The sequence below is a fragment of the Staphylococcus sp. HMSC063F05 genome, assembly GCF_001837075.1.
Taxonomy (GTDB): domain Bacteria; phylum Bacillota; class Bacilli; order Staphylococcales; family Staphylococcaceae; genus Staphylococcus; species Staphylococcus epidermidis.
Window position 1 is genome coordinate 1 of record NZ_KV831361.1, and the last position, 40,825, is coordinate 40,825.

A 40,825-nucleotide genomic window follows, 5' to 3' on the forward strand; every position below is an offset into this window, starting at 1 on the left:
TTTTTTTACTTATCTTGAACCTTTTTGTCCCAGCTTCGCTCTCATTCAATTTCAAAATAAAGATTGATAGAGCACCGATAAAAACCATTAAGAGATTTTTTACCTATTAATAGATAGTTGTAATAATTAATGGAATATTATATGTTGAGTGTAGCAACACATTATTATTTTATATTAGGAGTGTGATACATTATGAAAAGGTTTGCAAAAGCATTTGTCGTAAGTGGTATTACTTTAGGTGCAGTTTTAGGTTTAAACGTAACAGAGCATAATGGTGTATCTAATGAAGCAAAGGCACAAACAGCACACAGTTACTGGTATAAATATAATGGTTATACTGCATCGGGTGGCGACTTTGTACTTAGCAATTCATTTTATCAAGGTTTAAAAGCTGGAAACGTTACATTTAATGGTATTAAGGTAAATCAAAAATTTGAATCTAAGACTGCTACTAAAAAAATATACGATCAGACATTTCAACAAATTAATGGAAATAAAGCAAACAACGTACAATTTAAAATTGCTTCCAGAACTGTTACTTTAGATCAAGTTAAACAAAAGTATGGAAAAAATTATAATTATCAGCCGTCATTATCTAAAAACAAAACAAGTAAGACAGATGGCTTGTACGGTTATCAAGTCGGAAAAGGAAACATCGTTTTCCACGTTAAAGATGGGTATGTCACAAGTGCTACATTGTCATAAATGATTATATATAGCAAATTAAAAAACGAGAATATTATTTTAAAACATAGATAAACGGGAGTGGGACAACGAATTCAATATGAATTCTGTCCCGCTCCCGTTGCGTCATAGTTCAAAAGAATAATAAAGAAAATGAATAATAGCATTACTTAATTAAAGATGTGTTACTTGTTATCTTGTTCGTCCTGTTTTTCACGCTCTTCTAATGAAATAGAGTAATCTTTTTCATCATCAATTGATGTCATTTTAAAATGATGGATGGGTTCTCTTTTTAAAGCCCTCATGAGTGAGAATATCATTAATAATAAAATGATAGAGAATGGTAGACCTGTAATAACTGATGCAGTTTGTAAACTTTTAAGACCACCTGCAATTGTCATAGCAACTGAAATCGCCCCAATAAGTAGACCCCATAGGACTTTATGTTTTAAAGTTGGATTGATAGAACCACCTGTAGCCATACCTGCAACAATATGCGTAGTTGAATCAGCACTTGTTACAATAAAGATGAAAATAAGTACAATAGCTAAGGAACTAGTGACTTCCGACAATGGAAAATGTGATAATAATTCAAACAAGGCAACAGTATAATCTTTATCAACAATATGAACAAGCTTGTCGTTATGATTTAAAGCAAGTTTAATAGCTGTACCTCCAAAACCTGCAATCCATGTAAACGAAATTAGAGGAGGAATAATGAGTACACCTACGACAAATTCTCTAATTGTACGTCCTCGAGATACTCTTGCTACAAAGCCCCCAATAAAAGGGGACCAAGAAATAACCCAAGCCCAATAGAAAACAGTCCACTGTTGAATCCAACTATCATCTCCTGAGTATGGATTTACGCGTAAACTATATTCTATAAAATGCTGCAAATAATCAGAAATTGCTAGTGTGTATGATTCTAAAATAAATTTTAAATCTCCAAAAATCAAAATAAATATAAGTAAAATAGCACCTAATAAAATATTTAAATTACTTAACCATTTTACACCGTGATTTAAGCCAGTTAATGAAGATCCTAAAAATATGGCTACCATCAAAATAGTAATTAAGATTTTAGTGAAATTATTATTAGGAACATCAAAGAGATGGTTTAATCCACCACCGATTTGCATAATTCCCAAACCAATCGACGTAGCAATTCCCATGACGGTTGCGATAATAGCTAATATATCAATAATATTCCTGAAAGGACGTTTATAAGCTTCACCAAAAACGGGTTCCATAGCTGTTGAAATAAGCCCGTTACGTTGTTTTCTAAATTGAAAGTATGCAACGATTAATCCTGAAATTGCAAATATTGACCATTGTGAAATACCCCAATGGAAGAATGTATATCCCATCGCAACACGTGCTGATTCTTCAGAGTGATCTGCAATTTTTCCAGGGAAGGGTGAATGGAGATAATGCGTTAAAGGTTCTGCAACACCCCAAAAGACTATACCGACGCCAAGACCTGCTGAAAATAACATGCCAATCCAAGATAGCATGGAAAATTCTGGTTCTTCTTCATCCGAACCAAGTTTAAATCGACCATATCTAGAAAAAGCTAAGAATATTAAAAATACATCTAAAATAAAGACAATGATAAGGAATAGCCAACCAAACCAATTTGTAATCCAATCATAAACGCTCTGCGCATACATCCCAAATGCTTTAGGAAAGATACCCGCAATAAGAGTAATAACAACAATAATTAAAACAGAGATAGTATAAACAAGCGTATTGTTTATTTTTCGTTTGTTTTTCATTTTAATATTTTTATTCATCCCTTTTTAACTTGCAAAGTATTTGTTTAAAGTATACAGATAATTAGAAATATTTTCAAAAATACTTTTTGGATTTAAAATGATTTTATAATAAAGAGATTTTGATTTAGAGAAGTCTGTTGTATATGATAAAAGTATGATATTAACGAGATGGGTGACAAAATGTATAAATATTTAAAAAGAAATCGATTCTCAACGCAGACTTCAATTATAAAAAATGACGCTCAGCAACCTGTTGGTATGATATCGAAAGTGTATAAAAATTTTATTCAAAAATGTATTGGTTATTTGACCTTAGGTTTAAAATTAAATCAATATGAGATATGTGATGTGAATAATAATAGTGTAGCTTATATTAAGGTATCGCGATATATGGAGAAAAAACATTTTAAAGTTGAATATCATGATTCAAAAGGTAGGCAGTGTGAAGCGTTATTTGATAAGCAAAGTAATGGTTATGAGGAGACGTATGGAATATTAAAAATTGACGGTATAATATTAAATATTCATGCTAATGAGAAACATCATACTACTATCAAAGATATAAAGCGAGATACACAAATTGCGAGTTGGAAACAAATTGGTGATTATGCTTATGCAGAAGGGAATGATGGGCTATTTAAAGAACATCAATTACTCTATATTCTTATCATGCACGCTTTTGCTAATACATATGTGAGCAAACGTCAAACGAGCTTGATGTTCCCAGGGCCACCTGTTTAAAGTACATACAGAATGATTAGTGAACTAAGAGACTATTGGATTTCTCCTAATGCGATCTTGTTATCTTCAACGAAGTCGATAGCTTTGATTGCTTCAGTTAATCCTTTTACGATATCTTCAACGGATATTGAAGATTGTTGAGAATGATTGATTGTTTGTTCAGGAATCAAAGGCACGTGTATAAATCCAAATAATAAGTCAGGGTAAAAATGGTCTGCCATATATCCGAGTTGATATAAGATATGATTACATACAAATGTTCCAGCGGAATTAGATAGTCTGCTAGGAAGACCAGCCTTTTGAATTGCCATTGTCATTCTTTTGATAGGTAAATTAGAAAAATAAGCAGGTGCGCCATCGTGACGTATAACTTGATCAATAGGTTGGTGTCCTTGATTATCTTTAATGCGTGCGTCATCTATATTTATACCTACACGCTCAGGAGTGATTTCACTACGACCACCTGCTTGTCCGATAGCTAGAGCAACATCATAATTTTTAGATTTTAACACTTTAGCAATCATATCCGCAGAGTCATGAAATACTGTAGGAAGTATCAATCGATCAATTTTATGACAGCCAATTTTAGTTTCCAAATGGCTAACAGCCTCTAGTGCAGAATTAATTTTTTCATCTCCAAATGGTTCAAATGCTGTGACTAATATTTCCATGCAAACACTCCTTAAGTAGACTTATTATATTATTTATTTTAAAACTATCAGTGATATAAATGATATCAACATATGCCATTTTGCGTATTCTTTATGTCAAAAAACAGGGTTAAAAGTTATTATAGATATTTAAATCATATAAAATACGCCTTTATATGTGAAATGTTAAACTCACAATAAAGGCGTGTTTGAATTATGCATGTGTGTGTTCAGGCACATCTTTGAAATTATTTAAACGACGTTGCCATTCTTCATTGCTAATATGATGACGGGCAACGTAGCGATTGCGCTCATGTTTTGCACAATCATACGAACATGCACCTAAATATTTTTCTTCATTTTCTTCAGAAACAAGAATTTGTTTATTACATTCAGGGTTTGCACAATTAATATAACGTTCACAAGGTGTACCATCAAAATGCTCTTTGCCGATGACTGTTTTATCAATTTGATTCACATCGACACTAATACGTTCATCAAATACATACATCTTACCATCCCAATATAGCCCTTTAGTTTCAGGGTCTTTACCGTATGTAGCAATACCACCATGCAACTGACCTACGTTTTCAAATCCTTCTTTTACTAACCAACCAGAAAATTTTTCACAACGAATGCCACCTGTACAATATGTGACAATATTTTTTCCGTCGAGTTGTTCTTTATTATTACGCACCCATTCAGGTAAGTCACGGAATCGTGTTATATCAGGACGAATAGCTCCACGGAAATGTCCTAAATCGTATTCATAATCATTTCGAGCATCTAATATAACAGTATTTTCATCTTCTAGTGCGGCTTTAAATTCTTTAGGAGAATAGTATTTACCGGTAATTTCACGTGGATTAATATCTTCTTCTAAGTCAAGTGCAACAATTTCACGTCTTGGACGCACGTGCATCTTTTTAAACGCATGACTTTCAGCTTCATCAATTTTAAAAGTTAAATCAGCAAAACGACTATCTGCATGCATATGCTCTATATATTTATCAGTATCTTCTTTTGTTCCAGATAATGTTCCATTAATGCCTTCCGTTGAAACTAGTATTCTTCCTTTTAAATGATGTTCCTTACAAAATTTCAAATGTTCGGCTGCAAAAGTTTCAGGGTCATCTATAGTTACATATTTATAATAAAGTAGTACTCTATAATCCATAAATCTGTGCTCCTCTTTAGTCAATTTTAGTTAATTTAAAAGTATTTGAAGTTATATAAAAAAATGATAGTGATTGAAGTTTAAAAATTAGACATTTTAATATTGTATCAAAATGAGAATTGCTTTCAATAAGATAGCCTATAAATCCGTCATTTGACCGATATAAGATGTGGTGGTTTTCATATATGAATAAAAGTGTAGTCGTGTAGCTATAATGACATTTAATATAAATTTTTATAAAATGAGAATAAAGTCACTGAATAAAGAGAGGGATTCAATCGATGGCAAATCAAAAATTACCAACATTAAAATATACTGGTAAATCAGAAAGTGCAGTGCCAATTGTGTCAGAAAGTGAATTGCAAACGGTAACAGCAGAGCCGTGGGTGAAAATTTCAGATAAAGGGTTACAACTAGAAGGACTTAATTTTAATCGCGAAGGTCAGTTATTCTTATTAGACGTGTTTGAAGGGAATATTTTTAAAGTTAATCCCGCAACAAAAGAGGTTACAACAAAATTTCAGTCTGTTAAAGATAATCCGGCAGCGATTAAAGTACATAAAGATGGTCGTTTATTTATCTGTTATCTAGGTGATTTTAAGACAACTGGAGGCATATTTGCGACAACAGAAAAAGGTGAACAAATAGAAGAAATTATTTCTGATTTAAATACAGAATATTGTATTGATGACATGGTTTTTGACAGTAAAGGCGGATTTTATTTCACTGATTTTAGAGGGTATTCTACACAACCTTTGGGCGGTGTTTACTATGTAGATCCAGACTTTAAGACGGTTACGCCAATTATTCAAAATATTTCTGTGGCGAATGGTATTGCTTTAAGTACGGATGAAAAAGTGCTATGGGTAACTGAAACTACAACTAATCGACTTCACCGAATCGCATTAGAGGATGATGGCGTGACTATTGCACCATTTGGAGCGACAATACCATATTATTTTACAGGTCATGAAGGACCGGATTCTTGTTGTATTGATAGTAATGATAATTTATATGTGGCTATGTATGGCCAAGGACGTGTATTAGTTTTCAATAAGAGAGGTTATCCTATAGGTCAAATTTTAATGCCAGGACGTGATGATGGAAAGATGTTACGTACAACACATCCACAATTTATACCTGGTACAAATCAACTTATAATTTGTACTAATGATATTGAAAACCATTCTGAAGGTGGATCTATGCTTTATACAGTTAATGGTTTTGCTAAAGGATATGAGAGTTATCAATTTCAATAAACTCTTGAAAAAGCGTATAGAATAAGTTGTTATGTATAAATAAAAGAAGTAGAACAAAGGTTGAATAAAACTTTATGTTCCTCACTCGTATAGCTTAATTTGAAAATTTGATACAACTCATTGTATTTTCTATTAATGCAACGATTGCCATAAATAAATATGCCTGAGACATTTAATGTGTCCCAGGCATTTATAATATGTGTTCTTGTATTTTACTGTTAAAGATAAAAGCTTAAGAAAATTTTCTATAACAAATCGTTTAATTGTCGATGCTAAATTCTGCTGATGCTTCAAATTTTACGTTTTTACCTAACATCACGCCACCAGTTTCTAAAGCTTGGTTAAAATTAATACCATATTTTTCGCGGTTAATTGTTCCACTAACGATAAAACCAGTGACTTGTTGTCCATTCATTGGATTTTTACTTACACCATTAAATTCAACATCAAATGTCTCTTCATGAGTTTCACCTTTAATTGTCAAATCTCCAACTACTTGATTTTCGTTAATTTCTTTAGTTACAAATGTCATTTTATCGTTGTCTTCTGTACCAAAGAAATCGTTTGATCTTAAATGGTTGTCTCTGTCCTCATTTTGAGTGTCAATTGAACTTGGAATAATAGTAGCTGTTGCTTTTAGTGAAGTTAAATCATTAATATCTCCATCTAATTGAACATCGAATTGCTTAAATGTTCCTTTTACTTGGGACACCATAAGATGTTTAATTTTAAACTGAATATCACTGTGAACTTGATCAAAGTTAAATTTTGTCATTATTATAACCCCTTCTCTCTTTATTACAATAATTACGTTTCTTGTACTTGTTATTCTAGATACAGTAAGATGACTTATCAATTTTTTTGCTCTCATTAAATTTACGGCTTTTTAAACTTTTTTAGTGTGTCTATATTACTATATTCGTTAAAAAGAAATGAAGTATACATAAGAGAATGATGATATTTGGCAATCAACAGTAAATATATCTTCCAGAAAAATGTTGTGAAATTTCACATAAATATAAAAAAGAACATGTGATTGTTGATTTGAGGTTGCTCATAGTGAGGATTATTGAATTATAAACTAAAAATATTTCATTTAATACTGAAGTAAAATAACGTATGTCTCAAAAAATAATTAAACACATACATTTTCATTTGACATTGCAATTAGAAGAAAGTAACATAACATTAAATCGTAATTTTTACGATTTAGGAACGATATAGAGATGATGGTTGGATGAATATAAGATGGACATATCCGTCCCTGTCTATTTTATTTGAAGTGCAAACAAAGTGAAAATTCTTCAATACCTCATATAATACATCAATTGACCATCATCTATTATATTGTTCTTTTTATGTTTAGTTTCCTTTTATTTCTAACTCTTTTTTTTTTCACTCGTCTTAGGACGGGTGTTTTTTATAGTAGAGTTATGAAATTGTTGAAGGTTCCGTTCGATTATATTCTGAAATTAAATCAATTCATAGACTTCTTCGTATCTATGATGACTTGCAACATGGAATTTCAAATACCCCTTAGTACAATGAACATATTTATATAAAGAGTGAATGGGTTAAACTACGTTTTTAAAAATGTATAATGAGATGATATTTGAGTTTGTTTTTATATAAAGAGAGGCAAGTTTGTTTTTTATATAGAAACGGTGTTTATAAAAAATAAATTGTGACGGAATCGTGTGATTAGTTATTTTAAATTATTGAGTTTAAAAAAGGACAACTTATAAATTTTGCTGTATCGCTGATTTGTTAGATACCTACTGTGACAGATACTTAATTCGCTAAGAAAGAATATAAAAAATCCTCCAACGAAGTTGGCTCGACTTCGTTGGAGGTATCAGGGGTAGGGGTTAATTTTGTTTCTAAATTTATTTACTCTAATTTAATATTAATTAAGGTTTTGAGTATAGGGAGAAATATTTTATACTTATTTATTTTCTCTTCATCATTTTTATATTTTACAGGGAAAGTATTTTATTTAGATTCGTAATAATTTAATTCTAAATCTTTAGATGTTTGTTTACGAGTTGCTCTCATTAACTTAACATCATCGATAAGAGATTTACCATATGATGGGATCATTTTTTGTAATTTTGGAGTCCAATCTTTTTCATACTCAGCAAAGTTTTTCTCTAAAACTTCTAGGGCTACTGATACTGAAGTTGATGCTCCAGGTGATTCACCCAATAGTGCGATAACAGAGTGGTCTTTAGAGTTAACAACTTCTGTACCAAATTGAATGAATCCTTTACCGTGTTCTTTAGTATCTTTGATAACTTGAACACGTTTACCTGCAGTGTATAATTGCCAATCTTCGTCACGAGCTTCAGGGTAGAACGTGCGTAGATGGTTCATACAACCTTCTTTAGTCATTAATACTTGGTCGATAGAGTATTTGATTAAAGGTAAGTTTTTAACTGCAGATGCTAGTAATGTTGTGATGTTATAAGGTTTAACTGATTTGAATAAGTCTAAGTTAGAACCGTTTCTTAAGAATTTAGGGCCAATATTTGCAAATGGTCCAAATAATAATGTTCTTTCACCATCGATATAACGTGTATCTAAATGTGGTACAGTCATTGGAGGTGTGCCTGGTGGTTCTTTACCATATACTTTGACGTCATGTTCATTAATTACATCAGGGTTTGTACAAATTAAGAACTGACCACTAATAGGGAATCCACCAAGATGTTTACTTTCTGGGATACCAGTTTTTTGTAATAGTGGAATAGCGCCACCGCCTGCACCGATAAATACATAATCAGCTAGAACAGTTTCAACGTCTCCAGAATTACGGTTTTTAACTTTAACTTCCCAAATACCGTCTTTACGACGATTGAAATTAATTACTTCGTGGTTGTATTGAACATCAGCATTTGGATGTTTTTCAATACTTTTTGCCATTTTACGAGTTAATTCACCGTAGTTAACATCTGTACCTTCGTCGATTTTACTAGCCGCCATGATTTCGTTACCAGTACGACCTGTCATCATTAATGGCATCCATTTTCTCATTTCTTCGATATCTTCTGTATATTCGATGTTATCGAACATAGGGAAGTTACGCATTGCTTCGTAACGGTTTTTTAAGAATTTAACGTTATTTTTACCTCTTACGAAACTAATGTGAGGAAGTGGATTAATGAAATCTCTAGGGTTACTGATGTTACCACTTTTTACTAAGTGACCCCAGAATTGTTTTGAAATCTCGAATTGTTCGTTGATTTCTTTGGCTTTTTCTATATCAATTGAACCATCAGGTTGTTGTACTGTATAGTTCAATTCACATAACGCCGCATGTCCTGTACCGGCATTGTTTCTTTCGTTAGAACTTTCAATACCTGGACGATCTAAGCGTTCATAGAGTTTGATGTTCCAATCAGGTTCTAATTCTTTAATCATAGAACCAAATGTCGTACTTAAGACACCAGCGCCAATAATAACAACATTTTTTGACTCTTTATTAGCCATTTTTTTGCTCACCTTTCTTTGGTTTAAGAATTCGTGCAAAAATAATTAAATTATTGCGCTGATTCCTATTATAAGACGATAGGCTATATAACAAAAATACATATTTATAATACTACCTATTCCATTTTGTAATATTTTAGACACAATATGATCATTGATTAGACACATTTACTAGTAAATAAGTATAAATTTAAGGTGAACTATAGTGTCAAAATTGAATGTTATGTGAATTTTTTGGGTGAGACTGACGTAAGTCTAAATACAATATATACTCTTCTCAATAGTGAAAAGAGTGCGTAAACAATATTAAGTTATCTACAATTGAATAATTTATTGGAAAGAGGGATGTAGATGTTAGAAACACATAGATTAAAGCTAGTGAAGCCTAATTTGAGTTATACAGATGAACTTTATCAATTGCATACAAATAAGGTAGCTACAAAGTATACACCTAAAGGTATTCATCAGAATAAAGTAGCAACCCAAGATTTTATTAAAGGATGGATGAGGCATTGGGATGAATATCAATTTGGTTACTTCATTTTAATTATGAGAGATAATCACGAAGTAGTGGGGATAGCGGGATTTGAGTATCGTACAATTCATCAACAACAGTTTCTTAATGCGTATTATAGAATCTTTCCATCGTATACTGGTGTTGGTTTAGCTTTTGAGTCAATGGAGGAGATTGCCCGTCATTTAAAAAAGCATGATACCATAACACCAAAATTAATTCGAACAAATCAATATAATACAAATTCTATTAAATTAGCACAAAAACTCGGATATAATTATGATGCTAACTGGGACGATGTAATTAATAAAGGAGATCGTTGTTTTTTTAACCTACAAGCGTTGGATAATAACTAAAAGCATGATGAATTCGTAGTTTTTATGAGTAATTAAAAATGAAGAAATGATTAACTTCAAATTGGTAGATTTAAGTTATCTATATTAACTTGAAAAAGTTTTGAGCCTGCAACACATTTAATATATGTGGCAGACTCAATTAAAATTAGTGACCTTTGTGCTTTTCATGTGCTTTTTTTCTTTTTAACATTCTTTTGTATTGTCTGTGTCGTTCTTTTTCTAATCGCTGAAGTTTTTTACTCTTTAGCTTATTCAACTCTTGTTCTTCTTTAATCGCTTGTTGAGCAAATGTAGTTAAATTGGTCTCTTTTTGTTCTTTAGCGATTTTACGTTGTAAACGTTTTGGATTAATCTTTTTATGCTTTTGAATAGGTTTCTTCTTACCGTGTGTTTGATTTAATAAAGGAATAAGTTTAAAAGTTATGAATCGTAACACTGTTTCATCGCTAGGTTCATTGCCAAATGTAACTTTTAGATATTTATGAATGAAGCCTTCTTGGTATTCAACGACACCTACAAAAAATTGACCATCATGAAAAATAGATAATTTCATAGATAAGTCCCTCCTCAATTTAAAATTGAAATGATGGACGACCTGAGGAGGAAGGTTACTGACAAATATAAGTAATTTGCATTGGGACTACCAACCCAATTGTGTTTTTACATTTCTTTATATAGTATTACATAAACGACAATATTGATAAATTATAAAACACTATTTTGTTTCTGAAAATATAAAATGTGTTTTTGTATGACCATAATATTGGATTTCGTTGATGAGTGTTTCGACTTCGCTCATCTTTTTAAAATGCGCTTTAAATATAAAGCAACTATCTCCAGAAATTCTATAGCAAAAATCAACATTGTTTTGAACTGAAATAAATGCTTTGAAATCTTTATATAGGTTATTTTTTATAGTTACTTCTATCAAAACATTAATATCGAAACCTAATGCATCGTAATTAATATCGATTGTATATCGTTCAATGATTTTCGAATCAATAAGTTTATAGATTCGTTCTCGAACAGAGGGTGTAGATAAATTTACTTCCTTTCCAATTTCAGAAAGCGATAGCTTACTATTTTGCTCAAGTAAGTGTAGGATTTTTTGATTTGTTAGGTCCAATGGGCAAATCTCCTTATTATTAATAAGTAAACTATAAATTTACTTTAATTATAGCATTCATCACTGGTGTTTGATTAATTAAAATAAATAAGAGGTGATTAGATGGCTATAATTAACTTATCTCATCGTGGTGATACTTCTTTTGACAAACTTCTCGGACATCTCCCTAGTGTTCAAGAAAAATGGAATGCATTGGAAGATATATTAAAAAATGAGGGGCAATTATCTGTTGATTTAAAAGAAGAAATTAGGAAAATACTAGCTCAAAACAGTGGTTGTCTATACTGCAAATCTAAAGGAAAACCCAATAAGAAATTTACCGATGAAAAATCTTTAGTTTGCATAGGTTTTGTTGATGTTTATGTGTCACAAAATGGACGGGTTCCACAATCTACAATACAGGTTTTAACAAAGACACTAACTGATATAGAAATTGTAGAATTGTTAGCATTCGTATCATTTACCCACTGTCAACAAGAATTTGGTGCCATGATGAATTTACAACCTAGCAATAACTGAAATTTTAATACTGATCAATAATATATGCCTCTTGTAAAGTATTAGTTACTTTGCAAGAGGTTTTTATTTTAATTGAAAATTGATAATTAAGAACGTAGAAAGATTTCATTATAAAAGAAAGAATTTTCTGAAAAATACTTGTCAGATAACTTGTAACATGTTAGTGTATTACTACATTTTTACTTTAATGTATTATCGAACTAAAGAATTCGGCGTGAGGGAGGGGTGGCTTAAGTATGAACAATACCATCATTTCAATGAAAGAAAAGGAATTACGTTTTTTAAAGTTTTTTCATCAACAAAAATATAATGTTGTAGATTTTAACTTAATTGAAGAATTGGATTGGCAACGATTGACTCATGAAGATTTGCAACAAATGGATGAAAGAAGCTTTTGGCAACAAAATAAATCTATCTATGCATTAAGAAATGATTTTACCGATCAATTATTCAGATATTATTCGAACTATCCAACACATTTTAAAAAAGTAGCTTATGCAGGGGATATTATCAGAGATAACAGAGTTATAAAGCAAGTCGGCATTGAGAATTACGAGCCACAATTTGATAATATCACTCAAAATTTCTTAGATTTCCAATATTTTATTCAAAACGTACTTCATGATGACATTCAATTTATCATTTTAGGTCACTATCAATTGATTGATGCACTTTTAGAGAAAAATCATCAAACTAGAGAAGTTATGGAGATGATAGAAGAACGTAATTTATCAGGGCTTATTCAAACACTAACTTTCAATCATCCCATCATTCAAATTCTTAAAGAGAACACATTAAATCAACTTAAAATACTCTCTCATTATTTACCAGAGCGACACCCTGCAATGGTGGCAATTCAATCTTGGTCACAATGGTTTACTGATCATGGGATTACTGAAATCCACCTTGATGTAACTGCACAAGCGCCTAGATCTTATTACAAAGGTATTTTTATAAAATGTCATCTTAAAAATACTGCTCATAGCGTTTTGACAGGTGGATATTATCACGGTTCACTAGAAGGTTTTGGTTTAGGATTAACACTTTAATTATAAAAGGTGAGGTGAAACGCCATGTTACGAGTTGCATTAGCAAAGGGTCGTTTATTAAAGAGTTTTATCGAATATTTACAACAAGTTAATCAGATAGATATTGCAACTGTACTTTTAAATAGACAGCGACAGTTATTGCTTACAGTCGACAACATTGAAATGATTTTAGTTAAAGGAAGCGATGTGCCTACTTATGTAGAACAAGGTATTGCTGATGTAGGAATAGTGGGAAGTGATATTCTGAATGGTCAAAAATATAATATTAATAAATTACTCGATTTGCCATTTGGTAAATGTCATTTTGCGTTGGCGGCAAAGCCAGAAACATCTCGCTATAAAAAAGTAGCAACAAGCTATGTACATACAGCTACTCAATTCTTTAATAAAGAAGGTATGGATGTAGAAGTGATTCACCTTAACGGTTCAGTTGAATTGTCATGTGTAGTGGATATGGTTGATGCTATTGTAGATATTGTACAAACTGGTTCTACGCTTACAGCTAACGGGCTCGTTGAGAAAAAGCATATCAGTGAAATTAACGCTAAGTTAATTACAAATAAAGAATCATATTTTAAGCAATCATCTGAAATAGAGAGACTAATCAAGCAGTTAGGAGTGTCTATTAACTATGCTTAGCGCACAACAATTTTTAAAAGAATTTAATAATGTTGAATCTCTAGATGAATCTTTGTACGAGATAGTGAGTCAGATTTGTGAAGAAGTTAAATTACAGGGAGATAAAGCTTTAAAAAATTATAATTTACAATTTGATCAAGTGGAAACTGAGAAGCTTGAATTAGAGCAAAGCCAACTAAAAAATGCATACGACATGCTAGATAATGAAACACGAGATGCATTAGAGCAAAGCTATCAGAGAATTAAAGTGTACCAAGAAAATATTAAGGTAAAACAGGAATCATCTCAACAAACTGAATGTTATGAACGATACCATCCTATCGAACGTGTAGGTATTTATGTGCCGGGAGGTAAGGCTAGCTATCCGTCTACAGTATTAATGACTGCAACACTTGCTCAAGTAGCAGGTGTTAATGAGATTACTGTTGTTACCCCACCTCAAAATAGCGGTATATGTCAAGAGGTGTTAGCCGCTTGTTACATTACAGGCGTTCATCATGTTTATCAAGTCGGTGGAGCACAAAGTATTGCGGCGCTAACTTATGGCACGGAAACTATAAAAAAAGTCGACAAAATCGTAGGTCCAGGGAATCAATATGTTGCTTATGCCAAAAAGTTTGTATTCGGTCAAGTAGGCATAGACCAAATCGCAGGACCGACAGAAATAGCCTTGATTATAGACGAAAGTGCTGACTTAGACGCAATCGCTTATGACGTATTTGCACAAGCAGAACATGATGAAATGGCTTGTACTTATGTGATTAGTGAAAATGAAAAGGTACTTAATCAATTGAACACTATAATACAAGAGAAACTTCAGTATGTTGAACGGCAAGATATCATATCACAAAGTATTGCTAACCATCATTATCTAATATTAGCTCAAGATACTGAAGAAGCATGTTTAATTATGAACACGATTGCACCTGAACATGCATCTATTCAAACTCGAGCACCTGAAATGTATATAGATAAAGTTAAATATGTAGGCGCACTTTTTTTAGGTCATTTTTCTCCTGAAGTTATTGGGGACTATGTGGCAGGTCCAAGTCATGTACTTCCTACTAATCAAACAGCTAGATTTACAAATGGGCTTTCTGTGAATGACTTTATGACACGACATTCAGTCATTCATTTATCACAAAAAACATTTAACGAAGTGGCAGAATCAGCTGAGCATATTGCACATATAGAATCTTTATTTAATCATGAAAAATCGATTCACGTACGCCGATAAAGATAGGTTATTACGATATCTGTTAATAAAAATGAAAGCGTATGTTCGTTACTCTATTGCTACAGAAGAACAACTTCTTCTACTGGAAAAATAGTGAAGAAATGGAGCGTATGTTATGAACTATCAAATCAAAAGAAACACTGAAGAAACTCAGCTTAATATTTCACTGGCTAATAACGGAACACAATCTCATATTAATACTGGTGTAGGATTTTTAGATCATATGTTAACGCTATTTACTTTTCATAGTGGATTAACTTTATCTATTGAGGCCACTGGAGATACGTATGTTGATGATCATCATATAACTGAAGATATAGGTATAGTTATTGGACAATTACTTCTTGAATTAATAAAGACTCAACAAAGTTTTACAAGATATGGTTGCTCATATGTACCCATGGATGAGGCGCTTGCTCGAACAGTAGTGGACATTAGTGGTCGTCCATATTTCTCATTTAATAGCAAGTTGAGCGCTCAAAAGGTAGGAACTTTTGACACTGAACTAGTTGAAGAATTTTTTAGAGCATTGATAATTAATGCGCGATTAACCGTTCACATTGACTTATTAAGAGGTGGAAATACACATCATGAGATTGAGGCAATATTTAAATCTTTTGCAAGAGCATTAAAGATTTCTCTTGCACAAAATGAAGATGGACGTATTCCATCGTCTAAAGGAGTAATTGAATGATTGCGATTATTGATTATGGATTGGGAAACATAAGTAACGTCACTCGAGCAATTCAACATTTAGGATATGATGTGATTTTGACATGTGATGATAAAGACGTGCAAAAAGCTGAAGCTATCGTACTTCCAGGTGTTGGACATTTTCAGGATGCGATGCATTCTATAGAAGAAAAAAGCATTAAAGATATGCTTAAAAATATACATGATAAACCGATAATTGGAATATGTTTAGGTATGCAATTACTTTTTCAACATAGCGCAGAAGGTGACGTTAGTGGATTGGAACTTGTCCCGGGAAATATAGTGCCAATCCAATCATCTCATCCTATTCCTCATTTGGGTTGGAATGAATTAAAGAGTACACATCCCTTACTGCAAAGTGATGTGTATTTTGTTCATTCATATCAAGCAGAAATGTCAGAATATGTAGTAGCTTATGCTGACTATGGTACAAAGATTCCGGGAGTCATTCAATACCGAAATTATATAGGTATCCAGTTTCATCCTGAAAAAAGTGGAACGTATGGATTAGAGATTCTAAATCAAGCGCTTAAAGGAGGGTTTATTAATGATTGATTTATGGCCAGCTATTGATTTAATTAATTCAACAAGTGTTCGATTAACAGAAGGCAAATATGATTCAAAAGAAAAAATGGAAAAATCTGTAGAAGACAGTATCCGATTTTATAGTCAATTTAAATGTGTGAAACGTATACATATTGTAGATTTAATTGGGGCTAAAGCAAAAGAGGTAAAAGAATTCGACTACATCCGTTCCTTAAGAAAGTTGACCACTAAGCCTATAGAAGTGGGTGGCGGCATTCGTTCAAAACAAACAATTGAAAATTATATTCATTCAGGAATAGACTATTGTATTGTAGGTACAAAAGGTATCCAAGATATAGAGTGGTTAACACATATGACACATCAATTTCCAAATAAACTCTACTTATCTGTAGATGCTTTTGGAGAGAAAATAAAGATTAATGGATGGAAAGAGGATGCTAAACTCAATTTATTTGATTATGTTGCCAAAATTGAGCATTTACCTTTGGGTGGTGTGATTTATACCGATATTTCGAAAGATGGGAAACTTTCTGGACCTAATTTTGATTTGACAGGTCGTCTCGCACTTTATACATCGTTACCTGTGATTGCTTCAGGAGGTATTAGACATCAAGAAGACTTGTTTCGATTAGAATCGTTAAATGTTCATGCTGCTATTGTAGGAAAAGCAGCACATCTGGATGAATTCTGGGAGGGATTATCTTGATTAAAAAAAGAGTGATTCCATGTTTAGATGTTAAAGATGGACGCGTCGTAAAGGGTATCCAGTTCCAGTCATTAAGAGATATCGGTAATCCAGTTGATTTGGCTCTTTATTATAATGAAGCCGGTGCAGATGAACTAGTCTTTCTTGATATTTCGAAGACGGAAGCAGGACATGATCTTATGATAGAAGTGATAGAAGCAACGGCAAAACAATTATTTATCCCTTTGACAGTAGGAGGAGGGATTCAAAATTTAGATGATATTACACAACTATTAAATCACGGAGCAGATAAAATATCACTCAATTCAAGCGCTTTAAAACATCCAGAATTAATTCGACAAGCAAGCGAGAAATTTGGTCGTCAATGTATTTGTATTGCTATTGATAGCTTTTATGATAAAGACAGAGAGGATTATTTCTGTACTACGCACGGTGGTAAAAAACTAACTGATGTCAGTGTATATGATTGGGTACAAGAAGTAGAGCATTTAGGTGCTGGGGAATTGCTTATAACTAGCATGCATCATGATGGAATGAAACAAGGTTTTGATATTGAACATTTAGCAAAAATTAAACAATTAGTTAATATTCCGATTATCGCCTCTGGGGGTGGAGGAAATGCACAACATTTTGTTGAATTATTTCAACAAACAGATGTTTCGGCAGGTTTAGCAGCAAGTATTTTACATGATCAAGAAACTACAGTGGCAGAAATTAAAGATAAAATGCGTGAAGGAGGTATCCTCGTGAGATGAATAAACTTATAGACTTTTCTAAAGGATTAGTACCAGTAATTTTGCAACATGCACAAACGGATAGCGTATTAATGTTGGGATATATGAATGAAGAAGCTTATCAAAAAACTCTGAAAGAAAAGAAAGTAACCTTCTTCTCTAGATCTAAACAACGTTTGTGGACTAAAGGTGAAACTTCTGGTCATTTCCAACACGTTGAGAGTATTCATCTAGATTGTGATCAAGATGCGATCTTAATCAAAGTGATGCCACAAGGTCCTACATGTCACACTGGAAGTCTGAGTTGTTTTAATAGTGAAATTGAATCACGTTTTAAAATTCAAGCTTTAGCACAAACGATTCATCAAAGTGCTAAAGCCAATCAATCTAACTCTTACACTCAATATTTGTTAAAGGAAGGCATCGAGAAAATATCCAAGAAATTTGGTGAAGAGGCATTTGAAGTTGTGATAGGTGCGATAAAACATAATCGTGAAGAAGTTATTAATGAAACAGCAGATGTCATGTATCACCTTTTTGTGTTACTACATAGTTTAGATATTCCATTTTCAGAAGTAGAACAGGTACTAGCGCATCGCCATCAAAAAAGAAATAATTTTAAAGGCGAGCGCAAAGAGGTTCGAGAATGGTAAGGTAGTATAATTTAGAATTTTAATTAATCTAAAATAGGGAATTTATTCAATGAATCTTATAAATCAATTATTAAAAATAGGATGAAAGTGAGTGATATTTCATCCTATTTATGGTTCAAATGGGATGATTGATACATTTAAATTAAAATATTTTTTTAAAAAATACTTGTAGTTATTGGTAGTAACGTCATATTTATGTTTAGTACTGTCATTGCTTAAAGTTAAAGAATGATAAGTCATTGTTGCACGTCCAAACGATTGTGGTTGTGTAATAAGCAAATGTCGTACAAAAATAGAATGAGGATGATGCTCATTGTAGCTTATTTTATCTTTAAAGTCTTTAATGCTTTGAGGTTTTAAATGCGCTTCATAGAGTGTCATCCATTTATTTTGTCTAAGCTTCTGTAAGGCATATTGATTGTCATTAATCCAAACAGCACAGTAAACTCCATTTTTATCATATGTTGGAATGAATTGTGTTTTAGAACCTATCTCGATAATACTTGTAGGTAAATCACCAAATCCAACATCAGTAATATAAAGTGTTCCTTCGATATTAACGTAAAGTGACATATGCGAGCCTTCAGGACTACGCCCACCATTTGGTGTGTGAACTGTTGCCGCAGCACGAGTGACGTGGAAGCCTTTATGTTCTAAATACGTAGCAAACAAATGATTTAATTCATAGCAAAAACCGCCACGCCGTTGAATAACAATTTTATTGTATAAATCTTTGATATCGATTGAGATAGGAATCTTGTTTTGAACATTAATATTTTCAAATGGCACAGTTATCATAAAGCGTCTTACATAGTAATTCAATGCTTCAAGAGAAGGGTTTGAATAATATGAATGCTTAATTTTTAAATAAGATTCAAACTTTTGTATATCCATTACTAATCATCCTTTGTTTTTATATAAATCGATATTTTTTATTTTATAGTATATATAGATTACCATCATTTCTTTAGATTTAATATTAGTATGATAAATAATTAAATTGCATGTAATTGTTGACAAATTGTGAACATCGATGTAATATATTAATCAAATCAAACCAAAGTAGATAAGTGAATTATTCTTTTATGACCTATTAAAATTATTTTTATAATTTTAATTTTTTTGAACGATTATGGAAGCGTTTACCTTTGGTAGGAAGGAGATAGTTATGGAAGCAATCAAACCCATTTTTAGTAAAATTTTCGGATTTATACCACGTATGATTATTAATATTTTCATCTAACAAATTACCGAGAAAAATTTCATTTTAAAATAAACAAATAGATAGAGGTGCTAATTGTGAAGACAAGACAAAATAAATACAGTATTCGTAAATTTAGCGTAGGTGCATCATCCATTCTGATTGCAGCATTATTATTTATGGGTGGAGGATCAGCTCAGGCAGCTGAGCAACAACAGGATAAGGGAACTGTTGAAAATAGCACAACACAATCTATTGGGGATGAAAATGAAAAGTTAAGTGAACAACAATCAACGCAAAATAAGAATGTTAATGAGAAAAGTAATGTTGATTCTATTACTGAAAATGAAAGCTTACATAACGAAACACCAAAAAATGAGGATTTGATTCAGCAACAAAAAGATTCTCAAAACGACAATAAATCTGAATCTGTAGTTGAACAAAATAAAGAGAATGAAGCATTTGTTAAAAAACATTCCGAAGAGAAACCACAACAAGAACAAGTTGAACTGGAAAAGCATGCTAGTGAAAACAATCAAACTTTACACTCAAAAGCAGCACAGTCCAATGAAGATGTGAAAACTAAACCTTCACAACTTGATAATACAACTGCCCAACAAGAAGACTCTCAAAAAGAGAATTTGAGTAAACAAGATACACAATCATCTAAAACTACTGATTTACTACGAGCAACAGGTCAAAATCAATCAAAAGATAGCCAATCAACAGAAGAGGTAAACAAAGAAGTAAAAAACGACACTCAACAAGTGACTGCTAAGAACGATGACGACAAAGTTGAAACATTTAATTTAAATAGTAAAGAGGAACCTCTTAAAGTTGACAAGCAAGCGAATCCAACTACAGATAAAGATAAATCTTCTAAAAATGATAAAGGGTCTCATGATGGTCTCGCTAATTTAGAAAGTAATGCTGTTGCTACAACTAATAAACAGTCTAAGCAACAAGTAAGTGAAAAAAATGAGGATCAAACAAATAAATCAGCAAAACAAAAACAATATAAAAATAATGATCCAATTATTTTAGTACATGGTTTCAATGGATTTACAGACGATATCAACCCATCAGTGCTAACGCATTATTGGGGGGCGATAAAATGAATATTCGCCAAGATTTAGAAGAAAATGGATATGAGGCTTATGAAGCAAGTATAAGTGCATTTGGTAGTAACTATGACCGTGCTGTTGAGTTATACTACTACATCAAAGGTGGACGTGTTGACTATGGTGCAGCACACGCAGCTAAATATGGTCATGAGCGTTACGGTAAAACCTATGAAGGTGTGTATAAAGATTGGAAACCAGGTCAAAAAATACATTTAGTTGGTCATAGTATGGGTGGTCAAACAATTCGCCAATTAGAAGAGCTATTGAGACATGGTAATCCAGAAGAAGTTGAATATCAAAAACAACATGGTGGGGAAATTTCTCCATTATTCCAAGGTGGCCACGACAATATGGTGTCATCTATTACAACACTCGGTACACCACATAATGGTACGCATGCGTCAGACTTATTAGGTAACGAAGCAATTGTACGTCAACTTGCATATGATGTAGGTAAAATGTATGGTAATAAAGATTCACGTGTAGACTTTGGGTTAGAACACTGGGGATTAAAACAAAAACCAAACGAATCATATATTCAATATGTTAAACGTGTTCAAAATTCAAAACTATGGAAATCAAAAGATAGTGGTTTACACGATTTAACACGCGATGGCGCAACAGATTTAAACCGAAAAACATCATTAAATCCTAATATTGTATATAAAACTTATACTGGCGAGTCAACGCATAAAACATTGGCAGGAAAACAAAAAGCTGATCTTAACATGTTCTTACCATTTACAATTACTGGTAATTTAATTGGAAAAGCTAAAGAGAAAGAATGGAGAGAAAATGATGGACTTGTTTCAGTCATTTCTTCACAACATCCATTTAATCAAAAATATGTTGAAGCTACAGATAAAAATCAAAAAGGTGTATGGCAAGTAACTCCAACAAAACATGACTGGGATCATGTAGACTTTGTAGGACAAGACAGTACAGATACAAAACGTACTAGAGATGAATTGCAACAGTTTTGGCATGGTCTTGCTGATGATTTAGTACAAAGTGAACAATTAACATCAACAAATAAATAAAATGATATAGGGTATAAACCTAACGTAATCTTATATAGATAGGAGTGAGATACATGACAGGTGATTTCTTTCAATTATTAGGCTCTTTATACAGAATATTAAAAAATTTATTTTCATAATGTGAAACTATAGTAAGATAAAATCCCTTATTCAAGCACATACATAAGCCATAGCTTGAATAAGGGACTTTTTTTATTAATTCCAGTTAGGCTGGTATTGGTCAAATTGTAACTTGTACGGTTGTTTTCCAATTACAAATCTGAATATATAAAACTCTCTTAACATCATTCCGACGCCTATACAAATTCCTAGAATCATTAAAAGTGAAATCGCCAAGAAAACAATTGTATTATCTTCAAATATGTTGGTGTAAGCAAAAAGAGAATCTAAGATAATTGGGTGCAACAAATAAATGAAAAAGGAAAATGCACTAATAGCTTTAATAGTATTTAATAACATAGTTTTAAAGTGCATACAGACTCCTAGTAATAAGAAGAACATGACACTATTATATAATGTTAACGTATAAGTAAAGCTTGTGACATTCCAATAATCACTACCGGAAACAGCGATAAATAAAACATATGCGCCTAAAGTTAACATAATAACTATAATTAAATATTTTTCTAAGAAAGATAATATTTTTTCATAATTATAGCCAATGTAACCACCTAAGAAAAAGTAGAATATCCATCCTAATATCATTGTATTTTCGCTTAATGGATAATAATGAGTCATGAATTGATGAAAAGTGTCATTATTCAAAAAATAATGTAGATAAGATTGTTGGACTATAAATGCTAAAAGCAGCAAAATTTTACTATTGAACAATCTAAAATTAATTTTGTAAATGATATAAGATAGAACAAAGAACTGCATAATTATGATAATGAAATAGCCATACCATTGTCCTAAAACAACATTTTCGATAAACTGCTTTTTAAAAGAAGAAGCGGTGATAAGTGATTCACTATAACTATAGAACAAGCCGATTAAAAGATATGGAATAAAAATATACTTAAATCTTGAAAAAAGATAATTTATAGTTACTGATTCGTAATTTAATGTTGTTAATAATTGAGACAATATTATAAAACTAGGGGTGCCGAAAATAAAAATATTGCGTATATAATATTGCAATATGAGTGAACTATCAGACATCTGTTCATTTTCTAAAGTGATTTGCGTTAGTAAGTGTGTCACGATGATTATGACACAAATAAACGCACGTAAATACACTAATTCAAGTTTATTTTTCTTCATCGAATCCGTCCCATTCCTTTATTAGCGTTTCAAATGCATCATTACTTACTAAAATACGTGGAATTCTATAGTTATCGGCATCTGGTGTGACAGCTTTTTCCTGAAGTGTAAACCCATATTGAATTCCATTTTTTTTCATAGCTTTTATTTTGTCGTCATTAATTAATCCGTATGGGTAAGCAAGTGCGCGTTCATTTTTTGGGTAGTTTTTATTTAAATAGTGTTCGCTTTTTTTAATATCTTTACTAGCAACAGATTGAGACGAATCTAAAAACTTCGATTTATTGCCTTTCTTAAGAGCGTGTAAATCATGAGTATGAGATTCAAAGTCCCATAAGCCTGTTTCATACATTTCATCTAATTGCTTTTTTGAAAGTAAATTTAAATTATGAAAATTGGTAGAACCAATGTGGTTCGTAATAAGAAAACCTGTTGCTGGAATATGATATTTTTTCAAAACAGGAAAGGCATTGTCATAAATCGTTTGATCCATATCATCAAAGTTAATCCAAACACTTCTTTTAGGAAATTTACCTTTTTCTTTATATTTAATAAATTCTTTCAAAGTTAAAAACTTTGCGTCGTGTGCTTTAAGCCATTGAATTTGTGATTTAAATTCTTGATCAGTGACACTATAATTTTTAATTTCCTTACTCCCAGATAGTAATGATATAAAGTCATTCAAAGGATCCTTTTTTCTTACTCTGTGATAGTTTAACGCGAGTGCGCTATTTTTTTCGTACTTTAACTTCTTGTTTTCTTCATTAGCTTGAGCATTCAGGTGTGATATTGGTGTTGCATTCGTCATTATTAATATCATCAATGCGCTAATAAAGATTAATTTGAAAGGTTTCATATGTCACGACCTTTCTTATATTTTTGAAACGCGAGACTAAATGTAAAAAAGATAAATATAATAAGTACAAACAAACTCATCCATCCGAATAATTTGTAAATTTCCGTGTTTTCAACATTTAATGCAATACGTATTGTTATAACACTTTCCATTTGAGAATTGATAAGAGTTCCTATATAAACAATCATCACAACGATACAATACATCCAAAATACTCCGGATATAGTAATAAATAAGCTCTCCCTAACTATATTTAAATAAGAGGTTACCGTTGGATATTGCCTCTGTCTGGGCTTGACCATGTAGCATAGCCACCTTTCTTTCTTTTTAATGCTTTAGGAAATGCCATAATGACAACTGCGGCATTGATAACCCAGTATAACGTTGGATACCAACTTAAAAATATCAGGCCAACTATATTTTTCTTTTCGTAGCGACTGTCAATAAATAAGGCAACTGTAAATTGGATGATATTGATAAAGGTCATCGTAAAGGATGAAAAGAAAAAGATTGAAAAACTATATTTTAAATATGTGTAATCTAAGATGTTGGCTGTGATTACTAAAAAAGATAAATAACATATTACGATGTAGACCCATGTAATAGATGCGATTTGTTCAAACATTAAAATATATAGTGATAATTTCTTGGTTTTAATTGTTGACCAAAAGTCTCTTAAAAGTACTTCATGCCCACCTTGAGCCCATCGAACCCTTTGTTTCCATAAACCACCTATAGTTTCAGGCACCAACATCCAGCAAAGTGCGCGTGGTTCGTACTTAATTTCGTAATCAAAAAGATGGAGTTTCCATGAAACAGCGATATCCTCAGTAATCATGTCAGTATCCCAATAACCTACATCTTTGAGTGCACTTTTTTTAAATAGTGTGAAAACACCTGAAATAGTATTGATTGCTCCTGCTAGAGATTGACTTCGCTTGATACAACCAATAATACTTGCATATTCAATGGTCTGTATTTTTCCTAAGATAGAACTTTTATTACGAATACGTGGATTACCTGTAACTGCGCCTAATTTTGGATTCTTTTTAAAGTCTTCAATCATATAAAAAGGCGCATCGTCATCAATGACAGTGTCAGCATCTAAGCACATAACATATTCGTAAGATGCTTGTTTGATTCCCTCATTGAGTGCATTAGCTTTACCTCTATTGACTTCGAGGTCAACAAATTTAAAATCATGATTTTTCTTGAATTCATAGATGATTTCAGCAGTATTATCAGAACTTCCATCATTGATAATGATAATTTCTTTTTCAGGATATTCTAGAGATAAAACACTAGAAAGCGTGTCTTGAACTGTTTCACTTTCATTGTAGCAAGCTAATAAAAAGGATATGCCTTCAACTTGTTGATGTTCAGATTTTACTAACAATGATCGATTAAAGGGTTTTTCTTTAATAAAAAAATAGTAAATCGATCCTACTATCCAGTAAATTGACATAAAAATCGGATAAAAAAGTAAAAAGTTAAAAATATGCATTTTTTCACCTACCTTTCGTTAGTTAGGTTGCAAAGCATATGCTAATCGAAAGTATTTCAATTTGCAATAGAATGTTGTTATACTGAAACAGTAATATTTGTAATTTTAACTTAATTTTTCTGTAATATATTTTTAGAAAATTGAATAAGGGGGAGATTTTAGAATTGAAAGATAAGATTATTGATAACGCAATAACCTTATTTTCCGAAAAGGGGTACGACGGTACTACACTTGATGATATTTCTAAAAGTGTAAATATAAAAAAGGCTAGTCTATATTATCATTACGATAATAAGGAAGAAATATATCGAAAAAGTGTTGAGAATTGTTTCAATTACTTTATAGATTTTTTGCTTAGGAACCATGACGATAATTATTCCATTGACGGACTTTACCAGTTTTTATTCAAATTTATATTCGACGTTGATGAGAGATATATTAAATTATATGTTCAATTATCTAGTGCTCCAGAAGCACTGAATTCAGAAATCAAACACCATCTTCAAGAAATTAATACTACCTTACATGATGAATTGATAAAGTATTATGATCCTACGCACATCGCTTTGAATAAAGAGGACTTTATAAACTTAATTCTTCTTTTTCTTGAGACTTGGTATTTTAGAGCCTCCTTTTCACAAAAATTCGGGGTTATTGAGGACAGTAAAAACCGTTTTAAAGACCAAGTATATTCACTGTTAAATGTATTTTTAAAAAAATAATTTTTGTAACTAGTATGTAACAAATTCGAGATTTCAAAAGGATTTGTATTACATATTTTTTTAGATTAAAAATGTAGTTGACAACAGTTATTTAAATTGAGATTATTTAGATGAAGTAATCAATTTTTAAGTTTTGCTAAATATTTTTTATGTACAAATACATTTATAATAAAATTATAAAAATAGTAAAACTCATTGTATACATGTTTTAAGGTCATAAATTGCAATGATCACCGTATAAATAACTGTTTAACATATGCAATGTTTGTTCTTTTGCGAATTTTAAAGGAATAATGATTGTTTTCTTTCATTATTGTTTGTATAAATAAAAGCATCTATTCTAATTAAGTATAGGTGCTTATTTTATATTTTGAAAACTTACTATAAACGCGAAATATTTATATTCTCATTCGTAAAACATTGGTAAGTGTTTTGTAATCAAAATGAAATTATGAATATTATGTGATTTATACATGAGAAATAAGATAATGTGACTATTACTTTTACGTGAAAAAGTAGTGAAATGAGGTACAGCGTAGTGTTACACAAATAACATGATGATGAAGAAATGTATCGTTGAAGTTCGATTAAATAAAAAAGAGAGTGGAACCAAATTTCATTGAATATACTATCTTGCTTTAATAGTAGTTAAAATGAAGGAAAAATGAAATAAATGTTATTTAGATTGAGATATTTAATGCATAAACGTTAAATGGCCTGAGACAATTTATCGTCTCAGGCCATTTTATCAATATTATTAGCGGAGGGAGAAGGATTTGAACCAACGCGAGCAAAAAGCTCCTACTAATCACGAATGATTAGCCTCTTAAACCAGACTTGAGTATCCCTCCAAAATTTCAACAATTAATATCATATTATATATCGAAGGTTTTGTAAAGTAACAGTTAGTTTTTCATTATAAACATGTAAAGCGTCTTCATTAAGTGACCTAAGAAAATATATACAATTTGGACTGTGATTATCATTCAATCAAAATTAATCACATACTACTACATTGTCCATACTACAATTAATTTTTAGGTAACTATTTTAATTTCTGATTACCAAATTACCTTCAAACATTAAAATGAACTTAAAGATAATTATTGTCGAGTTATTAAAAAAATCATTTAATTATGATCAAACAGAGAAAAGAAGACGTATTATAAGAGAGTTCGTCAAAAAATTGACATTATTTCATGAATATTCAATTTTATTTATCGAAATTAAATCAATTCAATCAGACATATTTAAACATATGCTTTATAGCAAGTCATCATAAATTGTCTTAATATTATTTCATGAAAATAAGATGAAAACTTATGAGATTAATATTTGAGGAAGATGAAAATTTGAAAACTTACTCTTCACATTGAGACGAATTTTTTATAATATATCACTCATATTGATTTTTTGATATTAAGAAAAGGAGGAAACGCTCATGAAAGATAATAAAATGTTGTTCATTATTTTTATGATAGGAACATTTACAGTAGGAATGGCTGAATATGTAGTGACAGGATTACTTACACAAATCTCTGACGATATGAAGGTTTCTATTTCGAGTGCAGGTTTATTAATTAGTGTTTATGCTATTAGTGTTGCATTGATAGGGCCTTTAATACGAATCATAACATTGAAAGTTCACGCCCACCGTCTGTTACCGATTTTAGTTGCGATTTTTATAATAAGTAATTTAGTGGGAATGTTAGCACCGAATTTTAATGTATTGTTATTATCAAGACTCATGTCTGCGGCAATGCATGCGCCATTCTTCGGTGTGTGTATGAGTGTTGCTGCGACAGTCGCGCCTCCTGCTAAAAAAACACAGGCCATTGCACTTGTTCAGGCAGGTTTAACTATTGCTGTAATGTTAGGTGTACCATTCGGATCATTTTTAGGTGGCTTTGCAAATTGGAGAGTTGTATTTGGATTCATGATTGTGTTGGCAATCATTATTATGTTAGGAATGATTAAATTTGTTCCAAATGTTTCTTTAAGTGCAGAAGCAAATATTAGCAAAGAATTAACAGTGTTTAAGAATCCACACATTTTAATTGTGATTGCCATTATTGTGTTTGGTTACTCTGGTGTGTTTACTACTTATACATTTATGGAGCCAATGATACGAGATTTTTCTCCATTTAAAATTGTAGGTTTAACTGTTTGTTTATTTATGTTTGGTCTAGGCGGTGTGATAGGGAATTTAATTACTGGTAATGTACCGGAAGATAAATTAACAAAAAATTTATACCTTACATTTCTTTTACTATTTGTAACAATCATACTATTTGTTACTGTTATTCAAAATTCAATATTAGCATTAATCATTTGCTTCTTATTCGGTTTTGGTACATTTGGTACAACCCCGTTACTTAATAGCAAAATTATCTTAAGTGCAAAAGAAGCACCACTTCTTGCAAGTACGTTAGCAGCTTCTATTTTCAATGTTGCTAATTTTCTTGGTGCAATCATTGGATCTATATTATTATCAATAGGGTTACCTTACATTCAAATTACTTTGATATCTGGTGGAATTATAGTGTTGGGTATGCTTCTTAATCTTGTTAATCAACTTTATGAAAAGAAACATATCACATTTAATGAATATTCATGATTATTAAAAAATCCTTATAGAAGTGTGGTGACGCCTCTATAAGGATTTTTCTTTATGCAATCAAACTTTTCATCGATGATATTTTAATAGAACTAGGGATTACTTAACAACATTGAAATCAATCACTTGTGGGATTTGAGATAAATCATTGTGAGATAAGTAATCTATTAACAATTGAGCACCTTCGATTTGAATATCTTTTATCACAGGTTTGTTAACGTACATATCATAATTCCCGCCACCAACAGCTCTATAATTATTTACGCATATTGTATATATTTGATCACTTTGTATTGGTGCATCATTAATTAGTAAATCACTAACACGTTCACCGTAAGGATGACTAACATGAATTGTATATTGGATGCCTGCAAATATGTCATAGTTGAAATGCTGAGGTTTAGGTTCTAGAAACTCTTTATTAACTGTGATTTTATGATTAACAATGTCAAAATAACTTGCGCTTCGTTCAATTGCAAGTTTAATATCTTTTCCACTAAGTTCAATCACTTTAAAAGTATTAGGAAAAGGATAATTATTGATGATATCACGCATGGTTACTTTCTCATCAAAGCCATTTGCGGAATCAAATAATGCTGTACATGCAATATCTGCACCACTTTTTTCTAATAAAATATAATTAAGAAGGTTAACAAATGCATGGGGTGATTTTCTTGCCTCAAATGAATTGTTTATTCTCATAGCGTAAGGGAGTTCTGCGATTTGAGTATCAAGCCAATCTTCCAATTGATTACGTAAAGAGACATCTTCGTCATTCGGCTTAAAGGAGGTATTGTTATGAACATTCATTAAGTTACATTCTTTAATTAATACTTTTTTATCATGTGTATATTCAATAACTATTTTTCCAACTTTTGTACCTTTTGAACCTGGTTGAATGATGGCTGTTTGGTTCTTGATTGTCGCAATATCACGATGCTGATGGCCGGTTATCAACACATCGATACTATCGCTAAACTGACTTAGTATATCATACCCTTCGTTTTCCCCAGTAAGCGCCTCAGTCGGGAGGCCACTATCTAAATCACGTTCAAAACCACCATGATAACTTACTACTACAATATCACTCTTTTCCCTAAGTGTAGGTAACTCAGATTTTAATGTGTGGATAGCACTGTTAAAAGTGAGTGTCTTAATGTAATCAGGTTGTTCCCAGTGAGGAATATACTGAGTGGTTAATCCAATAGTTCCTATAGTTAAATCATTTACTTTAAAATAATGAATACCTTGGCCAGTGAATGGCTGTGTATTTTCAATTATATTTGCACACAAAACTGGGTAATGAAGTTGATTGATGGCCTGTTTTAGATAAGGTAAATCATAATTAAATTCATGATTGCCAACAATTCCAAAATCAAACCCTAAACGATTATATATTGATGTTAATGGGAGACTACTCTTTAATTTAGATACTAAGTAGTTACATAATGGAGAACCTTGTAAGAAGTCCCCATTATCAATCTTTACACTGCCGTCATAGTGCACGCAGTCTTGTTCGATAAGATGATTAGCTTTTAACAAACCCATAGGTAAATCTTTTTCTCTTGATGAAAAATCTGTTGGGAATATAAAACCGTGAACATCACTAAGGATATAGAAAGCAATTTGAGACATTGAATTAACCTCCTCAAGTACGGGGAAGAGACATAGTTTTGTGATATATAAATTAAAAACAATGTCTCACTTTTCAACACTAAGTTATTATCGGTGTTAAAAATTTTCATTCATTTTTTGAGTTAATAGAATTTTTTTCTCTTGTTTAACACGAATATTAGCATCTTTAATTTCATCTGTCACTTTAGCTGTGAGTGTGAATGAAGCTTCACCCGCACCATTTGTTTTAATTGATTGGCCAGGACTATAGCCGGGAGTATTGAATTGGTTACGGTTAGAAGAAAAGCTACCGATTTGCTTACCTCCATCTTTATAAAGTCCAACTCTTACATCGTTAATTGTGCTATTAGGCTCATATTCCGTGAGTTTGATTGTAAATTGAAATGGATGATGCGGTTGGATATTTTGAGGTAAAGTTAATTCAACTTTGGCATTTTGATTTTGATGAGAAGAGCTTTTGTCATCTACTCCATCGTCAGCACCCTGTTGATTACTTACATAACTACCTTTTTTAAATGTTGAATGATCATACCATTTGTAACCCTCTATTGGATTAGTCCACGGTTCTTTTTGAGGTTCAATTGAATTCTCAGGTTGCTCAAAGTTAAGTAGCGGTGTTTTATTATCAAGTTTAATCCCCATATCTTTCATAGAAGATTGAGATTCTTTTTTGCCTAGCCATGTTGTTAAATTAATTAATAACTTTCCATTATCTTGTTCTTTAAAACCATCGTACGTTTTTTTAGGTTTCCCATTATCTTCACGAAGATATTTAGGTGAACGATCTTCTACGAGGGAGCTATCGCCAATAAATGCAGCTTTACCTTTGCCGATTTTTGAAATGGCTACATAAGGTCCTTCGTTGATGCCACCCCCATTGTAAATACCTTGATCAACTGCGTGAGGCCATTTTTGACTATGCGTTAAATGTTCCGGCATATAAATAATGCCTTTAGCTTTATTAGGATCAGTTATTGCTAATGTTGAACCTGCGTGCATCGAAACTGATTGTACACCTTTAGTAATACCAAAACTATCTTTGCTTGAAACGATATTTTGAGTATTGATATCTCCAAGTGCATTATATCTAAAGCGAACACCGAAGTTTTGTGAGAGCCAATCAGAACTCTTAACGTTATGCATAACGTTAAGAGTTCTTTTCTTCATTATTCATATCTTTAGTCATATTTTCGTATGCGCCACGTCGATAACCATTCATTGATTCTGAAGAATCAATACGATTTAAATTACGATCGGCATTATAGTGGTCTGAGATGAAAATGACGCTACCACCATTTTTAACAAAATTAATGATTGCTTTCTGCTCATTTTCTTTAAATGGATTGTTAGCTTCGGGAATAACTAATACATGCGCCTGCTGTAAAGATTGATCAGAAATGTTTGATTCTCCTTCTAGTTCTTTAACTTGGTAACCTTGCTTTCTCATTGAATCTGCATAATCTGAGAAAGCGCCATCAATCACCCAATCGGCAGCGCCCGCAGTTTGAGCATGAGAATTATCAAAAAGTACTGTTTGTTGTGTCTGATTTGTAGCAGTAGATTCTGTTGATGCAAATGTTGAGGGAATCACAGTCACAGAAAGAACAGATGTAACTAGTATAGAACTTAAAGTTTTAAATATTTTCATCTCTATGATTACTCCTTATGTAAAAGATGGAATTTTTAAAAAGTATAGTATAAAAATATAGCGTTTTGTGCTTGCTTAACAGTTTTTTTACAATTTCTTACGATTTATTATAAAAAAATTATAATTTTAATTAAAATTAAATACCCATCACTTATAAGATATGCTAATCTATAAATATAGTTTCAAAAATATACATATTACACCAATATTGATGTAAAGGGGACAGTAGGTAGAATGAAAAATCTTAAGTTTTTAGTGGTGCTTGTTTTATCGGTGGTTATTTTTGCAGCAGCCTGTGGGAATTCAAGTTCTTTGGATAATAATAAAAGTTCGGATAGTGGATCAGATTCAAAATCAAGTAGTTATACACCTAAAGAATTAACAGTACAATTTGTACCATCTCAAAACGCTGATACACTCGAAGCTAAGGCAAAACCGTTAGAAAAATTGTTGTCAGATAAATTAGGGATTCCGGTTAAAGTATCAGTTTCAACAAACTACAACACGATAGTTGAAGCGATGAAATCTAAGAAAGTGGATGTTGGTTTCTTGCCACCAACTGCATATACATTAGCACACGATCAAAAGGCAGCGGATTTATTATTAAAGGCAGAACGTTACGACGTTAATGAAGATGGGTCTCCAAGTAAAAAGTTAGTTGATGATTATAAGTCAGAAATCCTTGTTAAAAAGGACTCTGGTATTAATAGTCTCAAAGATTTAAAAGGTAAAAAAATAGCATTACAAGATGTAACTTCTACAGCAGGATATACATTCCCTCTAGTAACATTAAAAAAAGAAGCTGGTATTGATGCAACAAAAGATATGAAAATAGTCAATGTTAAAGGACACGACCAAGCAGTTATTTCATTGTTAAATGGAGATGTGGATGCAGCAGCTGTATTTAATGATGCACGTACAGTTGTGAAAAAAGATCAACCAAATGTATTTAAAGATACTAAAATATTAAAACTCACTAAACCAATTCCTAATGATACGATTTCAGTACGTCCTGATATGGATAAAAAATTCCAAGATAAATTGAAAAAAGCTTTTAAAGAAATTTCTAAAACTAAAAAAGGTCATAAAATCATTAGCGAGGTATATTCTCATGAAGGTTATGTTGATACTAAAGATTCAGACTTTGATATCGTTAGACAATATGAAAAAGCTGTTCATGATATGAAATAAAATAAATTGAATGAATTATAAAAAGAAAAGCTAAGGGATTAAACGTGAAGGTTTGTGGACCTCTTGCGGCTTGAGTCTCATAGCTTTTCTTTATAAAAGAAGGGTGTTTGTTGATGAGTCAAATCGAATTTAAGGATGTTAGTAAAGTGTATCCAAATGGCCATGTGGGATTAAAAGATATTAACTTAAATATAGAAAAAGGTGATTTTGCAGTTATTGTTGGACTGTCTGGAGCAGGTAAATCAACATTACTACGATCGGTTAATCGGCTACATGATATTTCCAAAGGTGATATTACTATCGAAGGTCAGTCAATAACTAAAGCACGTGGTAAAAAATTATTAGAAATGCGTCGAAGTATAGGTATGATTTTTCAACATTTTAACTTAGTTAAGCGTTCAACAGTTCTTAGAAATGTTTTGAGTGGCAGGGTAGGATACCATCCTACTTGGAAAATGATACTTGGTCTTTTTCCTAAAGAAGATAAAGTCAAGGCATTGGATGCTTTAGAACGTGTAAACATTTTAGATAAATATGACCAACGCTCTGACCAGTTGTCAGGTGGTCAACAACAACGTATATCAATAGCTAGAGCGTTATGTCAGGAACCAACCATTATATTAGCAGACGAACCAGTTGCTTCATTAGATCCATTAACTACAAAACAAGTGATGGATGACTTAAAGAAAATCAATGAAGAACTTGGTATTACTATTTTAATTAATTTACACTTTGTAGATTTGGCAAAGGAATACGGATCGAGAATAATTGGTTTAAGAGCGGGAGAGCTCGTTTATGATGGACCCGCGTCTGAGACAAATGACGAAGTATTTAATCATATATACGGTCGCTCTATTAAGAACGATGAAAAATTAGGGGTGGAATAAAGTGACGACACCAACAACGCATAAATATAATCGCTATTTAAATAAAAGGATGTCTCTTAAAACTAGCTTTTCAATTATTTTAATCACGGGTTTGATTATCTGGAGTTTTATTTATACTGGATTTAGCATTGGAGATTTAATGATAGGTCTGCCACAAATTGGCGTATTCTTCAAACAAATGATACCTCCAGATTGGGGTTATCTAGATCATATTACACAACCAATGCTAGACACGATTCGTATGGCAATTGTCGGTACTTTTCTAGGAAGTATTGTCTCCATTCCTATAGCGTTACTGTGTGCGAGTAATATTGTTCAAACAAAGTGGATTGCGATTCCATCACGTTTTGTCCTTAATATTGTACGCACAATACCTGATTTATTATTAGCTGCCGTATTTGTAGCCATATTTGGTATTGGACAAATTCCGGGTGTATTAGCACTTTTTGTTCTAACAATATGTATCATTGGTAAATTATTATATGAATCATTAGAAACAATTGATCCAGGACCTATGGAAGCTATGACAGCTGTAGGGGCTAATAAAGTGAAATGGATTGCATTTGGCGTTGTTCCTCAAGCAATTTCATCATTTATGTCATATGTGTTATTTGCCTTTGAAATTAACATTCGGGCATCAGCAGTTTTAGGTCTTGTTGGCGCAGGTGGTATTGGGTTGTTCTACGATCAAACGTTAGGATTGTTTCAATATAAAAAGACAGCAATGATTATCCTGTTCACTCTAATCATTGTAGTTATTATTGACTATGTGAGTTCGAAAGTGAGGGAAAAATTAGCATGAATACGTTGGATAGTAAATATGAATTAAAATCAAAAAAACATCGTCAGCGAATAATTAAAAATTGGGTTATAGTCACTGTAGTTGTAGCTGTAATTATATGGGCGTTTGCAGGGATTCCAGGTCTTGAACTTAAAAGTAAGTCTATTGAAATATTAAAGTCTATCTTTTACGGACTATTTCATCCAGATTTAAGTTACATATATATACCTGATGGTGAAGACTTACTTAGAGGTTTGCTGGAAACTTTTGCTATTGCAGTGATTGGCACGTTCATTGCTTCAATTATATGTATTCCTTTTGCATTTTTAGGAGCTAAAAATATGATGAAATTACGACCGGTTACGGGCATAAGTAAATTCATATTAAGCATTATACGTGTGTTTCCTGAAATTGTAATGGCGTTAATATTTATTAAAGCTGTTGGACCAGGTTCGTTTTCAGGTGTACTTGCACTGGGGATTCATTCAGTCGGCATGTTAGGGAAGCTTTTTGTTGAAGATATTGAAAGTTTAGATTTTAGCGCTGTAGAATCTTTAAAGGCGAGTGGAGCAAATAAAATGAAGACGTTAATGTTTGCTGTAATACCACAAATTTTACCATCGTTTATTTCACTTATTTTGTATCGATTTGAATTGAATTTACGTTCGGCCTCCATTTTAGGATTAATCGGCGCAGGTGGCATAGGTACACCATTAATTTTTGCTTTACAAACACGATCTTGGGACCGAGTTGGCATGATTCTAATTGGTTTGATTGCGATGGTCGCTTTAGTTGATTTAATATCTGGCGCGGTTCGTAAACGTATCGTTTAGTGCATTTATGGTGAAAGAATATGTTCGTTGTCTAAAGCATTAATTGTTTTCATTTATTGGAATAAAAATTTTAATTTAAGACATACGTCATATTCATCATTTTAATTTTCGGTAGGAATGTATTCATGTTATAATTCTAAAATATAATAAAATTATTTAGAAAAATATTTTTTTGATAGCGTATAATTATTTATAATAGAAATATAATAACATGTTCGTAATTGAAAATTGATCAAACACTTACATCACGAATTAGACAACTTGAGGTTTATATCATGAAACAATTTTTAAACATCACTCAACGTAAATTTATCGAATGGTTGATTATCTTATCCATTTTTATAGTTAGCATTCCTAATAAATGGACATTAATGATATCTATCGCTTTATCTCTATTACTTCTTAAAAGAGGGGCGCTAGGTATCGTTCAATTAATCATACTTTATATGCTCAGATCGCAAATATACACTCCCTATGATACACAAGAGATGGCGCATTACATAGTAAGTATGAAATATATCTTGATTTATGTAATTGGAGTATTTTTTCTATTTAAATATGTAAAACATTGGATAAGAAATGAAATGATATTAAGATTTATCAAGTCTACTATGATTCTTATGCTACTTTATATCATAATGAGTTTAGTCGTATCTAATGATCCGATAGAATCTATTCTTAAATTGCTTAACTTCTTTATACCGCTAATTTTGATTGTTATGTATGTTAGTTTAATAAAAAAGATAAAGAATCTCATTAACTGGATTAATCAATTTATCACGCTAGTGATTGCCTTTACTTTTTTATTTATAGTTATAGCGCCAAAATCATATTTAATTGATGAGGAATCACTTAGAAGTGTTTTCAAGGATGCACATTCATTCGCAGTTATTCTTGCTATGGGTCTAGTTCTATATATGGTAACAATAATCAAACAACAAGATTATGATGTATTCAATTTATTATTATTAAATATTGGAATGATAGAGCTCTATTTATCAAACTCTCGTCATATTTTCATATCTGTTATTTTATGTCTAATGCTTCTATTACCGTTATCTCACATAAAAAAGAGAATTAAACATCCCATAATTGGTGCTATGATACTAATGGCAATTGCTATAATAAATCAACCATATATTTATCATCTTTTTATTAAACTAATCTTAAAAGGGAAGAATAGCCAAGAGGTCTTTATGCCGAGTGATATGAATATTAAAGCTATTGATTATGCGCTAACTGAGCATCCTTTTTTAGGAAGCGGTTTTGGTATACCAATGATAAAAGCGAGTTCAGAAATACAATACTTTAATGTAGCAACGAGTAATATCATCTTCGGTATGATTATCTTTACTGGAATAATAGGACTTACTTTATGTACGATATACATGCTTCATATGGTACTTTTAGTTACTTTTCCAATGAGTATTACTATTTTATTATTTTTAATCACTATCTTTGTTAATATGGATTATATTATTTTATTTGATTCCGTGGGGCTAGGTATATTGTGTTATATATTTTGGGGAATATATTTAAAAGAAGGTATGTATCAATACAACAACGGACAATGGTAAATAACATTGTGTCTAAAGCAATTTATTAATCATTAATTTTAAAACTAACTTTATTTAAAGTTAGTTTTTTATTCGTTATCATACATAAATATACAAATAAGTTTTTAAGTTCCTTTGTAAATTATATTCATTTTGATTCGAATTTATATATATATAATTATTCAATAAGTAGATAAAGTTTAGTTGAATTCAATATAACAGTAACTTGAAATATAGATAAAAAACACTTATTAATATTAAATTAACCCTTTTGTTAACAGTTCGTTTTTGCACAATCGTTTAATATCTTTATATGTATAGTAATTTATTAAAACTAAGAAGTATTAGTTGCATTTTACATGTTCATAGTTATATACTTGTAAAAATGAATATTTTCAGTATAAAAGACTATGATTAATTAAGAAAACTATGGGGAGTTTATTATGACAAAGAAAGAAAAGGATTATAAAAAAAGTCTTGAGCAACAAAAAACACGGGTAAAAATATACAAGTCAGGAAAAAGCTGGGTAAAAGCAAGTATTAATGAAATAGAATTGTTAAAAACAATGGGGCTACCATTTTTAAGTAAAAACGAAATACAAGAAAATGTGACTGAAAAGACGAAAGGTCATAAATTAAAAAAAGTGCAGCTAAAACAACAGCCCTAGTTGGTGGAGCATTTACATTTAATATGTTGAATAATCATCAAGCATTTGCTGCCTCAGAAACACCAATCACCTCTGAAATTTCATCCAATAGTGAGACAGTAGCCAATCAAAATTCAACTACGATTAAGAACTCACAAAAAGAAACAGTCAATTCTACAAGTTTGGAATCTAACCATTCTAATAGTACAAATAAGCAAATGTCTTCAGAAGTTACAAATACAGATCAATCCAGTGAAAAAGCTGGAATTAGTCAACAAAGTAGTGAAACATCAAATCAATCATCTAAGTTAAATACATATGCCTCCACAGACCATGTAGAGAGTACAACTACTAACAATGATAATACTGCACAACAAGATCAAAATAAGTCTTCGAATGTAACCTCTAAGTCAACACAATCAAACACGTCATCCTCAGAAAAGAACATTAGCTCCAATTTAACCCAGTCAATCGAAACAAAAGCAACCGATTCATTAGCGACTAGTGAAGCACGTACTAGTACAAATCAAATATCTAATCTGACATCAACATCTACTTCGAATCAATCGAGTCCTACTTCCTTTGCAAATTTAAGAACATTTAGTAGATTTACTGTTTTGAATACGATGGCAGCACCGACAACAACGTCCACGACAACAACTTCAAGTCTGACATCTAATTCTGTTGTGGTGAACAAAGATAACTTTAATGAACATATGAATCTGTCTGGATCTGCGACGTATGATCCTAAAACAGGTATTGCTACCTTAACGCCAGACGCATATAGTCAAAAGGGTGCCATATCTTTAAACACTCGATTAGATTCAAACCGTAGCTTCCGTTTTACAGGTAAAGTTAACCTTGGTAATAGATATGAAGGTTATTCTCCTGATGGTGTAGCAGGTGGAGATGGCATTGGCTTTGCATTTTCACCAGGCCCTTTAGGACAGATAGGTAAAGAAGGGGCTGCCGTTGGAATAGGTGGTTTGAATAATGCCTTTGGTTTTAAATTGGATACGTATCATAACACATCAACTCCTAAATCTGATGCTAAAGCAAAAGCAGATCCACGTAATGTTGGTGGTGGTGGCGCTTTTGGTGCCTTCGTAAGTACAGATAGAAATGGTATGGCTACCACTGAGGAATCAACTGCGGCTAAATTAAATGTACAACCTACTGACAATTCATTCCAAGATTTTGTCATTGACTATAATGGTGACACAAAAGTGATGACAGTGACGTACGCTGGACAAACCTTTACGAGAAATCTTACAGATTGGATTAAAAACAGTGGTGGTACGACGTTTTCTCTATCTATGACTGCTTCAACTGGTGGCGCAAAAAACTTACAACAAGTTCAATTTGGAACATTCGAGTATACAGAATCAGCTGTTGCTAAAGTACGCTATGTAGATGCAAATACTGGTAAGGATATTATTCCACCTAAGACCATTGCAGGTGAAGTTGATGCGACTGTGAATATAGATAAACAATTAAACAACTTGAAAAATTCAGGTTACAGTTATGTTAGTACAGACGCTTTACAAAACCCCAATTATTCAGAAACGTCAGGTACACCTACACTTAAATTAACTAACTCAGGCCAAACGGTGATTTATAAATTTAAAGATGTTCAAGGTCCTCAAATTAGTGTTGATAGTCAAATTAGAGAAGTTGGAAAGACCATTAATCCAATTACAATTACTACAACTGACAATAGTAAAGACGTATTAACTACAACTGTGACAGGTCTACCTTCAGGGTTATCTTTTGATCAAACGACTAATACAATTACTGGCACGCCAAGTGAAGTAGGAACTACAACTGTGACAGTTAATACGACTGATGCTACTGGGAACGTAACATCTAAGCAATTTACAATAACGATTCAAGATACAATCAGCCCTGTTGTAAATGTGACGCCAAGTCAAGCATCAGAAGTTTTCACGCCGATTAATCCAATTACGATAACTGCTACAGATAATAGTGGCAAAGTGGTAACGCATACAGTAACAGGATTGCCACAAGGACTTAAATTTGATGCATCTACGAATTCAATAGTTGGAACTCCAACTCAAATAGGAACAAATACAATCACGATTGAGTCAACGGATGCGAGCGGAAATAAAACTACGACTAAAATTAATTATGAAGTAACGAGAAATAGCGCAAGTGACTCTACTTCCACTAGCATAGTAAATAGTGTTTCAACAAGTATAAGTAATAGTACATCGCTAAGTGATAGTGTAAAAGCGAGTCAATCATTATCAACAAGTAAGAGTCTCTCAGAGTCGTTAAGTGCGTCGACGTCGAATAGTACGTCAATCCAAGCGAGCGAATCAGCAAGCACAAGTAAACAATTATCAGAATCAGCGAGTACGTCGACATCTGATAGTGCATCAGAGTCAGCAAGAAAGAGTGAGTCAACGAGTAAAAGTACGTCATTAAGTGAATCGACAAGCACAAGCGTTTCAGATTCAGCAAGCGTGTCAACGTCAGAAAGTGCGTCAACATCAACAAGTGTGAGTGGCTCAACAAGTACAAGCATTTCAGACTCAACGAGCACATCGACGTCTGATAGCGCATCAATAAAAGCGAGCGAATCAGCAAGCACAAGTAAACTATTATCAGAATCAGTGAGTACGTCGACGTCTGATAGCGCATCAACGTCAACGAGCGTAAGTGACTCCAATAGCGCAAGTACGTCATTAAGTAAATCGACAAGCACAAGCGTTTCAGATTCAACAAG

At 32.0% G+C, this 40,825-nt stretch carries 33 protein-coding genes, 1 tRNA gene and 3 pseudogenes; 22 read left to right on the plus strand and 15 right to left on the minus strand.

All coding sequences use genetic code 11. The annotated features are described in order from the left end of the window. Positions 1-192: 192 nt before the first annotated feature. Positions 193-705: an immunodominant staphylococcal antigen IsaB family protein gene (locus tag HMPREF2576_RS09750; protein WP_070856417.1), complete on the plus strand. Its 513-nt coding sequence runs from the start codon at positions 193-195 to the stop codon at positions 703-705. A 164-nt stretch (positions 706-869) separates the two neighbouring features. On the opposite strand, the gene HMPREF2576_RS09755 is transcribed toward HMPREF2576_RS09750, so the two are convergent. Next, positions 870-2,462: a BCCT family transporter gene (locus HMPREF2576_RS09755; RefSeq protein WP_002495210.1), complete on the minus strand. Its 1,593-nt coding sequence runs from the start codon at positions 2,460-2,462 to the stop codon at positions 870-872. Positions 2,463-2,642: 180 nt separating this feature from the next. Between HMPREF2576_RS09755 and HMPREF2576_RS09760 the strand changes: the two genes are divergently transcribed. Then, a complete protein-coding gene (locus tag HMPREF2576_RS09760; RefSeq protein ID WP_002468600.1) occupies positions 2,643-3,203 on the plus strand; it encodes a tubby C-terminal domain-like protein in 561 nt (186 codons plus the stop codon). A 32-nt stretch (positions 3,204-3,235) separates the two neighbouring features. On the opposite strand, the gene pcp is transcribed toward HMPREF2576_RS09760, so the two are convergent. Further along, a complete protein-coding gene (gene pcp, locus HMPREF2576_RS09765) occupies positions 3,236-3,874 on the minus strand; it encodes a pyroglutamyl-peptidase I (RefSeq protein WP_070856415.1) in 639 nt (212 codons plus the stop codon). Between the two features lie 193 nt (positions 3,875-4,067). Then, a complete protein-coding gene (locus tag HMPREF2576_RS09770; protein WP_002469248.1) occupies positions 4,068-5,030 on the minus strand; it encodes an oxygen-dependent tRNA uridine(34) hydroxylase TrhO in 963 nt (320 codons plus the stop codon). Positions 5,031-5,311: 281 nt separating this feature from the next. Here HMPREF2576_RS09770 and HMPREF2576_RS09775 point away from each other — a divergent pair, with 281 nt between their 5' ends. Then, positions 5,312-6,289: an SMP-30/gluconolactonase/LRE family protein gene (locus HMPREF2576_RS09775; protein ID WP_002470290.1), complete on the plus strand. Its 978-nt coding sequence runs from the start codon at positions 5,312-5,314 to the stop codon at positions 6,287-6,289. Positions 6,290-6,548: 259 nt separating this feature from the next. Here HMPREF2576_RS09775 and HMPREF2576_RS09780 read toward each other — a convergent pair whose 3' ends face one another. Next, positions 6,549-7,064 (minus strand): YceI family protein, encoded by a 516-nt coding sequence (locus HMPREF2576_RS09780; RefSeq protein WP_001829423.1) that lies wholly within the window; start codon positions 7,062-7,064, stop codon positions 6,549-6,551. A gap of 1,217 nt (positions 7,065-8,281) precedes the next feature. Beyond that, complete coding sequence (lqo, locus tag HMPREF2576_RS09785; protein WP_002470281.1) at positions 8,282-9,778, minus strand: L-lactate dehydrogenase (quinone); 1,497 nt, start codon at positions 9,776-9,778, stop codon at positions 8,282-8,284. Between the two features lie 351 nt (positions 9,779-10,129). Here lqo and HMPREF2576_RS09790 point away from each other — a divergent pair, with 351 nt between their 5' ends. Beyond that, positions 10,130-10,648, plus strand: coding sequence for a GNAT family N-acetyltransferase (locus HMPREF2576_RS09790; RefSeq protein WP_002470287.1), 519 nt, complete (start codon positions 10,130-10,132; stop codon positions 10,646-10,648). A 145-nt stretch (positions 10,649-10,793) separates the two neighbouring features. On the opposite strand, the gene HMPREF2576_RS09795 is transcribed toward HMPREF2576_RS09790, so the two are convergent. Both HMPREF2576_RS09795 and HMPREF2576_RS09800 read right to left on the minus strand, forming a co-directional pair. Next, a complete protein-coding gene (locus HMPREF2576_RS09795) occupies positions 10,794-11,201 on the minus strand; it encodes a YjdF family protein (RefSeq protein ID WP_001829438.1) in 408 nt (135 codons plus the stop codon). Between the two features lie 162 nt (positions 11,202-11,363). Beyond that, complete coding sequence (locus HMPREF2576_RS09800; protein WP_001829421.1) at positions 11,364-11,774, minus strand: Lrp/AsnC family transcriptional regulator; 411 nt, start codon at positions 11,772-11,774, stop codon at positions 11,364-11,366. A 102-nt stretch (positions 11,775-11,876) separates the two neighbouring features. Here HMPREF2576_RS09800 and HMPREF2576_RS09805 point away from each other — a divergent pair, with 102 nt between their 5' ends. The 9 genes from HMPREF2576_RS09805 (at position 11,877) to hisIE (ending at position 18,571) form a co-directional block, all read left to right on the plus strand. Beyond that, a complete protein-coding gene (locus HMPREF2576_RS09805; protein ID WP_002473453.1) occupies positions 11,877-12,293 on the plus strand; it encodes a carboxymuconolactone decarboxylase family protein in 417 nt (138 codons plus the stop codon). A 236-nt stretch (positions 12,294-12,529) separates the two neighbouring features. Next, positions 12,530-13,342, plus strand: a complete 813-nt coding sequence (locus HMPREF2576_RS09810) for an ATP phosphoribosyltransferase regulatory subunit (protein ID WP_002470288.1) — start codon at positions 12,530-12,532, stop codon at positions 13,340-13,342. Positions 13,343-13,366: 24 nt separating this feature from the next. Further along, a complete protein-coding gene (gene hisG, locus HMPREF2576_RS09815; protein WP_002470286.1) occupies positions 13,367-13,981 on the plus strand; it encodes an ATP phosphoribosyltransferase in 615 nt (204 codons plus the stop codon). Beyond that, positions 13,974-15,218 (plus strand): histidinol dehydrogenase, encoded by a 1,245-nt coding sequence (gene hisD, locus HMPREF2576_RS09820; protein WP_002470285.1) that lies wholly within the window; start codon positions 13,974-13,976, stop codon positions 15,216-15,218. Before hisG ends, hisD begins: the two co-directional genes overlap by 8 nt. A gap of 115 nt (positions 15,219-15,333) precedes the next feature. Next, positions 15,334-15,912 (plus strand): imidazoleglycerol-phosphate dehydratase HisB, encoded by a 579-nt coding sequence (gene hisB / locus HMPREF2576_RS09825; RefSeq protein WP_002470279.1) that lies wholly within the window; start codon positions 15,334-15,336, stop codon positions 15,910-15,912. Next, positions 15,909-16,487: an imidazole glycerol phosphate synthase subunit HisH gene (hisH, locus tag HMPREF2576_RS09830; RefSeq protein WP_002470289.1), complete on the plus strand. Its 579-nt coding sequence runs from the start codon at positions 15,909-15,911 to the stop codon at positions 16,485-16,487. Before hisB ends, hisH begins: the two co-directional genes overlap by 4 nt. Further along, positions 16,480-17,184: a 1-(5-phosphoribosyl)-5-((5-phosphoribosylamino)methylideneamino)imidazole-4-carboxamide isomerase gene (gene hisA / locus HMPREF2576_RS09835; protein WP_002470280.1), complete on the plus strand. Its 705-nt coding sequence runs from the start codon at positions 16,480-16,482 to the stop codon at positions 17,182-17,184. The genes hisH and hisA overlap by 8 nt, the downstream gene beginning before the upstream one ends. Next, the gene (gene hisF, locus HMPREF2576_RS09840; RefSeq protein ID WP_002470291.1) at positions 17,181-17,939 is read left to right on the plus strand and encodes an imidazole glycerol phosphate synthase subunit HisF; all 759 of its coding nucleotides are present in this window, start codon (positions 17,181-17,183) and stop codon (positions 17,937-17,939) included. The genes hisA and hisF overlap by 4 nt, the downstream gene beginning before the upstream one ends. Continuing rightward, complete coding sequence (gene hisIE / locus HMPREF2576_RS09845) at positions 17,936-18,571, plus strand: bifunctional phosphoribosyl-AMP cyclohydrolase/phosphoribosyl-ATP diphosphatase HisIE (protein WP_002470292.1); 636 nt, start codon at positions 17,936-17,938, stop codon at positions 18,569-18,571. The genes hisF and hisIE overlap by 4 nt, the downstream gene beginning before the upstream one ends. A 108-nt stretch (positions 18,572-18,679) precedes the next feature. Here the strand turns inward: hisIE and HMPREF2576_RS09850 are convergent, their stop codons facing one another. Then, a complete protein-coding gene (locus HMPREF2576_RS09850; protein WP_002470284.1) occupies positions 18,680-19,465 on the minus strand; it encodes an arylamine N-acetyltransferase family protein in 786 nt (261 codons plus the stop codon). A 405-nt stretch (positions 19,466-19,870) separates the two neighbouring features. On the opposite strand from HMPREF2576_RS09850, the pseudogene gehC reads away from it, so the two are divergent. Next, positions 19,871-21,936, plus strand: a pseudogene (gene gehC / locus HMPREF2576_RS09855) (YSIRK domain-containing triacylglycerol lipase GehC). Between the two features lie 195 nt (positions 21,937-22,131). Here gehC and icaC read toward each other — a convergent pair. From icaC to icaA, 4 genes are read right to left on the minus strand one after another with little or no spacing between them, the layout of a single operon-like run. Continuing rightward, positions 22,132-23,199 carry a polysaccharide intercellular adhesin biosynthesis/export protein IcaC gene (gene icaC, locus HMPREF2576_RS09860; protein ID WP_002484505.1) on the minus strand — a complete coding sequence of 356 codons (1,068 nt, stop codon included), beginning with the start codon at positions 23,197-23,199 and terminating at the stop codon, positions 22,132-22,134. Beyond that, positions 23,186-24,055 carry an intercellular adhesin biosynthesis polysaccharide N-deacetylase gene (icaB, locus tag HMPREF2576_RS09865; protein WP_002484506.1) on the minus strand — a complete coding sequence of 290 codons (870 nt, stop codon included), beginning with the start codon at positions 24,053-24,055 and terminating at the stop codon, positions 23,186-23,188. The genes icaC and icaB overlap by 14 nt, the downstream gene beginning before the upstream one ends. Further along, entirely contained in the window at positions 24,052-24,357 is a 306-nt protein-coding gene (icaD, locus tag HMPREF2576_RS09870) for an intracellular adhesion protein IcaD (protein WP_002477257.1), read from the minus strand. The genes icaB and icaD overlap by 4 nt, the downstream gene beginning before the upstream one ends. Beyond that, positions 24,321-25,559, minus strand: a complete 1,239-nt coding sequence (gene icaA, locus HMPREF2576_RS09875) for a poly-beta-1,6 N-acetyl-D-glucosamine synthase IcaA (protein WP_070856413.1) — start codon at positions 25,557-25,559, stop codon at positions 24,321-24,323. Before icaA ends, icaD begins: the two co-directional genes overlap by 37 nt. Before the next feature lie 164 nt (positions 25,560-25,723). Between icaA and icaR the strand changes: the two genes are divergently transcribed. Continuing rightward, positions 25,724-26,281, plus strand: coding sequence for an ica operon transcriptional regulator IcaR (gene icaR / locus HMPREF2576_RS09880; protein ID WP_002484503.1), 558 nt, complete (start codon positions 25,724-25,726; stop codon positions 26,279-26,281). A 761-nt stretch (positions 26,282-27,042) separates the two neighbouring features. On the opposite strand, the gene HMPREF2576_RS09885 is transcribed toward icaR, so the two are convergent. Continuing rightward, positions 27,043-27,132: transfer RNA gene (locus HMPREF2576_RS09885), tRNA-Thr, on the minus strand. Between the two features lie 590 nt (positions 27,133-27,722). On the opposite strand from HMPREF2576_RS09885, the gene HMPREF2576_RS09890 reads away from it, so the two are divergent. Next, positions 27,723-28,898 carry an MFS transporter gene (locus tag HMPREF2576_RS09890; RefSeq protein ID WP_070856411.1) on the plus strand — a complete coding sequence of 392 codons (1,176 nt, stop codon included), beginning with the start codon at positions 27,723-27,725 and terminating at the stop codon, positions 28,896-28,898. A 99-nt stretch (positions 28,899-28,997) separates the two neighbouring features. On the opposite strand, the gene HMPREF2576_RS09895 is transcribed toward HMPREF2576_RS09890, so the two are convergent. After that, a complete protein-coding gene (locus HMPREF2576_RS09895) occupies positions 28,998-30,533 on the minus strand; it encodes a bifunctional metallophosphatase/5'-nucleotidase (RefSeq protein ID WP_070856409.1) in 1,536 nt (511 codons plus the stop codon). Between the two features lie 96 nt (positions 30,534-30,629). Beyond that, a pseudogene (locus HMPREF2576_RS09900) lies at positions 30,630-32,181 on the minus strand (Gldg family protein). A gap of 234 nt (positions 32,182-32,415) precedes the next feature. Here HMPREF2576_RS09900 and HMPREF2576_RS09905 point away from each other — a divergent pair. The 6 genes and pseudogenes from HMPREF2576_RS09905 to HMPREF2576_RS09930 all read left to right on the plus strand — a co-directional run. After that, entirely contained in the window at positions 32,416-33,372 is a 957-nt protein-coding gene (locus HMPREF2576_RS09905; RefSeq protein WP_070856408.1) for a phosphate/phosphite/phosphonate ABC transporter substrate-binding protein, read from the plus strand. 113 nt (positions 33,373-33,485) lie between these two features. Further along, entirely contained in the window at positions 33,486-34,259 is a 774-nt protein-coding gene (gene phnC / locus HMPREF2576_RS09910; RefSeq protein WP_002468921.1) for a phosphonate ABC transporter ATP-binding protein, read from the plus strand. Positions 34,260-34,308: 49 nt separating this feature from the next. After that, positions 34,309-35,061, plus strand: coding sequence for a phosphonate ABC transporter, permease protein PhnE (gene phnE / locus HMPREF2576_RS09915; RefSeq protein WP_161800868.1), 753 nt, complete (start codon positions 34,309-34,311; stop codon positions 35,059-35,061). Next, positions 35,058-35,873, plus strand: a complete 816-nt coding sequence (gene phnE, locus HMPREF2576_RS09920) for a phosphonate ABC transporter, permease protein PhnE (protein ID WP_070856407.1) — start codon at positions 35,058-35,060, stop codon at positions 35,871-35,873. Before phnE (HMPREF2576_RS09915) ends, phnE (HMPREF2576_RS09920) begins: the two co-directional genes overlap by 4 nt. Before the next feature lie 275 nt (positions 35,874-36,148). Continuing rightward, on the plus strand, positions 36,149-37,450 hold the full coding sequence (locus HMPREF2576_RS09925) for a hypothetical protein (RefSeq protein ID WP_070856405.1): 1,302 nt from the start codon (positions 36,149-36,151) through the stop codon (positions 37,448-37,450). 422 nt (positions 37,451-37,872) lie between these two features. After that, a pseudogene (locus HMPREF2576_RS09930) lies at positions 37,873-40,825 on the plus strand (putative Ig domain-containing protein); the annotation flags it as partial.

Coding starts and splice junctions, on each gene's coding strand:
- HMPREF2576_RS09750 (WP_070856417.1), top strand. CDS start 193: ATGAAAAGGTTTGCAAAAGCATTTGTCGTAAGTGGTATTACTTTAGGT.
- HMPREF2576_RS09755 (WP_002495210.1), bottom strand. CDS start 2,462: ATGAAAAACAAACGAAAAATAAACAATACGCTTGTTTATACTATCTCT.
- HMPREF2576_RS09760 (WP_002468600.1), top strand. CDS start 2,643: ATGTATAAATATTTAAAAAGAAATCGATTCTCAACGCAGACTTCAATT.
- pcp (WP_070856415.1), bottom strand. CDS start 3,874: ATGGAAATATTAGTCACAGCATTTGAACCATTTGGAGATGAAAAAATT.
- HMPREF2576_RS09770 (WP_002469248.1), bottom strand. CDS start 5,030: ATGGATTATAGAGTACTACTTTATTATAAATATGTAACTATAGATGAC.
- HMPREF2576_RS09775 (WP_002470290.1), top strand. CDS start 5,312: ATGGCAAATCAAAAATTACCAACATTAAAATATACTGGTAAATCAGAA.
- HMPREF2576_RS09780 (WP_001829423.1), bottom strand. CDS start 7,064: ATGACAAAATTTAACTTTGATCAAGTTCACAGTGATATTCAGTTTAAA.
- lqo (WP_002470281.1), bottom strand. CDS start 9,778: ATGGCTAATAAAGAGTCAAAAAATGTTGTTATTATTGGCGCTGGTGTC.
- HMPREF2576_RS09790 (WP_002470287.1), top strand. CDS start 10,130: ATGTTAGAAACACATAGATTAAAGCTAGTGAAGCCTAATTTGAGTTAT.
- HMPREF2576_RS09795 (WP_001829438.1), bottom strand. CDS start 11,201: ATGAAATTATCTATTTTTCATGATGGTCAATTTTTTGTAGGTGTCGTT.
- HMPREF2576_RS09805 (WP_002473453.1), top strand. CDS start 11,877: ATGGCTATAATTAACTTATCTCATCGTGGTGATACTTCTTTTGACAAA.
- HMPREF2576_RS09810 (WP_002470288.1), top strand. CDS start 12,530: ATGAACAATACCATCATTTCAATGAAAGAAAAGGAATTACGTTTTTTA.
- hisG (WP_002470286.1), top strand. CDS start 13,367: ATGTTACGAGTTGCATTAGCAAAGGGTCGTTTATTAAAGAGTTTTATC.
- hisD (WP_002470285.1), top strand. CDS start 13,974: ATGCTTAGCGCACAACAATTTTTAAAAGAATTTAATAATGTTGAATCT.
- hisB (WP_002470279.1), top strand. CDS start 15,334: ATGAACTATCAAATCAAAAGAAACACTGAAGAAACTCAGCTTAATATT.
- hisH (WP_002470289.1), top strand. CDS start 15,909: ATGATTGCGATTATTGATTATGGATTGGGAAACATAAGTAACGTCACT.
- hisA (WP_002470280.1), top strand. CDS start 16,480: ATGATTGATTTATGGCCAGCTATTGATTTAATTAATTCAACAAGTGTT.
- hisIE (WP_002470292.1), top strand. CDS start 17,936: ATGAATAAACTTATAGACTTTTCTAAAGGATTAGTACCAGTAATTTTG.
- HMPREF2576_RS09850 (WP_002470284.1), bottom strand. CDS start 19,465: ATGGATATACAAAAGTTTGAATCTTATTTAAAAATTAAGCATTCATAT.
- icaC (WP_002484505.1), bottom strand. CDS start 23,199: ATGAAGAAAAATAAACTTGAATTAGTGTATTTACGTGCGTTTATTTGT.
- icaB (WP_002484506.1), bottom strand. CDS start 24,055: ATGAAACCTTTCAAATTAATCTTTATTAGCGCATTGATGATATTAATA.
- icaD (WP_002477257.1), bottom strand. CDS start 24,357: ATGGTCAAGCCCAGACAGAGGCAATATCCAACGGTAACCTCTTATTTA.
- icaA (WP_070856413.1), bottom strand. CDS start 25,559: ATGCATATTTTTAACTTTTTACTTTTTTATCCGATTTTTATGTCAATT.
- HMPREF2576_RS09890 (WP_070856411.1), top strand. CDS start 27,723: ATGAAAGATAATAAAATGTTGTTCATTATTTTTATGATAGGAACATTT.
- HMPREF2576_RS09895 (WP_070856409.1), bottom strand. CDS start 30,533: ATGTCTCAAATTGCTTTCTATATCCTTAGTGATGTTCACGGTTTTATA.
- HMPREF2576_RS09905 (WP_070856408.1), top strand. CDS start 32,416: ATGAAAAATCTTAAGTTTTTAGTGGTGCTTGTTTTATCGGTGGTTATT.
- phnC (WP_002468921.1), top strand. CDS start 33,486: ATGAGTCAAATCGAATTTAAGGATGTTAGTAAAGTGTATCCAAATGGC.
- phnE (WP_161800868.1), top strand. CDS start 34,309: ATGTCTCTTAAAACTAGCTTTTCAATTATTTTAATCACGGGTTTGATT.
- phnE (WP_070856407.1), top strand. CDS start 35,058: ATGAATACGTTGGATAGTAAATATGAATTAAAATCAAAAAAACATCGT.
- HMPREF2576_RS09925 (WP_070856405.1), top strand. CDS start 36,149: ATGAAACAATTTTTAAACATCACTCAACGTAAATTTATCGAATGGTTG.